The following is a 53,945-nucleotide window of genomic DNA, read 5'->3' on the forward strand; positions in this document are numbered from 1 at the left end:
TTGGGCGTATGGGAGACGATGACGGCGGTGTATCCCCGCCCTACTGCGCTACTCAGCCTTCGGCCTGCGTTGCTCGTTGAGGGCGGGGGCTTACCGCCTGCATTCAGCTAACCGCCGATGAACGAACTCGAGAATCCGATTCCCCAGATTGTCGAGGCCGTCGCGGAGACGGAGGACGTCGAGCCAGTCACGCTCGAGCCGCCGCTAGCCGAGGTCGTCGATCCGGATGCAGTAGAACCGTTAGTCGAGGATTCGACGGCGTCTGGCCTCGAGATTCGATTCGAGGATCGTGATCACGACATTCTCGTCGACGACAGCGGTCGCGTACAGGTCGACTAAAGCAGACAGAACTTCTCCTCGGTAGCGGTGTCCCACCGACGGTCACTCCAGCAGAGCGTTTGATACCCGCGGTCGTGCTCTCCGTGAGCGCGATCTCGTCGGCGTCCGCACCGACGAAGGTGGCGACGCGCTCCCGCACGCGGTCATAGTGTCGAACGCCTCGTACGGGTCGTTTCGCGTGCTCGTCTCGTACTCGTGTGACTGCACGAACTCGTCAGCAGCCTCGACGACGTACCGTGGGCTCGGCCCGTGGGCACCGAAATTCAGGTAGACGTCCTCGTGCAAGGCGGGCGTGTCGGCGCGGAGTTCCCTCGGGCTCATCTCGATGTCGGTGAGTTAGTCCCGATACTGGGTGATCAGTTCGCGAAGCGTCTGTTCGTTCTGGCCGCCTCGGAGCCGTTTCACCGGTTGCCCGTCGACGAACAGGACGAACGTGGGCGTGCTCTGGGCACCGAACTCGATGGCAGTTTCGAGATTTGATTCGATGTCGATCGTCAGGATCGTCGCGTCAGTGTCTTCCGCGAGTGTTTCGAGAACCGGCTTCATTCGTGTGCAGGTGCCACACCACTCCGTGTAGAACTCCACGAGTGCGACGCTGCTGTCTTCGACGACCGTTTCGAGGTCGTCGTCTCCAAGCGAAACCACGCGGTCCATCTCCGCTGTCTGTGTTGCCATTACGATACCATACGCGCCTGATGTTTAATAGTCTTGGGGCAACCACACAATACAATTTGGCTTGGTAGCTCCCCCAGCGACAGCGACTGGGAGAGCGACCCGGTCCAAAGAGACCGATCAGTGTGACTTCGTGGTCGATTGCGCACGGCCGAGCGCGCCTGCAAGCACCAGCAGGTAGCCCAGCCCATACTGGACATCCGGATCACGTAATCCGCGAAGCAGACCAACGGCCCCAACCTGCTCGGGAGAGCTCTGCTCGGCTTCTCCGACGCTCTCCAGCAGCGTTTGGATGCCATCACGAATATCGTCGTCCGCGGCCGTCTGCGCGACCTCGCCGACCGCAGCACCGGTACCGGCCAGTGATGTGACCATCTCGTCGTCGAGCGCCGCGGTCGCCAGCGAGCCTACCTCCGCGAGTTCGGCCAATTCGTCGAGCGTCCCGCTTTGCTGGAGCACGACGAGCGTGTCGAGCGCTTCGCGCAGTTCGTCGCCGTTCTCCCCGACTGTCTCGGCCAGTGCCACGGTCTCGTCCGTCGCGAGGCCGTCGGCGGACTCGGCGAGCGTCGACCCCGTGGCCGAGAGCTCGCGGACCATCTCGTCGTCGAGCGCGCTCTCGCCCAGCGAGATGACGTCCAGTAGCTCGTTGACGGCGTCGAGGTGCTCCACGAATTCGGCGACAGCTTCGGGGTTCCGTTCGATTGCCGCCTCCAACTCGGACGGGTCAGGGTTCTGCGGTTCAGACATGATCAGAGCAGTCCTCGTGCAGTCAGCCAGTAGGACTCGTTGTACGCCAGCTTCGACCAGTGAAGTTTCTCCGAGGGCGGCGCCGGCGACGGCGGATTCTCGTAATCGAACTCGACGAACGAGGCCGCATCCATCCCCGTCTCGATGAAGCACAGCGTCTTCCCGTCATAGGTCGCCGTCGCCGGGCGGCCGCGAATCTCGCTGGCGAGGCGCTGGCCGACGACGCCGGCCTGGTAGTGCGCGACGCTGCCCGCGTTCGGGACACCGGTGTCGGCGGTGTCGCCGAGCGCGTAGACGTTCTCAGCGGCCTCGGCTTCCAGCGTGTGCTTGTCGGCGTCGACCCAGCCGTCGTCGCCAAGCCCCGCCTCCTCGATGAGGTCGACGCCGGCGTGGGGCGGGATCGTCACGAGGAGATCGTAATCGAGTTCGGTCCCCTCCATCGACGTGATGGTTTTCGTCTCGGGGTCGATCGACTCGGCGTTGAAGAACGTCTCCACGTGGATGTCCCGTTCCTCCATAAGCGGGCGAGCCCACTCGGCGATGTGGGGGTTGCCGTGGACACGCTGGATCGGATACGTGTACGTGATATCGACATCCTCCCGGAGGCCGCGCTCGCGGAGCCAGTCGTCGGCCATAAAGACGAACTCCAGTGGGGCGGCCGGACACATGTGGGGCGTCCCGATGACGCTCAACACGAGGTCACCGTCAGTGAACTCCAGCAGTTCGTCGCGCAGGTCGGTGGCTCCCGACTCGCTGTAGTAGTCGTGACCGCCCTCCGTGAGGCCCGGAATCTGGTCGGGCTCCAGCGTCGACCCGGTCGCCAGCACGAGGTGATCGTAGCTGACTGGTGGAACATTCCCGTGGAACTGGAGCCGCTGGGCCTCGGTGTCGATGTCGGATACGCGGTCGATCCGGAGGTCGATTGCGTCGTCGACGAGGTCGTCGAGCTGGCGACGACCGTCGTCGAGTTCGCGCTGACCGAACGGCACGTACAGCCAGACCGGCTTGTAGACGTGGTCGGGGTCGTCGTTGACCAGCGTGACGCGGACGTCGCCGGCGTCGAGTTCGGGTTCGAGTCGGTCGGCAAGGTCGTTCGCGAGGACGGTCCCGCCGGTCCCGCCGCCGACGATAACGACGTGCTCGGTCATGCTTTCTCCACGTAGAACGCGTTGTGGTCGTCGAGCTCTTCGACCGCGAGTAGTTCGTTACCGGCCTCCTCGGCCCACTCGGGAACGTCGGTGAGCGACTGGTCGTTGTCGCTCAGCAGTCGGATCACGTCCCCCGACTCGGCGCTCCGAATCTTTCCAATGAGGTCCATCAACGGGCCGGGGCATGCTGCGCCTCTGGCATCAACGGTTTCGTCAGGTTCGATATCAGTCATAGGGAGCTCACAGGTGACAGTTGGAACTTCCTCCTATTAGTATTGTGTGTGAGTTCCAAGATTCTGGAAATCCATAACGGTGGGAGAGGCGATCGAAGCGTAATTTTGAAATCGGAGAGGAGGAATGATTATCGCTCGAATATGAGCGCGTAGTGGTACGACGGCAACTCGACCAGGCGGTCGAGCGTGAACGCTGCGGCCGGAAGCACGACATCTTCAGTTTCTCTCGGTGTCATCCGAAGGTTCGTCGGGGGGCCCGAGATGCAGATCCGACAGTCGTCGTTTCACGTTGGCGATCACGCCAATTGACGATGATCAGGCTTCGGCCAGCCGTGAATCGGAACGATATTCTCGATGTCCTGTTGCTCTGCAAGATCATCGAGTTCATCGAGCAGTGACGCATCCAGGTCGATGGCGTAAACAGGCACAGGTTCGACAATTCGAGCAGCTGGGAGCGCAAAGTAACCGCTTCCACAGCCGACTTCGGCGGCCGACTCGCCCGACTCGACGCCGAGTTCCCGGAGCGTTGCGCCGGGTGTCGGCTAGAGTTTGCTCCACCAGTCCCAATCGGGTTGGCCGGTATTCTGGAATGGTTCCATCCCTATCGGGATCCCGACGTATCCACTCCCAGCAGGCGATACAGGAGACAGACTTGAACGAGCCCAGTCCCGACGAGAACGAGATCCAGCAGCGCCAGCACTGTGCCGACCACCGTCCCAACTCCAAGCAGCCCCCCCGAGTGAGGCCAATCCGACAACCGCCAAACCCAGTCCGATAGCGATCCGGATTCGTCCGTCTATCGGAACAATATTGTTCTGTATACCGATAAATATACTATACTACTACCAGCTACGTCTTTCCCGACGACTGCTCCCGCCGCCCAAGCAGTCCGGCACAACCGCCAGCCTGGAGGCGTTACTGATCAAGCTGGGACTCCCACCGTGCTGGTAGCTGAGCGTAAACGACGGCGTTGTCGACGAGTACGTCCACCGGAACGTACTCATCCGGCGCATGGACGGTGTCGGTTCCGAGCGCAAACTCGACGGTCGGGATGCCCACATTCCGGAATTTCTTGGCGTCACCACCACCCGTAGCGCTCCGTCTGAAGACGCGATTACCCGTGATCTCCTCCGCGGTCGACGCAACGGCTTCGACGAGTGGGCTGGCAGGAGCTTCGGCCGTCCCAACGCTCCAAGAGACGTCGGCGATTGTGATACCGGTACAGTCGGCAACGCACTCGCGAATCTCAGCGAGCACATCGGGCGTGTGGACACCTGCGATCAGTCGCACGTCAACTTCGGCGTGCGCAGACTGCGGGACGGTGTTTATCGCGTCCCCGCCCTCGAGAACGCCGAGATTGATCGAGGGGTACCAGAACAGCTCTCGAGCGGTGGCCTCACCCATCGAGGGGGCGTAGTATTCGACTGATTCCGCGACGATCGGTGCCACGTCAGCGTCGATTCCGAGTCGCTGGGTGCCAAACCGTTCGCGCATCGTCCCGATGGCGTCGTAGAGTCTGTCGATAGCATTGACACCGAGTACCGGCCGGGAGCCGTGGGCTCCCTCACCGATGGCTTCGAGCGTCAGCCAGATGCTGCCCCGGTCCGCAATTGTGACGGAGTGACGGCCTTCCTCGCAGGTCGGCTCGCCAATCACGCATGCGTCAGCGTCGATCTCTCCAGCATCCAGTACCGCTGGCAAGCCGGCGTCACCACCCACTTCCTCGTCGCTCACGAACGCGAATTGGAGGTCGACAGGTGGCTCCGTGTCGGTGGCTGCGAAGGCCTGAATTGCGAACAGCATCGACGCCACGGCACCTTTCATATCGGTTGCACCGCGGCCGTAGACGTGTTCATCGACGATCTCGCCAAGTGGAGCGTGGGACCAGGCTTCGGCGTCGAAAGGCACCGTATCGAGGTGGCCATTATATAACAGTGTGTGGTCAGACTCACCCGGTAGTCGAACGAGCAGATTCGGCTTTGCTGGATCAGCTGCAAAACGCTCCACTTCGACCGGAAGCGGGTCGAGGAATCGTTCGATTTCGGCGACAATATCACGCGTGTCGCCGGGCGGGTTCGACGTGTCAATTTCGAGAAGGTCGAGGGTGAGCCCGACCAGTTCCTGTCGGTGAGCTCGCACGTACTCGGATGGCGTAGCGTCACTCATTCGTCCGTTACCTTCCTCCCCTCGAGGACTTTCACCGCGGTGAGAACCGGGTCACAGACTGGGCTGAACGGCAGTGCATATGCCAAATCAGCGTTCTGAAGTTCAGTTATAGTCATACCAACCATTATGTATCCGTTTGAACCCCGCCGTCGTATTTATTTTGTGCAGCACACACAATACCACCTCAGATAGGATTTGAACGAGAGGGTCAGAGACAGGACCCAATCGGCTGCTTCTCTCGATCCGCCGAGTCTCGGCTATAGCGGTCTTCAAACTCTTGAATAAGCTGTCCGATGGCCGCATACCAATCGTTGAGCAATCGCTGCATATCGTGTGCAATGTCCTCGGGTGTCCCCGGACGATACACGTAGTAGTACCCCCCGTGCTCGTAGTTCACTTGCTCCTGTACTACCACGCCGGCCTCAAGAAGCCGAGAAATCGATCGATATGCAGTCGAGCGCTCACAATCCATCCAATCTGCGACGTCGTCGACGGTGAGATCATTCCCCGCCTGTTGTAGCAGTTGAAAGACCATCTGATCGCGCTCGTTGAGCCCGTGAATACAGCCCAGGAGGTCGAGACACCCCAGGTCGCGTCGAGGTCCTCACGCACTGACGTGGCCACCATATTCGAAGAGAGGGTGGCAGAGGCGATTAAAGCTGTTCCCGAATATTACAATACTCCAGTGACAGATTAGGTACTGGAGTGACCCTTTTCCCATAGAGATACGTGTTCGAGGCAGAATACCCAAAGTGACTTTGTGTTGAAGCCCCACGATAATACACGAATGACGCTCCCAATCGACCCAAGCCAGATCGACCCGGACGACATCGGCGAAGAACAGGCGACCCTCGAGATGAGCCACGAGGACGCGATCGAACACGTCCGGGACGTGTTCACGGACGCCGGCTTCGGCGTCCCGGTCGAGTTCTCGCCCTCCGAGATGCTCAACGAGAAGGTCGACGCCGGTCGCGACCCCTACTACGTCCTCGGCGCGTGCAACCCCGAGGTGGCCGACCGCGCGCTCGACGCAACCGACAACAAGCTCGGTGCACTCATGGCCTGCAACGTCGTTATCTGGGAGGAGGACCCCGACAAGCAGGTCGTCTACCACGTCTCCATCATGCGCATCGCCCGCCTCGTCGGCATGGCGCCCGACAACGAGGAGATGGCGGATATTGTCGCCGACACTGGCGAGCTCGTCGACGAGGCGTTCGCGAACCTCTAAGATGGGCTCTGGTGGATCACCAGACTGGGGCGACCCCGTGATGCAATATAACGAACCTGATCGCCAGGACACCCACACTCTTTAAAGGGAAGGCGCCGCTGCCCGGTGTATCCTAATCGTTATGCCGCGTAATGGGCGCTGGAGGATTTGAACCCCCGACAACTTGGTCCGAAGCCAAGCACTCTGTCCAAACTGAGCTAAGCGCCCTCGCTTCTCGATTACGGGTTGCCCGGTTTAAGTCTCGCGATTCGGGACGGGATTGTCACGGCGTGCCGTCCGGGCGAACCGCCACGCTTTTTGAGCACTCGCGGGAGAGGCGGAGTATGTCGATGCGTCGGCAGGCTCGGGGAGCGATCGAACTCACGCGGCCGCTGAACGCGATCGCCGCCGGCGTGTTGACCGGGACCGGCGCGTACGTCGCCGGCGGCGCGATCCTGGGCGCCGACCGGGTCGTCGTGCTTGCGGCCGTCGTCGCGACGGTGTGTGCGACCGGGGCCGGCAACGCGGTGAACGACTACTTCGACCGCGAGATCGATCGGGTGAATCGTCCCGATCGACCGATCCCTCGGGGAGCGATCACCGCACGGGGGGCGCTGCTGGTCAGCCTCGGGCTGTTCGCGGGCGCCGTGGTGACGGCACTCCTGCTCCCGCCGGCGGCGATCGCGTTGGCCGTCTTCAACCTGGTGCTGCTGGTCGCCTACACGGAGCTGTTCAAGGGACTGCCCGGCGTCGGCAACGTCGTCGTCGGATTCCTGACGGGATCCACGTTCCTCTTCGGCGGCGCCGCGGTCGGGGCCCCCCTCGAGGCGGGCGTCCTGTTCGTGCTCGCGGCCATCGCGACGGTTACACGGGAGATAATCAAGGACGTCGAGGACGTCGCCGGCGACCGGGAGGAGGGGCTCACCACCCTCCCGATCGCGATCGGCGAACGACGGTCGCTGTGGATCGGACTCGCGTTGCTCGTCGTCGCGATCGTCGCGAGCGCCGGTCCATACGTCTGGGGGACCTTCGGATGCGCCTATCTCGTCCTCATCGTCCCGGCGGACGCGGTGATGCTCGTCGCCGCCGTGCAGTCGTTCAGCGATCCCGCAAGCGCACAGCGACGAGTGAAAGCCGGGATGTTTCTGGCCGTGATCGCCTTCATCGCCGGGCGGGCGGTTCCCCTCGGGTGATCGGGGTCTTTCCCCACCTCGCGCGGTAATCAAAAAGAATAATATCCGCACCGCATATCGTTGTGACACCCAATGATTCCCGGCAGGACGGTCGCGGAACCGATCGGCCGTCGCTGGTCGGCGCGGGACCGATGAGGACCACAGATGTATGACCTCCGCCCCCATCTCGAGACGGCGGTCGAGCCGGGCACGAACCTTCTGCTCAGCGGACCGGCCCTGACCGGCAAGCGAAGCCTCGCGCTCGACATTCTGGCCGATGGTACCGAGAGCGGGGAGTCCGCCATCATCGTCACGACGAAGGACAACGGCGACCGCGTGCTCGAGGAGTTCGGCACCCGGATCGACTATGCGGACAAGCCGGTGGCGGTCGTCGACTGTGTCACCCGCCAGCAGGGCGTCGGTGACGCCCGCGACGACGACCGGATCAAGTACACCTCCTCGCCGGTCGACATGACCGGGATCGGGATCAATCTCTCGGAGTTCCTCGAGGAGTTCTACACCGACCGCGGGATCGAGCGCAACCGCATCATGGTCCACTCGCTGTCGACGCTGTTGATGTATGCGGAGCTACAGACCGTCTTCCGGTTCCTCCACGTCTTCACCGGCCGCGTCCAGAGCGTCGGCGGGTTCGGGCTCTTCTGTATCGACTCGAGCGCCCACGACGACCAGACGATGAACACCCTCAAACAGCTCTTCGACGGCATCATCACCACGAGCGAGGACGCGGAACCGACGATCCGGCTCGGCAAGTAGGATCCGGCGCCGAACGGCGGCCATCCCGCACGGCCACCGCGGCGGTCGCTACGCGGTCTGTTCCTCGCGGAACCGTTCGCGGACTGTCTCCACCTTCGGCTGGGCGTGCATCCGACAGTAGGCGTCCTCGGGGTTCTTCTCGAAGTAGTTCTGGTGGTTCTCCTCGGCCCGCCAGAACGTCTCCAGCGGTTCGATCGCGGTGACGATCGGGTCGTCGTACCCGCCCTCGGCGGCAAGCGCCTCGACGTACGCCTCGGCCTGCTGCCGCTGGTCCGCGTCGTGTGTCAGGATGATCGATCGGTACTGTGAGCCCACGTCGGGCCCCTGCCGGTTCAGCTGTGTCGGATCGTGAACGGTGAAGAACACCTCGAGCAGGTCGGCGTACTCGAGGACGTCCGGATCGAACTCCACCTGAACCACCTCCGCGTGGCCCGTCTCGCCCGTGCAGACCTCCCGGTAGGTCGGGTCCGCGGTCTCGCCGCCTGCATAGCCCGACGTCACCGACCCGACGCCCGATACCGCGAGAAACGCCGCCTCGATACACCAGAAGCAGCCGCCGCCGACCGTCGCCGTCGCCGTGGTCTCGCTCATACAGCCGATACGCTCGCCGTCGCCTTAATCCCGACGGGTGACTGGAACGCCGTTGGCCGGATCGCCGTCGACCGGATCGTCGTCAACCGATCCCGGAGCGTCCGACGGTCCCCCGACGCGGTCTCGATCGGGGTCCTCCGACCCCTGGATGTGAATCGGTGACAATGGCCTCGGCCAAAAGCACTACCTAGGACGACTCCCAACTCCCGATCGATGCCGGAATGTCGGAACTGCGGCTCGTTCGTGACGGAACGCTACGTCCGGGTGTTCGCCCCGCCGGAACTCGACGCCGTCCGCGTCTGTCCCGACTGTGAGGACATGGTCCGCGACGGGGCCGGCGTCAGGGAAGCCCGATCGAAACGTGTGTGAGACGGAGCCGAGTGCGGCACATCGACCGGGTCGAACCACTGGAACGGGTGGTGTCGCTGCGCCCGGTCGTGGACCCCACACCGACGGTTCCCGGATCCTCCGGTACGGCTTTGTACCGTCTGTCGAAACCACTGCCCGATGACCGCGATCTCCGCGAAAAACCTCCGGAAGACCTACGGCGAGGTCCGGGCACTCGACGGGCTCTCCGTCGCCGTCGACCGCGGCGAGCTGTACGGCTTCCTCGGCCCGAACGGCGCGGGCAAGACGACCACGATGGAGATACTCACGGGGCAGCTTCGTCCCGATGCGGGGCACCTTGAGGTGCTCGGAACCGATCCGTCCATGGAGCCGGTAGCGACCCGAGAGCGCGTCGGGATCCTCCCGGAACAGCTTTCGCCCCCGAGCTTTCTCACTCCGCGGGAGTACTTCGACTTCGTCGGCCGCGTTCGCGATCTCGACGAGCCGACGGTTCGCGATCGTGTCGCGACGTGGGCCGATCGCCTCGGCTACGCCGGAACGCTCGACACGCTCTGTGCGGATCTTTCACGCGGCCAGCAACAGAAGGTGATGGTGACCCAGGCGTTCCTGCACGAGCCCGCGGCGGTCTTCATCGACGAACCGCTGGCGAACCTCGACCCGATCGTTCAAGAGCGGGTCAAGCGTGCCCTCCGCGAGTACGCCGCGGCCGACAACGCCGTGTTCGTGTCGACGCACAACGTCGAGGTCGCCCAGGACATCTGCACGCGGGTGGGAATCGTGTCCGACGGCCGGATCGTCGCCGAGCGTGCCGCCGAAGCCTTCGCCGAGGAGTCCCTTCTCGACGTCTTTCTCGATGCGGTTGAGACGGCCGATCCGGCGGATTCGGCCGGCCAGACGGCGACGTCCGATTCCGATTCGGTCTCGTCGCCGCCGGGAGGGGCGTGAGGGGACGATGACCCGCGCCACGCGCACCGTGTTCCGCGAGCTGTTGCGGCAGGAATGGCGGCTCCACGCGCGGCTGTTCGGCGGCACGCGCTTTGCGCCGTTTCCCCTCCTCGTCGCGGTGCTCTCGGCTGGCGGCATCGCCGGCGCGTACTACGGACGAACCGATGTCCCGACGCTGTATACCGCCGTTCACGTCCTCGTGTTCGGGTTCGGCCTGTATACGGGTACCGCCGTCCTCGTCGGGGCCGAGATGGTGGAGCGCGTCCTCGGCGACGTGACGCTGTTGTCGTCCGTCTTTCGGACGCTTCCCGTCTCGCGTCGGACGCTGATCGGCCTGTTCGTCCTGTCCGACGTGTGTTACTACCTGGTCCTGTTCGTGTTACCGATCGCGCTCGGCTTCTCGCCGCTCGTCGCCATCGGCGTGATCCCGCTGACCGCCGTCCCGTGGGTGTGGGTCTCGCTGTCGCTGGTCTTTGCCGCGGGGCTGACCCTGTCGGTCGCGGCCATTGCGGCTCGAACGCGCGGCGCCCCCCGATGGGTGGTCATCGGCCTGCTGGGAATCGGTACCGTCGGCCTCGCCTCGCTGGGATCGCTCACACCGGCCTGGGCCGCGCTGGTCGTCGTCGATGACGGCCCGCTCGCGGCGATCGGCGTCGCCGCCGCCGTCCTGGTCGGCGGTACGGCCGCGTTCCGTGTGTACGACCCGGACATACGACGCCCCGCCCGCACGCGCTCCAACCGCTTCCGCGCCCTGGAGCGTCGCCTCCCCGCGGAGACGGCGGGGCTGCTCACCAAGACGCTGCTCGATCTCGGCCGGTCAACCGGCGGCTTCGCCAAGCCGTTCGTCTCCGTCGGGCTCCTGTTCGCGCTCGTGGCGGCCCTCGTCGACCTCGTGGAATCGATCGTCGGTCTTCGGCCCGCGACCGGCGTCTTCTTCGGCGCCGTCCTCGCGTTGAGCGCGTTCACCACGTACAACTGGCTCACGCAGTTCGACGGCGTCGACGAGTACCTCCTGTTACCCATCTCGGTCGCCGACGTCTTCCGCGCGAAGCGCCTCGCCTTCCTCATCATCGGCGTGCCCGCCGCCGGCGTCACCTACCTCGCCGCGCTCGTGGTCTTCCCCACGACCCCCGTCGACGCGCTGCTCGGGGCGGCCGTGCTCGCGGGCTGTGCGCTCTACTTCTACGGGCTCACCGTCTCCATCGCCGGGTTCTCGCCCAACGAGTTCCTCTTCGATACGGCCCGCTTTCTCGCCTTCTTCCTCGGCGTCGCCCTGCCGTTGATCCCGCTCCTGCTCGTCGGATTCGTCGTCGTCCCGCGAACGCTTTCCGCACCGGCGATCGGTGGAACGCTTCTCGCCGCCGTCGGCCTCGGCGGGCTGGGACTGTGGCTCTCCGATCGCGCTGCCGATCGGTGGGCCGAAACCTACCGCGCCGGCTAGCCGCAGGACGCGTTCGGACGGTCGCTGACGACCCGGTGCCCGTGCCGGGTGGAGGAACTTCGCGGGACGCGGTGGACAGTGACCCCCCGGTAGGCAGTGAGTATATTTATGTCCACCCGACGAACCGCCGGTGTCGGAGCGATCCGACCGGCGGCGCCGATCCGAACGTCGATCCCCCACACCACCACCCGATTCGTCCCACGATCGGCGTCGCCGATTCTTCGCAGAATCCCGCCACCCCGTCGGTGCCATCCCCGTCGGTCCGCGACCGAACGGGCCGTTCCGATCGGTTGCAGCCCCCGGGAATACGCGTAGCGAACCCATAACTACCCGATACGGGCCGTTCTCCCCGTGTATGCCCGCCACCGAATCGGACGACGTCGAGGTGGTCGTCGGGCTCGTTCTGGATCATCCCGGCTGTACGGCCGCCGAACTCTCCGAGCTCGTGGCCGCCGAGGGGCTCGATCCCCGCCGGACGAACCGGCTCCTCCAGGCCGCGGTTCGACGCGGCGACGTCATCGTCTCCCGATCGACGTTCTGGGCGATCCGGGACACCTTCGACGGCTTCGAGGAGATCTAGACGTCGGTGGTCGGGCTGGTTCACGCCGACGTCGACGGACTGGAGGACGCCGAACACTTATTCGCTCAGGGGACCGTATCTGAGGTATGGCGAGCGCGACACGCGACGCTCCCGATGATGAGGGCGTGATCTTCATTCGGGAGGACGACGGCTCGGTCACGGCCAAGGACTTACAGACGGGACTGGCTCGTGGCGGCGACACCCGGGGCGAGGCGCTCCGCTACCTTTCGGAGGTCCTGGAGCTACACGAGGGCGGCGGCGAGCCGATCGACGATCCCGACGCGTTCCTCGAGGAGGAGCTGGGGATCGATCCCGACGAGGTTCCTGACGAGCCGAAGGACCTCCCCGAGTTTATGCAGTAGATGGTCCGGACCACGTTCTCCGGACGCGAGATCATCGGCGTACTGACCGACTTCGGCTACACGCCCGTCTCCCGTGAGGGAAGCCACGTCCGGCTCCGGTACGAAAACACCGATACTGGCGAGGTTCGGCTCGTCGACGTCCCGCAACACGACGAGATCAGGATCGGCACGTTGCACTCGATCGCCAACCAGTGCGGCGCCGAGGACTTTCACGCGTGGTGTCGGTGGATCGACGAGCATTCCTAACAGCGTGTGAACACGAGGGATCGACCGCAACGATATCGAGTACCACCGAAAGTCGAAGAACGGCACGAGAGCAGGAGCCGTGACCGACGAAGCCATTGAGGATTTCAAGCAGGCGATGGACAGCCAGCGCGAAGAGGTCTGAGAGACGCTCGCCGACGATCTCGATGCAAAGCACGGCGTTCGCGTCGACGCTGACGGCCGCGAGCGTATCCACCCTTTCGCGTGGGAGAATCCGAGACATTTTGAGCCGGGTAACGGTTTCCCGTGTCCAATGAATCAAGTGGTGTGAAAACCCGCACTCGTTCAGGGGTCAGTCGATAGTTACTTCGCGGACCCGTCAATCGGGATGTTGAGCCTTCTCGCCAGTTCGAACTCCGCGTCATCGTAGATGTGTTGGGTCGTCTCCGGGATGTGCGCCGTGACCGAGAAAGACGCCTGCCCCGGACTTTTCATCGTACAGAAGAGGCACGGACCGTGCTCGTCTCCGCCCAGTAGATAGTTTTCAAGTTCCGAGGGCGTTTCAGGGAGGTCAAGCATCAGGACGAGTTCGCTAATGAGGTCGTATTCAAGGGCGCTCCACGTATCGCCGAGATCGCGGAGATAGTGGGCTTCTCCGGAATCGACCACGTTGCCGTCTTCGTCGAACACTTCGTCCCCGATCGGTTCCGTCTCCAATTCATCGGGATCGAGGTACGCGGTGATGGTAAGCGAGTCTTTGTCGCGGAAACTCTGGAGGCTCACCGTACCGATCGCGCCGTATTCCGGCTCACCAATATCGCCTTCCTCTTTGATACTAAGGACGAGTTGGCGGATTTCATCGCGGAGTGCTTCGCGTTCGTCCTCAGTCAGCGGACTGTCGAGCCAGAGGTCGTTGCTGTAGTAATTCTCGGGGAGCGGCGCGTGATTCATACAGCAGTCAATAGACGAGCCCACTATTTAGTGAGTTCCCCAATGAGTGCCCGTTCTCGCCGCGCGTGGCTCCGACAAGGATTGAACTATCGACGATCTCAAACGGCCGGCCGTGAAATCCTGGCTACCGCAGGACGGCTTCAATTGGGAAACAGGTCGGTTCAACACCGAACCTAACATCCTGATCCAAATCGTAAAACGGCAATAGAGACACTGCATCTACCATTACCGCGTGAATTAAGGTACATGGGGCCGGAGGGATTTGAACCCCCGATCGACTGATATCTCCGGTTTGCCTCGGTACTCCAGAACGTCGTCAACACGAGCGATGATCAGTCGCCCGCTCGGTATATCAGTCTGGAGTTCGTCACCGGGCGTCACCTCTGGAGTCAGTCGCCATGCCTGGCTTGGCCACAGCCCCGTTCTCGCGTTCCACCGTTACCGAGGTCTCGCTAAAGGGGTTTCGATCCGGTTCGACCGACCGCGGGCGATCGGCGTCGATCGACGTGGCGATCAGTCAGTCGCGATCGTCGGCGGCCCAGTCGCACTCCTGGCATTTCCGGCCGACGACGAACTCGGTCACCGACGGCATATAGCCCACCTGGATCACGTCGCCGCCACACGCCGGACAGTCCTCGTCGGCGTCCTCGATCGACTCCGCCTCGAGCACCGACTCCCCCTCGATCAGTTCCGCCAACGTTTCCGGCGTTACCATTCGTCCCTGGACGACACGGTTGCTCATACACGTTCCTGGCGGGGCGCTCCCTAAAACACGACGGTCGAGCCATCGCCGCCGGGCAGGCTGCTCAACGAGGTCGAACCCGGTCGACCCGGTCGACCCGATCGACGACCGCAGTTTACAACCACGGCGCGCGGGTTGCGCCCGTGTCGCCGTCGGCGTATGCCGGGTCGGCATCGGGGTCGTCGGCCATGTCGGAACCGGCATCCTCGGCGTCGTCGGCTCCGGCGTCGTGGTCGGCTCCAACGCCGTCGTCGGCCTCCGAGAGCCCGAACGCCGACGGCGCACGGGGCGTGTTCGCCGGGTCGCGGTCGGCAACGACGCCCGCGGAGCCGCCGTTGGGGGCGGGGCGCGGGACGGCGCCGTGGGCGTTCACGTCGACGGCGACGAGCGAGGGATCCACGCCCGCGATCCGGTCCGGCGCCTCGGGGACGTCGATCGGGAGCGGGTCGGGCCCACCGCGGGGTTCCTTGCGCCCCTCGACGTCCCGGTCGTCGACGTCGTCATCGTCGCCGTGGTCGTCCACACCACCGTCGGGATCGTCGGGACCGCCGCCGAGGCCGCCGCGGCGACCGCTTGCCGTCACTGACGGATCGGCGTCGGGATCGTAGGCGAACAGGCCCGTGACCACGAGCACCGCCAGGGCGATCGGCGCGTCCGTCTGGAGGATCCCCAGGATGGGGAGCGCGAGGACGCCAAGCGCCACGGCGGAGCCGAAGCGGAAGCGGTCAATGTTGACGTGGCCCCGGAGCTGGGGAGCCGCGAGGGCGACGAACAGCGCGAAGCCGACGCCGACCGCCGCCGCCGCGGCGCCCCGGGCGACGATCGACGGGTCACTCGAGAACGCCAACTCGGCTCCCGCGGGCGAGATGCTCGCGACGAGGCCGAGAGCGATGATGACGCTGGGGGACGGGAGCACGTCACCGATCTTCGCGGAAGCCGTCTTGGCGGCGATCGTCAGGATGACGAGTCCCGCGAACCGCTGGAAGACCTCGAGATCGAGGAGACCCGCAAGCGTCGGGGCGATCGCGGCCTGCAGGGCGGCAAGCGGCACGATGAGTGCGCCGATGAGCAACACCGACGTGACCTGTTCACGTCGGGTGCCGTCCATCTCCGCGAGGATGACCGCCATCGTCGCGGAGCCGCCGAAGATCAGCAGGCCCGTCTCGAGGATGCCAATCGGCGTCGACAGCGCGCCGGCCAACACGAGCGCCGGGAAGATCCCGTCGATGAGCGGGAGCGCCATCACCGTGGCTAACAGCTTGGTTGCACCGCCAACCTGGCGTTCCAGCCGGAGTGCGACGGGGTGCTGGGAAACGCTCATTCAGGCAGGTAAGCCCTGACCGTGGGGCAAACGGCAATATCCGACCGATCCACGATGGCCGAGCCGCTGGATCGTGGCGTCGAAGCCGGACCGGTCCGAGCAGTTGCCAGTAAATGTAAATGTGCCGGCATTCGCGTTCGCGTCGACGGCGACGCTCGGCTGCCCGGCAACACTCATACTGGCGGAACTGTCGGAGTCCATACGCATACTTACTGAGTATGGGAGCATAAACGTTGTGCGAGTGACGTTCGCATACGACGCCGATTGCGTGTGACGATCACGTGTTATTTCGATATTTCTGATCGAATGGTCAGTTATTTGCTGGCGGGGAGGATGCTCGGCCACAGCGTGTGTTCGGAGTCGTCGGTACCCCCGTCCACGCCTCGGGAGTTCGTGACCCATCGGTCGGATATACCGGCGTGCTCCGACCCGCGTGATCCTGTGTGATCCTTCTTGTCTGATCCGTCCGTGTGTACAGATCCCGACCGTAGATGTGATACAGTTGCACGTCGATGCGGACTCGCAACGTTTTTGCGGGCGACGCGATGACGGTTTATATGGCGACAGACGATCCAACGACCGGACCCTTCTCCGAGAAGCTTCGTGTGCCAGAGGCATTGACGTTCGACGACGTGTTGTTGCGCCCTAAGGAGAGCCGCGTCGAGCCCGACGAGGCCGACGTCTCGAGTCGCGTCTCGAAAAACGTCGAGATCAACGTTCCCGTGCTCTCGGCGGCGATGGACACCGTCACCGAATCCGACCTGGCGATCGCGATGGCCCGCGAGGGCGGGATCGGCGTCCTCCACCGCAACATGACCGTCGAGGAGACCGCCGAGGAGGTCGAACGCATCAAGCGCGCCCACGAACTCGTCATCCGGCGTGAGGACGTCGTGACCGTGACGCCGGGGATGACCGTCCGGGAGGCCGACGCCACGATGGAGCGCGAGGGCGTCTCGGGCGCGCCGGTCGTCGACGAGGACGACGCCGTGCTCGGGATCATCTCCGGGACCGACATCCGGCCGTACCTCGAGGTCGGCGACGAGGATGCGGTCCGGGAGGCGATGACCGACGAGGTCATCACCGCCGGCGAGGACGTGACCGCTCGAGAGGCGCTCGAGCTGATGTACGACCACAAGATCGAGCGCGTGCCGGTCGTCGACGACCGGAACCGCCTCGTGGGACTCGTGACGATGCAGGGGATCCTCCAGCGGCGCGAACACGAACAGGCCGCCCGCGACGAGGACGGTCGGCTGCTGGCCGGCGTCGCGGTTGGCCCCTTCGAGGAGGAGCGCGCGGTCGCAGCCGATGAAGCGGGCGCCGACGTCCTCTTCATCGACTGTGCCCACGCCCACAACCTGGACGTTCTCGAGTCCGCCGAGGCGATCAAGGAGACCGTCGACGCCGACGTCGTCGTCGGGAACGTCGGGACCCGCGAGGCGGCCCAGGCGGCCGCCGACTTCGCGGACGGACTCAAGGTCGGGATCGGACCGGGATCGATCTGTACGACCCGCGTCGTCTCCGGTGCCGGAATGCCCCAGATAACTGCCGTCTCCGAGGTCGCCGACGTCGCGTCGGCGGCCGACGTGCCGGTCATCGCCGACGGCGGGATACGGTATTCCGGCGACGCGATCAAGGCGATCGCCGCCGGCGCGGACGCGGTGATGCTCGGCTCCTACTTCGCGGGCACCGACGAGGCGCCCGGCCGTGTCATCACGATGAACGGCAAGAAGTACAAACAGTACCGCGGGATGGGATCGGTCGGCGCGATGCAGTCCGGCGGCGGCGATCGGTACCTCAAGGACGCCGACGAGGACGAGGACTTCGTCCCCGAAGGCGTGGAGGCGGCGACGCCGTACAAGGGATCGATCGCGTCCGAACTCTACCAGCTCGTCGGCGGAATGCGGTCCGGGATGGGCTACGTCGGCGCCGAGACGATCCCGGAGGTCAAATCGCGCGCCGAGTTCGTGCGCGTCTCCGCGGCCGGCCAGACCGAGGGCCACCCCCACGACGTGATGATCACCGACGAAGCCCCGAACTACAGCCCGAACGAGTAACGCCGGTTCGGGGGACGCCCGGATCCGTCCCCGCCGTGACCCACCCGCTTCCGATCACGAACGTGGATCCATCCCCATCGATCGGCCCCTCGAGTACCGGCGAGATCGATCGACAAGGGGTATTTTGATATAGCGTGACGACACACACTCGAACGAGCGACTCAGTCGCGATCTCGATGACCTATGAGTGAGGAACCTCCCCTCGTCCTCGTCGTGGAGGACGAGCCCGACCTGGCAGACCTGTACGCCGCGTGGCTGGGCGATGAGTACCGCATCCGTACCGCGTACGGCGGTCGGGAGGCACTCGATGCTCTCGATGAGGACATCGACGTGATCCTGCTGGATAGACGGATGCCCGGCCTGTCCGGTGACGAGGTGCTCGAGACAGTTCGTGATCGCGGGATCGACTGTCGCGTCGCGATGGTGACCGCTGTCGAGCCGGATTTCGACATCGTCGCGATGGGATTCGACGACTACCTCGTCAAGCCCGTCACGAAGGACGCCCTCCGCGAGACGGTTGACGAGCTCTACGAACGCAGCCAGTACGACGCCGGCGTCCAGGAGTTCTTCTCGCTGGCGTCGAAGAAGGCGCTGTTGGAGTCCGAAAAGAGCCAGGCCGCCCTCGAGGAGAGCACGGAGTACCAGCAGCTCGCCACGGACCTCGACGCGCTCAAGGAGAACCTCGATGATGCGGTTACCAGCCTGGACTCACACACGGACTTCGAGACGCTGTTCCGTGGCTTCGGCGACGGAACGCCGGATGACGCGTCGATCGAGGACTTGACCGATCCCGACCCCGACGACGTATAAGCGGCCGACCTCACACGCGGGCGACGGCGCGCGCCATCCACTTTCTCACTCAAAACGCGATTCGCGCCACGACCGATCGATCAGGCCTCATCCCCGAAGGCCGGCGGTTCTTCCCACGCGCCGCGCCCGGAGACGGTTCGCTGCGGGAACGGAATGGAGATGCCCTCCTCGTCGAAGCGTTGCTTCACCGCCGTAACGTACTCGCCACGAGTTCTGACGAAGTCCGCCCGCGAGGGGTTGTCGATCCAGATCCGCGATTGGAGCCCGACGAAGGAATCCCCCAACTCGGTGAGCCGAACTGACGGTGCGGGGTCGGCGAGGATGTCGTCCCGTTTTTCGGCCTCCTCGATGATGATCGTCGTCGCGCGGTCGATGTCGTCCTCGTAATCGATCCCGAAGAGGAACTTCAGCCGGAGGGTGTCCTTGGCGACCGGATTCTTCACGACGCCACTCGTCAGCACGTAGTTCGGCACGGTCAGCAGTTCGTTGTCGAACGTTCGAATCCGTGTGACCCGAAATGAGATGTCCTCGACGACGCCCGAGTAGTCACCGCCGCCCCATTCGACCCAGTCACCGATGCGGAAGGGCCGGTCGGTGTAGATGAACACGCCGGCGACGAAGTTTCGGATGACCTCCTGCAGGGCAAAGCCGATCGCGAGCGTCGCCGCGGCGGCGATCGTCGCAAGCGACCGGAGGAAGCTTCCGTAGCCGGCGAGTCCAAACGCGATCGCGATCCCGGCAAACAGGACGACGATCGAGGCGATCTTGGTGAGGGGCCGGCGCGCGTGCGGTTCGACGCCCCGCTCCTCGAGGACGCGATCGACGAGCGGCGACAGGAGCGCCCGGTTCCCCACGAACACGATCGCGACCACGGCGAGGAAGACGATCGCGGATGCCAGTGTTTCCGCCAGTGCGTTGCCCACGATCGGGGCGAGCACGTCGGCGATCGGTGCCACCTGCGCGGGGATCCCCATCAGTGGAACACCGCCGTGTTCCCACGCGTCTCGATCAGGTCGGCGTCGACCGTCGCCGCCAGCTCGTCGGCCAGTTCCGCGGTGTCGGTCCCGCCGCGGGCCGACCGAAGGAACTTGACTTTCACGAGCGTGCGGTCGTCGAGTTGGTCGGCGAGTTCGTCTACGACTGCGTCGATCCCGGCCTTGCCGACCCACACCGTGACGTCGAGGTCGTGTGCCTGCTTCCGGAGCTCTTGGTCCGTCATATACCCACGCAAACGCCGCCACTAGTTGAAACTTGAGGCTTCGACCGCCGACCGTGACGGTGACACACGGGGAAAACGATCGAGTCGACGCCCGGCCACACTGTGGACTAGGAGAACGGATACCGGTGTGTCGCGCCACACTCCAGACACCGAACGACGACCCGGCTCGCGCGCGTCCGAACGCGGGCGGTCACGCCGGGGCGGAGATAGACGTCACAATCGGAACACGTCTTGCGTTCGAACTCCCGAGGAAGGCGGGCCCGACTGCGCTCGGCGATCCGCTTCGCGCGGCGGACGTACGTGCGGGCCCGGTCGTGCTCGCCCGCGACGATCGCTTCACGGGCCAGGGGAAGTAGCCGTTCGATGCGCTCCTCGGGAATGCCCATATCGAACCCGCGTGACGACCGGAAAAAGGTATTGCGAAGCCGGCCTAGTCGTCCTCGAGCGCCTGCGCGATGCGCTGGAGCTGTCGGGTCGCGTCGCGGACCTCATCGCGGAGCTGACGGACTTCGCGCACGAGCTCCTCGTTGCCGACGTCGTCGCCGTCTCCCTCACCGGGACGACCGCCGGGTCCGCCGGCGGCACCGCCGGGGCCGCCGCCCATCCCGCCTGGAGCGCCGCCCGGACCGCCGCCGCCCATCATTCCGGACATCATCTGTGCGAACGGGTTGCCGCCGCCACCCATCCCGCCGGGGCCGCCACCGCCACCCATCATCTCCTCGGGGCTCGGTCGGTCACCCTCGCCCTCCTCGCGCTCCTGTTCGCGTCGCTCGCGGATCTCCTCGACCCGCTCGCGGAAGGACTTTTCCTCGCCGTCCCCGTCGGCCCCGTTGGCTCCATTGGATCCGTCGGCGTCGGCCGGTTCGTCCGCGTCCGTGGACTCGTCGTCTGCCATAGGGCGGGTTTCGAGACCCCGTCCGAAAAGCGTTGTTCCTCGGCATCGATCGACACCTCGTGAGCGAGACGGCCACACGATCGACGCGCAGTCTGTCGGTTCCCGGCGTGTCAGTTTATAACTCGTCACGCGCCGGCCACGGCGCCGTCGCTACGCCGCGTGTGTCGCCCGTCGGGAAAAACGCGAACTCGATCGACGTCGCTGGTCGGCCTCAGAGACGGGTGAGGTTGGTCGCCCGCGGCCCTTTTTCAGCTTCCTCGATCTCGAATTCGACTTCCTGTCCCTCTTCGAGGTCCGGGCCGCCGACGTCCTCCATGTGGAAGAAAACGTCCTCGTCCGCGTCCTCGCTCTCGATGAATCCATAGCCTCCGGTGTCGTTGAAGAAGGCCACTGTACCTGTCGCCATCGCGTTTCCATACACGCACAACCGGCAAATAAACGTTTGGGCCGTGTTCCGCGGTCGCGTTAAGTTAGAGGATGAGGCGGACGATGTCTGAGTGTCTATGGCAGAAATCGACCGCCTCAGCGAGTCTACCGAGTGGATCGACTTGGGTTTTGTGGAGCGAGAGCGGACACCCCGCGAGATCATTGAAAAGGGTATTCGCCACCACCTTGCAGGACTCTCACTTTCGAATACAGTTGTTCTTTTTGAGGATTTGGGTGTCGATCGGAGCCGAACAGCGGTTCATAACTGGGTTCACAAGGCTGATCTACAGCCAGCTGGCGGTGAAAGTCCGGATCGCGTTGCTGTCGATCAGAAGGCGATCCGGATCAATTCCGAACAGTACTGGCTGTACGCTGCTGTCGATCCGGAAACCAACAGAATACTCCATTCCCGACTGTTTCCAACGTATACGATCCCGATCGGTCGAGAGTTCTTGGTCGAAGTAGCTGAGAAACACGACGTTGAAGATGCGCTGTTTCTCGTCGATGACGCCGACGATCTCAACGGAGCGCTTCGGCGTGAAAATCTCAGCTTCCGCGTCGAAATCCACGGCTTCAGAAACGCAGTTAGACGTATCTTTCGTGAAATACAACGGAGAACTTCTTCGTTTTCAAACTGTTTCAGCCACGTCGATCCACCGACCGCGGAAACGTGGTTACAAGCCCACGCCGTCTGGTGGAATTATGATTAAGTTAACACCGCGCCGAGGCTCAGACTAACCTTTATAGACGTTGCAGGTGAACGTTTACAGATGGGCCTCTTCAGTGACGTCGGACGGAAGTTCGAGAAAACGAAGCAGGCAGTAATCGATGGCAAGCGAGCAAAGTACGTCTGTGTCTCCTGTGAGGAACCCGTCGATGAAAACTACGAATACTGTCCGCACTGTGGTGAAGAATCGGTCGAATCGGTGACGTAATACTACGCACTGACCATTCAATGCGGTTGTGTCTTTGATCGACGCTTTCTACCGACCCGTTTTCTTTTGAATTCCTACTTCCCACGGCTCGGAGCCGAACTATCTGAAGGAAAACTGCAAAAGATGATCCCTGCGAAATGATCCCTATGGTGGAGACGATGACTGCTGGTGTCCTCGAAGCGCTTCGCATCGGTGTCGGCTTCCTGTGGACGGCGGCATGGGCGATCATTATGGGACTCACGATCACGAGTCTCGTCCAGGTCTACGTCTCCAAAGAACGAATGGCACAGGTGCTTGGCGACGGTGATCTAAGCGGGCTCACCAGAGCGACTGCCTTCGGAGCAGCAAGCAGTGGCTGTAGTTTCGGGGCCGTCGCGATCGGGAAGGGGCTGTTCAAGAAGGGGGCCCACGCGGTGAACTTTCTCGCGTTCATGTTCGCGTCGACGAACCTCATCGTCGAACTCGGGCTGATGATCCTGATCCTGCTGGGCTGGGAGTTCCTTCTCGCGGAGTTGCTGGGCGGTCTCATTCTCATCGTCGTGATGGCCGTCATCGTCCATCTCACGCTCCCGGAGAACCTCTTCGATGAGGTCAGGGAGACGCTCAACGAGCGCGATCAGGAGTCCGGTATCACCGAGGACCCGACTTGCGGGATGGAGGGCACGGACGAGTACACGCTCACGACCGACGGCGGTGAGACGCTCACATTCTGCTCGGAAGGCTGTATGGAGACCTACCTACAGGAGGCGTCCAGCCGTGGCGGCTGGCGCGAGGAGTTGCTGTCGTGGGGTGGCTGGTACAAGGTCGGGAACCAGTACCGCAAGGAGTGGTCGATGATCTGGAAGGACGTCATCGCCGGCTTCCTCATCTCGGGGTTCGTCATCGTTTTCGTCCCGCAGAGGGTGTGGAATACGCTGTTCATCCAGGGCGACGGCTTGCTCGTGACTGCCGAGAACGCCATTATGGGTGTCGCCATTGCCGTCCTCAGTTTCGTCGGGAGTATGGGTAACGTTCCGTTCGCCGTCGCGCTCTGGGGTGGCGGCATCAGCTTTGCCGGCGTCATCGCGTTCGTCTACGCCGACCTCATCACGATCCCCGTATTGAACGTCTATCGGAAGTACTACGGCTGGAAGATCATGCTGTACATCCTCGGCGTCTTCTTCGTCACGATGGCGTTCACCGGCTTCCTTATGGAGTTGCTGTTCGATGCTCTCGGTATCGTTCCAGACCTGGCGGGTGGCGAGACGGCGACGGAGCAGACGTACTTCGAACTCAACTACACGTTCTACCTCAACATCATCGCCTTCGCGCTCTCCGGGTTCCTCCTGTACGTATACCGTCGTGGCCTCGGAGCGCCTGGCCAGTACCGTGACCCCGTCTGTGGGATGCGGACCGACGACAGCGATCCAGCGGCGACGCACGATGGCGAAACGTACCACTTCTGCTCACAGACGTGCAAGGAGACCTTCGAGGAGGACCCCGACGAATACACCACCGGACATCCGATGGCGATGGAGGGACACGACCACTGATGGAGTCTCATCGAAAATCCCGGTTGTCAGCTCGTTGTTGATATATGGACAATGCCGCTGACGGGGACATATTGAACGCGCTACAATGCCTCTCGATCGGAGGGAATTGGAAGCCGAATTTATTATGCCTGCCTTTGAAATCCGAGTGAATGTACGATCGAATTCTACTGTCGACCGACGGTACTGTCGCGTCCGATGAAGCTGAAACGCACGCACTTGAGCTCGCAGCCGCCCATGACGCGGTCCTTCACGTGATCTACGTCGTCGACGAGGACGTCGTGACTGCGTACAGCGGCGACGAGTACGTCGACGAAGCCGAGGGCCCCGAACACGGCCTCGAAGAACACGGCGAGGAGACACTTGCAGCGCTCCGGAGCCGAGCATCCGAAGTCGGTATCGACGTCGAGACGACGATGCAACACGGACGCCCCGCTGTGACCATCGTGGAACACGCCGACGAATGTGACGCGGATCTCCTCGTACTCGGTACCAAACGACGGCCGGATGAATACCGTGCGCTGCTCGGAAGTGTTACCGACCGCGTCCTCAGATTGACGACCCGTCCGGCAACCGTCGTGAAAACTGAACTCAGCGAGTAGCGAATCGTTCGCTACTGTTCATCGTCCGGTGTCAGACGAGCGCGGCGGCGGTCGAATTCCTCGTCATCGATATCGCCGCGAGCGTACCGGGCTTGGAGGACGGCGAGTGCGCTATCCTCGGTGGGCCCGTCCGATTGTGACCGCGTTGTCAGCCAGTAGACGACGGAGATCGGGAGGGCGACGAGGAGTGCCATCCACAGCAGGCCGAACAGCATCATCCCCCAGCCCCATCCACTCCACCCGGCCATGTGGCCGCCAGTCCACATTCCATCGTGCCAGCCCCACATCATTGCATTCGGGACAGCCGCGTGCGTCAGCGCCATGCCGCCGACGACGGCCAGCGTCAGTGCTCCGATGGCGATGAGTCCCAGAGACCGAATCCCGCGTGTTTGAATTGGATTTTGCATTGGTGTACTCCCAACGGTCTCGGCGTGGTTAGCCGAGGATGTATTCGAGGGCGGGGTAGCGCTCGACGAGCGCCTCGCCGCCGACCCTGTACTGTTCGATGTACTGGTCGAGCCCGAGGATGCGGCCCGCGGCGAACGCGGCCACAGCCAGGAACACGAGCATGTACGCGAAGTCGCCGTTGATGAACCCGTGGGCCATCTCCCAGTTCCCGAAGTAGAACATGAGCATCATCAGCGCGCCGAAGAACGCCGCGAGGCGAACGAACGCGCCGACGAGCAGCCCGAGGCCGATGAACAGCTCACCGTACGGCACGGCGACGTTCGCGAACTCGACGAACCACGGCGTCGAACCCATCCACGCGAACATCCCCGCGAGGGGATTGCCGTTCGTCGCCGCGACGTTCGAGAGGTAGCCGCCGGCGGCGAACTCGCCGGTGATCTTCGTGAACCCGGAGTACGCGAACGCATACCCCATCATGAGACGGAGCGCCAGCACGAACCACGCGCTGAGGCTGTGGACTTTCCCGCCGACGGTCAGGCCGCCGACTCTGCTCTCAAGCTGGTTCAGACCGGAGTCGAGTGTGGACATAATTATTGCACCTTCAACTATCAGTAGGCGAGGGGAGACGATATAACAGCGAGTCGGCGTTCCGAGTCAGAAAATCGGCGGGCTATATTACGCTCCTGCCGCGAGTAGGTGAGTGTGACCGAGGAGCCCGACCCACCGGAGGTCTTCGCCACCCTCGACGACGAGTACGCTCGCGACATCCTCGTGGCGACGAAGACCGATCGACTGTCTGCGAAGGAACTCAGCGAGGAGTGTGATATGTCACGCCCAACCGTCTCGCGTCGTGTCACGCGCCTCGTCGAGCAGGGCCTCCTCGAAGAGTACACACACGTCGACCCAGGAGGACGACACTACAGCGAGTACGAGGCGCGCCTCGAACGCGTCGACGTACACCTCCAAGCTGAGGGCTTCGATGTCCAGATCGACGTCCGGCCGGACCCCGCCGACCGGATCACATCCATCTTTGAGAAGATACGGGAAGACTGACTCATGGAACACACGCTATTCGTCATCGGCAAACTGTTCACGACCGCGCTCGCGCTGGTCATCGCCTATCAGGCCTACCGTGGGTACCAACGGCATCACACGCGGTTACTCCTGTACGTTGCAGCCGGCTTCGGACTGGTCGGGCTCGGCGGCCTTCTCGAGGGCGTGCTCTTCGAGGTCCTGCAGGTGTCGATCTTCGACGCCGGATTCGTGGCGGCGCTCGTTACCGCCGCAGGGATGCTGTCCATCCTGTACGCGCTCTATGCCCCGAATCCCTGAGTATTCGGGGGAGGATTTCAGATAGGCTGATTCCATACGAAGACGAACGATCTGAACACCGCCTACGTGTCACAGTACGGCCTCGACGAGCGGCCAATACACGAGCCACGCGCCCGCGATCGCGACGATCGCGGCGAGGATCGTCACGACGCCGAGGGCAAACACCTCCCGAGTATCCACGTGTCCCCGGTTGAACGCCAACAGGGCGGGCGGAACGTGGAGGGGGACGAGCACGGTCGATCCGGCGACCACCACCGCCGAGAGGGAGAGGAAGAGCCCGTTCAGGTCGTAGGTACGAGCGAACGTGACCAGGATCGGGATGACGACGATGAGACACGCCGACCCGCTCGGAAACAACAGCCGGATCCCGAGCACGAGCGCGAGGAGGACGATGACGATCGTTGCGGGTGCGAAAGCGTCGAAGGGGATCACTGCCGACCCGGCAGCCACGAGCCATTCGAACGCGCCCGTCGCCTCGAGCACGTCGATCAACGAGAACATTCCGCCGATGAGAAACAGAACGCCCCAACTGACCTCGGTCATGTCCTCGACGTCGAGGACGCCCACGGCGGGAAGCGACAACACGCCGACGGCGACGATCGCCGGAAGGACCGTCGGAATCCCGAGGAACGGGCTGGCCGCCCACGAGAGCAACGTGGCGCCCATCACGAGCCCGACCGCCCACTGGTCGCGCGTGATCGGCTCCGGGTCGTCGATCGCGTCATCCCCGTCGGTCCCGGATCGTCCGTCTTCGTCGGTTCCGGGTCGCCCGTCTTCGTCGGTCCCGGATCGTCCGCCCCCGTCCGTCGTGCGTCGTCCGGAGTCGGACGCTATCGGATGGAGCCGCTCAACGCTGATCACGCCGACGACGTAGATGAACACCGCCGGCGGGATCATGTACAGCGCCCAGGTGATCCAGTTGATAGTGTATCCGGACGTTTGGATCAGCTGTGCGCCGATGATGGGGAGCCCGCCGCCGGTCATCAACGACATCGAGGCGATCGGGTTGAGCTGGCCCAACAGTAGGAACGACGAGGTGCGAAAGGGGTGATCCGCATCGAGATCGTAGATGTCGGCGACCTCCTCGATGATCGGCGTGAACGCGACCATTCGGGCCAGCGCCGAGGGCATCAGAAACGACAACGCGAGCACGTACCGACTCGTCTGCCGGAACGACGCCCGCGGCGTCGAGGCGGACGCCAACAGGCGACGAGCCACACGCGCATCCAGCCCCACTTTGGAGATGGCGTGTCCAAGCACGAGAAGCGCGAAAAAGAAGAAAAACAGCGTGGACGCGAACCCGGTTGCGGCGGCCTCGAAGGTCGATACCGTCCCGAACGCGTACAGAAACCCGACCACGAGCAGGCTGGTGACGACGTGGGGTACCGCCTCGCTTTGCCAGAGCACCAGCCCGAACCCGAAGATGCCGAGCGCGATCAGCCCCGATCGGGAGAGTCCGGATGGTGGCTCAAACAGCACGGCCGCACCGAGACAGCCACAGGCGGCGACGATCGACAGCATCTCCGTTCGTGTCGGCCGAGAGCGTGCATCCGACGTGGTCGACTCCGTCATGTGTCCGAGGGGCCCCGTACCTGACTCCTGTGTGAACCGGCTATTTGCCTGTTGTGACTTCGTCGGACCGACGCACCCGTCCCGTGCGGTCGCCCGAACGCGGTGTTTCCGCTAGACCGACGCGACGGCGGTTTCGATCACGGAGCGTGCCTCCGAAACGAGGTCGTCGACGTCGTCGCTTTCGGCGTACAGCCGGATGTAGGGCTCGGTGCCGGACGGCCGCACGAGCACCCAGGAGGCGTCGGGGAACTCGAGGCGGACGCCGTGGTCCGTGGCGACGTCGGCCGCCGGGAACGCCTCCGGAAGGGCGGTCGCGAGCCGGTCCATCGCCGGGCCCTTCGCCTCGTCCGGACAGTCGACGTTCACCTTCCGATAGGGACGTTCGGTGACGGGCGCACGGAGCGCATCGAGTCCCTCCGCCGCGACGAGCCGAGCGAACACCGCGGCCGAACAGACGCCGTCGATCCAGCCGCCGAACCGGGTGTGCGTGTGTTTCCACGGCTCCGCGGCGAAGGCGACCGCGACGTCGCCGGATTCCTCACGCTCGGACGCCGCCTCCCGGACGGCAGCGATCCCCTCGTGAAGCGCGCCGAGGCGGACGCTCTCGACGCGACCACCCGCTTCCCGGACGCGCTCGTCGATCCGGCCCGAGGCGTTCGGCGTCGTGACCACGACCGGATCCGCAGCCTCGCTCGTGCGCGTGTACCGCTCGGCGAGGATCGCGAGAACGGTGTCCTCGTGGACGATCTCCCCGTCCGCGTCGACGATCACGATCCGATCGGCGTCCCCGTCGTGCCCGATACCGAACGCGAATCCTGCATCGGTTCCCGGCCGACCGGGGTTCTCGATTCCCTCGTTGGCGTCCGCGACGAACGCACGGAGGTCGGACAGCGTCTCGGGAGTGGGCTTGCTGCCGCGACCCGGGAAGTGGCCGTCGACGTTCCCGTTGAGCGTGACGACCTCGGCGCCGAGGTCGCCGAGCACGGCCGGCGTCGCCAGCGCGGCCATCCCGTTCCCGCAGTCGACGGCGATCCGAAGCCCGTCGAGCGGCGCGCCGAATCCTCGGGCATAGGCGGCGACGGCCTCCCGATACTCCTCGAGTACGGCGACCGACTCCGGCTCCGTCCAGCGGTCCCAGTCGGCGGGTTCGGTGCCCTCGGTGACGCGCGTCTCCACCGCCGCCTCAGCGTCGCGGTCGAACTCGACGCCGTCGCGAAAGAGCTTGATCCCGTTGTCGTGTGGCGGGTTGTGGGAGGCCGTCACCGCGATCCCGTACCGGCCCCGGGACGCGAACGCGAGCGCGGGCGTGGGAAGCATTCCGGCGCGTCGAACGCGCGCACCCCCGGCGGCGGCACCCGCCGCGATCGCGTCGGCGAGCGCCGGACCCGTCACGCGGCCGTCACGGGCCACCACGATCTCCGGTTCTAGCGTCCCCTCGTCGGCCACTGCGCCCTCCGCGATCGCCTCGGCGACCGCGCCGCCGACCGCGAGCGCGAGTTCGGGCGTGACGTGCGTGTCGACGTCGCCACGGATCCCCGCCGTTCCGAACAGGTTCATACCGGGGTTTCACGGCGCCACTTATAAGACTCCGCTGGTCATCGATCCGACGATGAGCGATCGAGGGGCCGAGGACCGCGTTCGCGCACACGTCCACGTTTCCGGCCACGTACAGGGCGTATACTACCGCGCCACCACCAGGGACACCGCACGCGAACACGGCGTCGACGGCTGGGTCCGAAACCTGGATGACGGTCGCGTCGAGGCCGTCTTCGAGGGATCCCCGGAGGCGGTCGAGTCGCTGGTCGAGTGGTGCCAGGAGGGGAGTCCGCGCGCGACCGTCGAGGACGTCGCCGTGGCGTACGAGGATCCGACCGGAATCGACGGGTTCGAGATCCGACGATAGTTCGGCGCGGTCTCGGCACTGGCACGGCTCCGATCTCGGCGGCGTCTCAATCCCAGAACGACTGCGTGCGGGCGTACTCGCGCTCCTGTTTGAGGATGTCGCGGTAGAACTCCGACTCGTCCTCGCGGAGCTTCGAGATGATCCGGGCGGCGTTGTGCGGGCCGACGCCGCGGGCGGCCATCGCGATCACCGCCCGTTTGCCGTGGCTCTGCACCAGGCTCGCCGATCGATAGGCGCGCTCCGTGAGTCGCTCCTGCTCGTCGTCCCGCTCGTTCGCCCGGACCGCGGCGACGGTCTCCTCGTCCCACGGGTTGAGCGCGGCGACGCGGGTCGACCCGCACTCGGGGCAGGCGGGCTGGTCCCGGATCCGCCTGACCGGCGTCCGCCGGGTCCACTCCTGACAGTGGAGACAGCACAGCAACATCCGGTCGTCCTGAATGCGCTCGCGGACCGTTTCGATGACGTCCGCGTCGGCGTTCTCCGGCACGAGAAACTCCCGTCCCGAGGACTCCCCGGCGGAGCCGATCGGGGTTCGTTCCCGGGCCGCGGCGAGGTCGATCGTCCCGTCCCGAATTCGGTCGAGGACGGTCGCGGCCCCCGCGACGTCGAGGTCCTGGTGGAACACCTCCCGGACCGCCTCCTCGTAGACGGGCGTCCCCTCGAGGGCGGCCAGAAGGCGATTGCCGCCGAACCGGCCGGATCCCTCCTGGTACCGCTTCACGGTGCCGAACTTCGCCGCCACCTGTGCGAGGGTGAACGCCAGCGTGTCGGCGTTCTTCAACGCGAGTTCGAGGTACGATGCCAGATGGTCCGGGTCGGTCTCCCCCAGAATCTCGATCACCGTCCCGGGGTCGATCGACGACGGCACCTCCAGTTCGATCCGGTACGGATCGACGTCCATCCCGACCGAGGACCCGGTCCGCTGGCCGACGAGCGCCGAGAGGAGGCGCGCGAGCGTCTCGTTTATCCGGTGGCCGAACGCCGCGTTGACGACGATCGACCGGCCGAGCCCCTCGACGACGATCCGGTCGTCGGTCGGCAGCGGCTGCTCGGCGTCGACGTGGTCGACGATCGGGTCGATCGCGTCCAGGATCGTCGACTCGTCGGCCGGATACCGCTTTGACAGCCCACGAGCCACCGCCGCCGGTGGAACCCCGTCGGCGAGTCGCTCCGCGACCTCGGCGCGGATCCGCCCGACTTCGCCGGCCACTGGCTTCGGCACGGGGATCTCCGAGCCGACCCAGGCGGGCACCTCCCCGCCGGGGTCCTCGATCGGGGAAACGTTCACGCGCTCCTCCTCCTCGTCGACATCGGTGATCCGCCACATCTCGCCGCGCTGGATGAACGTCTCGCCGGGGCCGGCGAAGTCCAGCACGAACCGCTCGTCGAGGGTTCCGATCTGCCGCCGCGAGGAGAGGTCGTAGACCTCGAAGGTCGCCTCGTCGGGGATCATCGAGAGGTTCGCGTAGAAGTACTGCCAGGAGCCGCCGGACTTCTCGATCGTGTCCGACCCCTCCTCGAGCCAGATGACGCGGTTCCCGTCGAGCTCGCGGACCACCTCCTGGAACGTCTCCTCGTCCACGTCGCGAAACGGGTACGCGCTCGTGACGATCCGGTAGGCCCGCCGGGCGTGGACCTCGCCGAGATCCATCACGATCCCGACGACCTGGTTGGCGACGGTGTCGAGGCTGCCGTACTGGATGTTCGCGGGCTCGACCTCGCCCACGGTCCCCCGGCGGGCGATGGCCAAGGCCTCGAGCGCGTCGTCCGCATCGCTCGTCACGACCGTTCCCCGCGAGACCCGGTCGCTCCGGTGGCCGGCGCGGCCGACGCGTTGGAGCAGCCGGGCCACCTCGCGGGGACTGCCGTACTGAACCACGTGATCCACGCGTCCGACGTCGATCCCGAGCTCCATCGAGGACGTACAGATCAACGCGTCGATCTCGCCCGCCTTGAACCGGTCCTCGACGTCGACCCGAACGTCGCTCGAAAGCGATCCGTGGTGGATCTCGACCGAGATCCCGGCATCCGACAGCGCCTTGAACCGGGACCCGAGCGCCTCCGCAGTCTGTCGAGTGTTGACGAACACCAACGTCGACCGGTTGTCGGCCACGACGTCGCGGATCGTTCGGACGTGGCTCGCGATCTCCTCGGTCGTTGCCAGTGCCCCCGCGAGGCGTTCGTCCTCCCCGGTGATCTCGGGGCTGACGACCGCGAAGTCCACGCGCGTCCCGGCCTCGACCTCGACGACCGCGAACTCCCGGTCCCCGGTCCGATCGGGGTCGCGTGTCCCGCAGCCGACGAGGAAGCGGCCCACCTCCTCGGGGGATCCCACCGTCGCCGAGAGGCCGATCCGCTGGACCGGTCCCGCGAGCTCCCGGAGGCGCTCGAGCCCGATGGTGAGCTGGGCGCCGCGTTTGGCCGAGGCGAGTTCGTGGACCTCGTCGACGACCACGTGCGCCACGTCCGCAAGCGCCCGTCGCATCTTCGACCCGGTCAGGATCGCCTGGAGGCTCTCGGGCGTCGTGATGAGCACGTCCGGCGGGTCGTCGGCCTGCTTCGACCGTTCGTACTGGGTCGTGTCGCCGTGTCGAACCGCGATCTCGAGGTCGAGTTCCTCGCCCCACCACTCCAGCCGGTCCATCATATCGCGGTTGAGCGCGCGCAGCGGCGTGATGTACAGCGCCGCGATCCCGTCGGGGGACGTCCCGTCCGCACGCTCCGCGCGCTCGCGAACGATCCGGTCGAAGACCGGCAACATCGCCGTCTCCGTCTTCCCGGTTCCCGTAGGCGCGAGCACGAGCGCGTTCCGCCCCGCCGCGATCGGCGGGATCGCCTTCCGCTGCGGCTCGGTCGGTCTGGTGAACCCCCGCTCCGAGAGCGCCTCCCGGATCGCGGGACCGAGCCGAGCGAACGCGTCAAGTCCCTCCGTCTCGGCGTCTCGATCCGCATCGCCGTCGCGATCCGCGCCGGCGTCGTGAGAATCGTCGTCGTGTCCGTCGGCGACGTCGGCGTCCGAATCGCCGGCAGCACCCTGCACGTCGCCGGACAACGGGGGCTCGGACATCGACGTATCTTCGGGATCGAGCCGATTAAACGCGTCGCACGGCCACCTCGCGCTGTCCCACACCGCGCCGTGCCGCCCACGATCGTCCGTCACGTACCGTCCGTTCGGCCGCGCTCCTAGACGTCCCGGTAGGGACCGAGCCGCGTTCCGTCGAGGAGGTACGCCTCCGCGTCATCGAGCGCGTCCGGGAGGAACGGCGAGAGGAACCCGTTCCCCTCGACGTTCACCCAGGTTCCGCCTGACCGCTCGTTGAACGCGGGAAAGACGACGACGTCGGGGTCGGACTCGACCGCCTCGACGGCGGTCGATCCGGGTTCGGCGGCGTCGAACGCCTCAACGCGAAGCGACCCGCGGAGCCACGCGTGTTCGACACGACTGCCGCCGACCGCGTCCGAGAGCCGAACCTGCGGATGTTCGTGACCCAGACAGACGACGTCCGCCTCGAGCACGTCGGGTTCGGGCCACGTGTGACCGTGCACGACCCCGATCGACTTTCCCCTTGTCCGTCCCTCTGCACCCAGTCGACCGCCCTCGGGCGGGATCACCGTTAGTCCGTCGGCGACCCGCTCGGCGACCGATTCGGCGACGCCGGCGTCGTGGTTGCCGACCACGAGCGTCATCGGAACGCGCTCGGTGACGGCAGCGATCAGCGCCTCGATCTCCTCGCGTTCGGGGCCCTCGGGCTCGGGGATCCGATGGGCGAGGTCGCCGAGCACGACCAGTCGGTCGGCGGTCGTCCGGTCGAGCAGCGACAGGACGTGCTCGCGGCGCCCGTCCGCGTCGCTGTCCAACTCGACGCCGCGCTCGTACCGGAGGCCGGCCTCGATCCCGGCGTGGTAGTCGGCGATCAGGAGCACACGCTCGTCCGGGAGGTCGGCGACCGCCGCCGGCTCGCCCGGGACCGGTTCGACGAGGGCCATCCGGTCAGATGGCCTTCAGCCGGTCGTCGCTCGGCTCGTAACACTTGCCGCTCATCAGCGCGTCGTCGATCGCGTTCGCGACCGCGTCGGGGTTCGCGCCGAGCTCCGCGACGACCGCGTCGATCACGGCCTGGCGGGCGGCCCCGTCGCCGTCGTCAAGGTCGTCCATCGCCTCGAGCGCCGCGCCCGTGAGGTCCAAGTCCGCTGCATCGCTCCCGTCGTCCGCCGCAGCCCCGCCGCTTTCGGTTTCGGCGGTCACATCGGCGTCCGACTCACCGGCGGATCCGACCGGTTCGCCGAGGTCGACGTCCGAGGGTTCCTCCTCGCCCGGCTCATCGAGGGCTTCGGTCCCTTCGGCGGTTGCTCCGGGCCCCTCGTCGACTCCGGTCTCCTCGTCGACCCCGGGCTCGTCCGACGCAGCCAGGTCGTCGGCGTCCGGGACGTCGATGTCGGCCGCTCCCGGGTCGTCGACCTCCGTCCCGGTCGAGAAGTCGGTGCCGAACTCGTCCTCGATCTCGGCGCGCTCCTCCTCGTCGAACTCGTACATCTCGTCGGTGGCCGTCGTCTCGGCGGGAGCGTCAGCAGCAGCGTCCGTGTCCGTATCGACGTCCTCCAGCCCGCCGGTGTCCGAGTCCGAGTCCGAGTCCGTATCCGTGTCGGTGTCCACCTCCGCTTCCTCGTCCGTGTCGGCGTCCGAAGCGGACGCGTCGTCCGCGGATTCCGTCCCGGCGGTCGCGCCGTCGGCGGCGTCGCCATCCGGATCGTCGGACGCCGATTCGCTCACGGAGTCGGTGGTGGTGCTCGCGGTCTCGGTGACGAGGTCATCGGGCTCGTCGGCGTCGTTGGCGTCGTCGGCCTCCACATCGGCCGTGCTCGCCCCGTCTCCCGTGTCAGCCGTACCCCCATCGTCAGCCGCGTCAGCCCCGGCGGACTCACGGACTGCGGCCGCGTCGATCGAGACGTCGGTCTCGGGGAGCGGTCCCACGTCCGCCGACCCGCCCGCATCCGGCGTGATGTCGGGGGCGCGAACGTCGTCGCGCTCGCCAGCGATCAGCTCGAGCGCGTCGACCGCCATCCGGCGCGTTGCCTCGAGATACGCCCGGGAGGTGTCGTAGTGGTCGATCGCCCGCGGGATCCCCTCCGCCAGGGCGGCGGGCGCGCCGCCGGCCTCGAGGGCCGTCCGCAGGTCCTCGCCGCGGAGTTCCGAGTCGAGCGCTGCCTCGAACACCGCCAGGCGGTCGAGCGTCGTCTCGGCAGCCCGAACGACCCATCGATCGCGGGTGTCGGCGTCGACCGCGTTGAGGCTCTCGGGGCGGACCGAGGTGAACACGCGGTCGGAATCCTCCGGCTGGAAGGTCCGCGCCTTCCCGGTCAACGCGACGAACGTCGGCGGCTCGGCGCGCTCCAGGAACGCCTGCTCGTCGGGCTGGTACTGGCCGGCGTAGGTGACGAACGCGCCCGAGGGGTCGACGACCCGCCCGCGCCGGGTCTCCTCGTTCACACGCTCGACCTCGGTCAGGACGCCGACGACGAACAGCCGGTTGACCCGAGCGCCGAGCGGCGTGAGCACGTAGTTCGGCGCGCGCTCCTCGTCGCTTTCGGAGTACGACAGCGTCGCGTCGTCGAACTCGCTCGCGAAGAGCCGGTAGGCGACCTCGCGCGTGCCGGGTCCGGAATCGGAACCGCTCATCGGTCCACCCCCGTGTCTTCGCCACGATCCGCATCCTCGTCACCGATTCGGGCTCCTCCCGTGACACGTTCACGACCGCCGTCGGTCGCGGCCCGCGATCGGATCGTCGAGAGCACGCTTCGGGCCGTCTCGGCCGGATCGTCGTCCGCGGCCGTGAACGTCTCGGCATCGAGATTCGCACCGTAGTCGTCCACCGAGAGGTTCCCGCGAACGCGGAAGGCGCGACCGACGAGTTCGTCCGCGATCGACTCGGCCACGACGGACTTGTCCATCGCCTCGCGGGCGGCCTCACGGGCGTCCTCGAGTCCGCCGCCGTAGACGTCGGCCGTCAGGTCGGCATCGAGGACGACCGTCGTCGTGGCGGTGCCGTCGTCAAGGATCGCCCTCACGCGGAGGTCGTCTTCTCCCTCGACGTCGCCGTGGCTTCGGCACTGGCCGCTCTGGAGCACGCGACCGCAGTCGGGACAGCGCTCGATGAACCCCGACCCCTCACGGAGGTCGAGGACGGTACCGACGACCTCGACGTCGAACATCCCGCCGGTATCGATGGCGTCGGCGATCGACAGCCGGGGTGCGTTCTCGTTGACCGACACCGGGTCCGGAAGCGGCGTGACGGTGGAGAACTCGGTGAGATTGATCGAGGGGACACCGCGGAACTCGCGGACGTACACGTCCTCGATCCGGAGGTCGGCGCCGGCCTCGACGGTCGATCGCGGGTCCCAGTCGGTGAAGGGAAGCCGCGCGGTCTCGTCGCCGACGACGCCCTCGAGGATCGGCGTCTCGCCGTCGCGGCCCGAGATCGTCTTCGAGTCGACCTCGAGCACACGGACCTCGATGTTCCGCCCGCGGTCCCCTGGCTCGAGGTCGATCAGGTCCCGGTCCCCGCCGATCGTGGCGTCGACGGTCACGTCCTCGTCGGCGATCGCGACCGTGGTTGCGTCGCCGAGATTCAGTTCCGGCTCACCCTCCCACTCGCGGACGCCGGCGTTGCCGATCGTCAGCGAGTCGCCCGGCTCGAACCCGAAGTCCTGCCAGGCGGTGTAGGATATCCGTCCGGTTCCGTCCGCCAGCTCGCCCTCCCGGATCGTGATGTCCTCGCCCTGATACCGGATCGTTCGTGTGCCGACCGTGAGCACGCGCACGGTGACCGTGACGTTGCCGTGATCCGTCGTGATCTCGGCCAGGTCGACGGTCGTCGGCGACGGCGAGGAGCCGCCGCTTCCGCCGCCGTGTTTTCGCCGAACGCTCTGTTTGGCCTCGTCGATCGGGACGCTGTACTCCAGTAGGTTCTCCAGGTCCGCTTTGACCTCCGCTTTGTCAATGCCGAGGGTGGAGGCGAGTTCCTCGGCGTGTGCATCTACGTCCATCGAAGCGGGATTCGGCGCCGCCGCACAAAAGGGTTGCTCGCGGGCGAAGTACGGCGCCCCGAAGACACCGAAACGACAATGGCGCCGCGGGCAGACGTCGCGATATGCACGTCGTCGTCAACGCCGCCCAGAGCGTCGACGGGAAGCTCGCCACGCGGCGGCGCGAGCAGCTCCGCATCTCCGGCTCCGAGGACTTCGACCGCGTCGACCGGATCCGCGCGGCGGCCGACGCCGTCCTCGTCGGCGTCGGGACCGTGCTGGCCGACGACCCACATCTCACGCTCACCGAGGAGGACCGTCGCGTCGGCCGACTGCGAAACGGCCGACCCGGCAATCCGGCTCGCGTCGTCGTCGACTCGCGCGGTCGAACCCCGACCGACGCACGGATCCTCGATGACGCGGCCACGACGTACCTGCTCGCCGGTGCCGCCATCTCCCCCGACCGCCGCGCAGCGCTCGAGGCGGCCGGCGCAACGGTGATCGAGACCGGGAACGGGACGGATGTGCCGGAGGGAGAGAACGACGGCGACGACTCCTCGCCGGCCCGCGTCGATCTCACGGATGGCCTCGAGGCGCTCGCGGACCACGGGATCGACCGGATCATGGTCGAGGGCGGTGGCGAGGTGATCTTCTCGCTGTTCGATGCCGGCTTGGTCGACGAGCTGTCGGTCTACGTCGGGTCGATGGTGATCGGCGGTCGGGACGCGCCGACGCTTGCCGACGGCGACGGCTTCACCGATTCGTTCCCGTCGCTGACGCTCACCGGAACCGAGCGGCTCGACGACGGGATCGTGCTCTCCTACGACGTCGACTCCGCGGACGCCTGATCGGCGCGGTCAGTCCGTTCGGGGCGTTCGGCCTACTCGGACCGCTCGAACCGGTCGAGTGCCACCCCGAGCATATCGGGACTGGCCGGCTGGAACTCCTCGCGTTCGTGCTCGGGGAGGTACTCCCGGACGCCGTTCCAGGAGTCGCGGGCATAGCGCGCATCGAGCAGGACGCGAACGCCGCGCTCGTCGGCGCCGCGGATGACGCGCCCGATCGCCTGTCTGGCCTTGCGGACCGCCGGCACCGTCAGGGCCGTCTCGAAGCCGTCGCCGAAGCGCTCGTCGTAGGCGGCCACGACCGCGCGGGTTCGCGGGCGGGCGGTGTTGATGATCGGCACCCCGCAGACGACCGCCGCGTGGAGTCGGTCGCCGCGGTAGTCGACGCCCTCGGTGAGCGTGCCGCGGAGGCTCGTCACGAGCACCTTCCCGTCGCCGGCGAAGAAGTCGTCCTTGAGCGACTCGGTCACGTGATCGCCGGACGACTCGTCGATCAGGACCGGTTTCTCGAGACGATCGTCGAGCTCGCCGGCCATCCACTCCGCCTCGGCGTAGTTCGGCATCCCCACGAGGACGTTTCCCGGTCGGCGGGCGACCTCGACGGTCGCGTCCAGGTGCGCGAGGCGGGTCTCGGTCCCCTCGCCCGGTGCACCGCGGTTGTCGTGGGTGTACTTCGGAACGTCGACGGCGAGGCTCTCGCGGTTCTCTGGCGGGAACGTGAGCCCGTGGGTGCGCTCGAGCACCGGCCGACCCGACTCGGCGAGATGGTCGAGGCCGGTCACCTCCCTGAAGACGTCCATCGGTTCGAGCGTCGCGCTCATCAGGATGCCGCCGCCGAACTCGGCGAGTCGATCGCCGATGGCACGGCTCGGCAGGCAGTTGAACAGGGCGAGCCGCGCGTTGTAGACGCGCCGCCAGTCATCCGGCGGCTCGGCTTCGTCCCAGGTGCGTTCGAGGTCGATCGCCCGAAAGAACGTCTCGTGGTCCTCGCGGTACCACGCGTTCACCGTCCGTCCGACGCCCGGCGCCGCGCGTTGGGCGTCCTCGCCCTCGAGCTCGTGGAGCACGCGCTCGGCCACCGCACCGACCGCCGGCGCGAGTGCCCAGACGCGGTCCCCGTAATCGTTCTCCTCGGCCCACGCCGAGATCTCGTCGACGCCCGGCGAATCCGGGTCTCGAAGCGGGATCTCGGCGTCGTCGAGCCGGTCGGGGTCCGCACGCCAGTCCGGCTGCTCGCGGTCGAGGTGCTCGACGACGCGGCGGTCGAGCTCGCCGCGAAGCGCCTCGTAGAACTCACGGACGCGCTCGACGTCCTCGATCGAGACGTCGCTGTCCGCGATCTCGCCCCGCACGACGTCGGCGTCGTCGGTGTACTGCCCCTCGTCGTCGAACCGAACCGGCTGGACCACGCGGGTGAGTTCGGCGATCGCGTCCCGGAGGCTCCGGTCCGCGACGCCGTCGCTCACGAGGTCACGCACGCGCGGTTCGAGCATATGGGCCTCGTCGCAGACGACGAAGGTCGACTCCTCGAGCAGCGCGCCGGTGAACGAGCCGGTCGTCGTCGGGTCGAAGGCGTGGTAGTAGTTCCCGATCACGACCTCGACCTCGGGAACGAGCGCCCCCATCACGGAGTGGGGACACGATCCCGCCCCGGCCGCCAGCCGGACCAGTTCCGTCGCGTCGACGTGGCCGCGGTCGGTCACGTCGAAGGGCACGGCCTCGACGGGCTCGCCGTCCTCCGGGAGGTCCGCGAGGTAGCCGGCGTAGAACGGGCAGTACTCGGTCCCCTCGTGTTCCTCGGTATCGGGTCGGTAGGGGGTCGGTTCGCCGTCAACTGAGAGGAACTCCGCGCCTCCCGTCCCGGCCGAGCCGCCCGAGTCCGCCAGCCCGACCTGCTGGCTGCGGGCGTTCGCGGCGAGTGACTCCGCGGTCGTGGATCCCCCGTCTCCGACCAGCGACCGGGTCCGATCGCGAAGCCCCTCACAGCGCTCGTAGACGTTCGTCGTGTCGATCCCGCCCCGGTTCTCGCGGGCGTACGGACAGACGTCCGCCTTGCCGACGAGGGTGATCCCCGAGACCGGTCGATGGTCCTCGGGACGGTTCTCGTTGATCGTCTGCAGGTCCTCCTCGAACTGGCGAAGTTGCTGTTTGACGCTCGTGAGGACGAACACGCGCTCGAACGGCGAGTCCGGATCGCGAACGCGGTCGATCCCGGCGGTCAGCGCGAGCATCGTCTTCCCCGTCCCGCAGGCGCCCTCCAGCGCGAGGAATCCCCCCTCGTCGGCGGCCTCGACCGCCGCGTCGATCCCCTCGGCCTGCTCGGGGTACGGTTCCGGATGACCGAACACGTCCGACCAGGGTGGCTGGGAACTCACTGCCACGGGGTAGTGCGGTTTCCCGGTTAAAGCTTCGTTCGTCGCGTCACGGGTCAGCCATCCTTCCGGGTCGGCGGGTTTCGTCGGTTCATTCCGTTCGCCAGCGTCCCGGTCACAGGAGGCTGCGTCCGTAGACGATCACCGCGAGGTTGTTCGCGAACACGAACAGCCCCGCCGCGAGCAGGAGTCCGAGGAATCCCTCGATCAGTCGTTTGAACGGTCCTCGATACGGCGCGGGCGTTTCCCGGACCAGTTGGGCGAGGCCGTAGAACAACACGATGAGCAGCCCGGCGGCCGCCAGGTGGACTCCGGCGAGTACTGATACCGGTCGCGTGAGCAGCCACGCCATCACCGGATTCGACTCGTGTTCGACGCCGACGACGGCGACCGCGTACATCGACGTCAGGAGATCGACGGTGATCAACAGGAACAACGCCGCCCCGGTCCAGCCCCAGAACTCACGGTGCCACGACGCCGAGGGGGACGGGTCGGCCATACCGTCGACTGCGTGGCCGCCCGGGGAAAGGGTTGTCGGCGATCACGGGCACACCGGATCGGGTTCGGACCGATCGGTGCGCGGACGGACCGCGGTGCGGACCGCTTGGAGCGCGAAACGACCCGAGTGTGGCCAACCGGACAGCTATCGTGTGTGTTTCACACATTTCTACCGAACCGCTTACAACCGTCGAGCGGCTACCGTTCGTATGAGCGATTCACCACCGAGCGAGTCCGGCGGCGACGACCTCGAAGCGATCCGCGAACGCAAGCTCTCGGAACTACGGGAGAAAGCGGAAAACGGAGCGCTCGGCACGGAGGCCGACGCCACCGAGACCGACGACGGGGCAGCCGCAGCCGAGTCGCCGGACGAACCGATCTACTACGAGGGCGGCTCCTTCGAGGAGGAACTTGCGGGCCACGACCTCGTCCTCGTCGATTTCTACGCGGACTGGTGTGGTCCCTGCAAGATGCTCGAGCCGGTTCTCGAGGACGTCGCCGCCACGACCCCGGCGACGGTGCTGAAGGTCGACGCCGACGTGCATCAGAACCTGACGGGGCAGTACGGGGTACGAGGGCTCCCGACGTTGTTGCTGTTCCGCGACGGCGAGCCGGTCGAACGTCTCGTCGGCGCGCAAACCGAGGAGCAGCTCCGGTCGGTGATCGATCAGCACGCCGCCTAGGTCGGGGATCGGTTCCGGTCCGGCTTCCCGAACGATTAATCCCGGTCCGGCCGAAGCGATCACTGAATGATCACAGCCGACCGAATGGCGGCGGTCGACGCCAACGCGGCGGCCCTCGGCGTCCCCCGCAAACAGCTGATGGAGTCGGCGGGCAACGCGATCGCCCGTGAGGTCCGAACGATCGCCGACCCGGGTGCGACGGTGACGTTGGTGTGCGGGCGCGGGAACAACGGCGGCGACGCCTTCGTCGCGGCCCGGTTTCTGTCGGAGTACGACGTTCGCGTCCGTCTGCTCGGGCGTCCCGAATCGATATCGACCGCGATCGCCCGGGAGAACTGGGACGCGCTCGACGCGGCGGAGATCGACGCCGAGGCCGTCGTCGACCCGACCGGTGAACACGACCGACTGGCACTCGGGGATGCGGACGTCATCATCGACGCGATGCTCGGGACCGGCGTGTCCGGTCCCCTCCGGGAGCCCGAACGGACGGTCGCGAAACGCATTACGGAGGCGGCGTCGGGCAAGGATACAGCCGTTCTCGCCGTCGACGTGCCCTCCGGCATCGACGCCGACACCGGCGAGATCGCGGCCGGTCCCGACGGGGAACGGGTCGCGGTCCCCGCCGACCGGATCGTGACGTTCCACGACACCAAGCCGGGGCTGGCGTCGGCGACGAACGCCGAGGCGACGGTCACCGTCGCCGACATCGGGATCCCGGACGCTGCCGAGCTGTTCACCGGTCCCGGCGACCTGCTCGGGCTGGACCGGGACCCGCAGAGCCACAAGGGCGACCACGGCGAGGTCCTGGTCGTCGGTGGGGGGCCCTACACCGGCGCGCCGACCCTTGCGGCCCGGGCGGCGTTGCGTGCCGGCGCCGACCTGGCCCACGTGGCCTGTCCGGAGTCGGTTGCCCGCGAGGTACAGGGCTTCTCCGAGGACCTGATCGTGCACGAATTCCCTGGCGAGATCCTCGAGCCCGGGCACCTCGACCGGATCCGTGAGCTCGCTTCCGGACGGGACGTCGTCGTTTTCGGCCCCGGTCTCGGCGACGCGGACCCGACGCTGACGGCGGTGAAGCGCTTCCTCGAGGCGTACGACGGACGTGCCGTGATCGACGCTGACGCGCTACAGGTCGTTCCGGACGTCGAAACCGACGCCACGCTCGTGTGTACACCCCACCAGGGCGAGCTGCGGGCGATGGGCGGGCCGAGCGCCGACGAGTGGCGCGAACGCGCCGATCGAGTCCGGGAGTTCGCCGCCAATCTGGGCCAGACCGTCCTCGTGAAGGGCGCCTACGACGTGATCACCGACGGCGAGGATCTCCGGGTGAACCGGACGGGGAACCCCGGGATGACCGTCGGCGGGACCGGCGACGTGCTCGCGGGCACCGTCGGCGCGGTCGCGTGCACTCAACGGCCCTTCCAAGCTGCGGCGATCGGCGCGTACGTGAACGGGCGCGCGGGCGACCTGATCGTCGAGGACCGGGGATACGGACTGGTTGCGACCGACCTGATCGACCGGATCCCGGAGGCGGTGCGGACCGATGCGTGAGGACGATTCCGCCGGCGAGCATGAGGACGACTCCGGCGGCGAGGTCGATCCCGATTCGGGGCCGGACAACCCGGACGCCGAGGGCACGGATGCGACCGACGCGGACGTGGACGAGACGGATGCAGCCGACCCGGACGCGGCCGACGCGGACGCGACCGACGCGGACGATCTCACCCACACCACCGACGACGGGGACGTCCAGATGGTCGACGTCGGCGACAAACCCGATACGGCCCGGCGCGCGGTCGCCCGCGGCGTGATCCACCTCACGCCGTCGACGATCGAGGCGATCGAGGCCGACGCGATCGGGAAGGGCGACGTGCTTGCGACCGCCCGGATCGGCGCGGTGCAGGCGGTCAAACACACCTGGGAGACGATCCCGATGTGTCACCAGATCCCGATCACGAACGTCGAGACCGACTTCGCCGTCGACTCCGACCGCGTCGTCGCCACCGTCGCCGTCGAGACGACCGGCAAGACTGGCTGCGAGATGGAGGCACTCGAGGGGGTCACGACCGGCCTGAACGTGGTCTGGGACATGGTGAAAGCGGCCGAGAAGACCGCCGAGGGCGGCTATCCTGACACGCGGATCGCGGACGTCGAGGTTCTCGAGAAGGAAAAGCGCGCGATCGAGTGAGCGTCGTGTGTGGATTCCGGACGACGCCCCTATCGGACGGGGACGCGATCAGTCGTCCGCGGGCGCGTCGTCGGCGCCGCCGGCGTCGACCGAGGCCTCGATCTCGGCGGCTGCAGCCTTGTACTCGGGGATCTTGGCGCGCTCGTCGAGCACGTCGTTCGTGAGGACGTTGCCGGAGGCGGCCGCGAAGTGCGGCGTCGTCCAGATGACGCCCTCCTTGATGTCCTCGGTGACCTGCGCCTTCACCTCGATCTCCCCGCGGCGTGAGGTGATCCTCACGTAGTCGCCGTCCTCGACGCCGTACCGCTCGGCGTCGTTCGGGTGGATGTCGACGAAGTTCTCCGGATGCTGGTTGTTGAGTCGCGGGGAGCGTCGGCTCATCGTTCCCGTGTTGTAGTGTTCCTCGAGACGGGCGGTGGTGAGGATCAGCGGGTACTCCTCGTCGGGCGTCTCCTTGGGCGGCTGATGGCGAACGCCCTCGATGTGGCCGCGCCCGCTTTCGGTGTCGAAGGTGTCCCCGTAGAGGAACGGGTCGCCCTCGTCACCCTCCTCGTAGCAGGGCCAGTGGAGCCCCTCCTCGCCGAGGGCGTCGTAGGTCATCCCGTAGTAGATCGGACAGACCTCACGCAGCTCCTCGAAGACGTCCTCGGGGTCCGCGAAGTCGAAGCCGCCGTCCTCGCCGAACAGGCGTCGGCCGACCTCCGAGACGATCTCGAGGTCGTGTTTCGTGTTCTCGTGGACCTTCTCGACGCCGCGCATCCGCTGGACGCGCCGGTCGGTGTTGGTGACCGTTCCGCCGCGTTCGGCCCACGTGGTCGCCGGGAGGACCACGTCGGCGTACTCCGCGGTCTCCGTCATGAAGATGTCCTGGACGACGGTGAACTCGAGATCCTGTAGGCGCTCGGCGACGCGGTTTGCGTCCGGCTCGGACATCACCGGGTTCTCGCCCATGATGTAGAGCCCCTTGATCGAGTCGCCCGCCTCGTGGGAGATCTCGACGTTGGTGAGGCCGGGCTCGTCGGGCACCTCGAAGCCCCAGACCTCCTCGACGCTCTCGCGGGCCTCGTCGTCGTCGACGGGCTGGTAGCCCGGCAGGACGTTCGGCATCGCGCCGACGTCGGAGGTCCCCTGGACGTTGTTCTGACCACGCAGCGGGTTGACCCCGGTTCCGGGTCGGCCGAGGTTGCCCGTGGCGAGCGCGAGGTTGATCTCGTTTTGGACGTTGTCGACGCCGCAGGTGTGCTGGCTCATCCCCATCCCGGTGAAGATGGCGGCGTTGTTCGCCTTCGCGTACTTCTCTGCGGCCAGCTCGATGTCCTCGAGCGGGACGCCGCACTCCTCGGCGGCGGCCTCCTTGTCGAAGTCCTCGAGGGTCTCCTGGAGGTGGTCGAAGCCCTCCGTCCGCGACTCGATGAACTCCTCGTCGACCCAGTCGTTCTCGAGGACCGTCTTGAGAACGATGTTGAGCAGCGGGATGTCCGTTCCCGGCTCCAGTTGGAGGTGCATGTGGCGGTCGGTCTCGTCGATCTGGAACGACCGCGTCGTCTTGTTGGCGTGCGGGTCGACCTGAATGACGGTCGCGCCCTCGAGCACCGCCTGCCGGAAGTACTGGCTGTTGGCGATCGGGTGCTGCTCGCCGGGGTTTGCCCCCTGGATCCAGAAGACGTCGGCCGCCTCCTCGAGGTCGGCCATGCTGTTGGTCATCGCGCCCGCGCCGAGGCTCTTGCGCAGCGCGTAGACCGTCGAGGCGTGACACATCCGCGTGCAGTTGTCGACGTTGTTGGTGCCGTATCGTCGGGCGAGCTTCTGGAGGAGGTAGTTCTCCTCGTTCATCGTCTTCGAGGAGCCGAAAAAGCCCATCGCGTCCGGGCCGTTCTCCTCGCGGATGCGCTCGAGCTCGTCGACGACGCGGCCGTACGCCTCCTCCCAGGTCGCCTCGCGGAACTCGCCGTCCTCCTTGATCAGCGGGTCGGTCAGACGGTCCTCGTGGTTCACGACCTGCGTCGCCGCGCCACCCTTGATGCAGATCCGTCCCTCGTTGACCGGGGCCTCACCCCACGGTCGGAACTGCACGTCGCCGGGATCCTCGCCCTGGTCGACCTGGATCCCACAACCGACGCCGCAGTACGGACAGATCGTCTTGACCGGTTCCGATTCCTCACTGGACATGGATTCCCTCCCCGTGTGCGTACATATGTTTAAGCGGACGGACTCTCGGGGTATGAGTGTGTTGGTCGATCTCGACCAACCACTACCGACCACCACCGACTACCACCGACCACCACCGATCGACGCGTCGGGAAACGTTCAGGGACTCCCGCCCCGAAGCAACACGCGAGATGACCGACGCCACCACCGACCCCGAACTCACCGCCGACACGATCGCGGATCTCTCCGCGGCGTATCGGGAGACGGAACCGATCTACGCGGTGGAACAGGAACAGCGTGAGACGCTGCCCGACGCGCTTCGGGCCGGCGAGTTCGGCCGGCGGGACGCGGAGTGGATGGTCCGATGGTACTTCCGGCGGCACCTCGGCGCGTACCCGGATCGGAAGCGCCGCGCGGTCGAGGAGCGGTTCGAGTCGAATCCCTTCGACGACGTGATCGCGGCCATCACCACCGCGGCAGACCGCATCGAGGACGAGGATGTGGCGGGCGCGACCACGGAGCTCACCGCGCTCGAGGGGGTCGACGTCGGGGTCGCCTCGGCGTTCCTCGCGTTCCTCGATCCCGAGTCGTGTCCGGTCGTGAGCGAACGCGAGTGGCGGGCACTTCGGGAGTGCGGCGCGATCGCGGAACCGTATCCCGATCCGCTCGACGTCGACGACTACCGCCGCTACCGATCGGCGTGTCTGGAGATCGCCGCGGAAACCGGACACGATCTCCCGGCGGTCACACACGCGCTCTGGCGGCTCAGAGCCGATGGCGGCGGGCAGGATCGCGACGGGCAGGATCGCGACGACTAGCGGAACGGGACGAACCGCGACGACTAGCGGAACGGGACGAACCGCGACGACTAGCGGAACGGGACGAACCGCGACGACTAGCGGGACGGGAGCGACGGAGCAGTCGGATCACCAGACGAACCGAAAGAGCAGCCAGAACGTCAGGTACGCCCCGCCGGTCGAGAGGACCGGAACGAGGTTCTGCATCAGGATGACGCGGCCGGTGGTGGTCGGGTCGAAGAGGTCGGCGGCGCTCGGAATGTCCGCCGGGCTCTCCTCGCCGAGAGTCGGTGCCTCCTCGCCGGGCTCCTCGGCGGCGAGCGCGCCCACGGACACCGTGGTCTCCTCCTCGCCGCGGATGCTATCCGAGAGCGTCGTCGTTCGGGTGGCGCGTCCCCACCCGAGCCCCACGATCGACATCGTCGCGATGATCACGAACGAGGCCGGGATGCCGATCGCCGACAGGCCGATGACGATCCCCGACGAGACGAGGGCGACGACGATCGCCGCCGTGAGCGGTAAGTCGGTGAGGTTGTTGCCGAGCGTGTCAAGCGTGCGGCGCGCGATCGTGAGCGCGCCCAACGCGACCGCGCCCGAACCGAGAAGCAACAGCAGGTTCAGTTCCACGCCGGCGCCGTACAGCGGGGCGATCGCGTTCGCGATGTTGGAGGTCCCCGAGGAGAACGCCATCAGACAACTGATGGAGACGAGCACGATCGTCCCCACGAACTCGCGCCGCGTGGTGTTCGGTCCGGGGCGGGGAACCGGAACCGCCCCCGACTGATCCAGCTGGATCAGGGATCCGTCGCTCGTCGTGATCGCGACCCAGCGGTTGATCGTCGGGTAGATGTATCGGCCGATCATCACCGAGACCCAGAACCCCACGAGGGGCGCGACGATCCACCAGACGGCGATCTCGCCCATCACGGCCCAGTTCAACTCGCCGGTCGCCACGCCCAGCCCGGCGATCGCGCCGACGGCGGTCATCGACGTCGAGGCCGGAACCCCGGTGTAGTTCCCGACGAAGAGCGCGCCGCCGATGAAGAACAGGACGACGATGCTCGTCTCGATCGTGAAGACGCCGGCATCGAACAGAAGCTCGCGTCCGAGCGTGTCGACGACGCGACGTCCGATCGTCCAGGCGCCGCCGAAGAAGAACACCGACATCAACGCGCCGGCCAGCAGCTTCGAGATCACGCCCGCACCCACTGCGGGTCCGAAGGCGGGGCCGGTCGTCGAGCCGCCGATGTTGAACCCGACGAACAGCGCGACGAGGAGGCCGACGACGATCAGCGGATCAGCCACCATCAGTCGGTCTGTTCCCGGGTGGTCGCCGTCGATCGTGATGTGCTGGACTCTCCGTCATCATCCGTCTCATCGTCAGCCGTCTCGTCAGCCGCAGCGTCGGCGGTGTCCTCAGCCGTCTCGTCAGCCGCAGCGTCGGCATCGCCGTCCGTCTCGTCAGCCGTCCGCTCGTCGGCGTCAACTGCCCAGTCCTCCTCGGCAGTGCCGTTCCGGCTAGCCGCGTCCGACCCATCACCCGCATCGGTGGCCACCGTCTCGTACCGCCCCCGATCGCCGGCGTTCGGCTCCTCCGTGGCGTCCAGTTCGGTTCGGCTCGGTCGCCGTTCGATCCGGTCGTTGACCTCCTCGAGCTGGGTGATGATCGAGTCGATCTCCCCGGAGAGGGCCTCCTCGACGTTCTCGGTCACCTCCTTGGTCACCTTCTGTTCGACGCTCTGTGTAACCTCCTCGGTCACTTCCGCGGTCACCTGCTCACCGACGTCCTTACTGACCGTTTCAGCGACGGTTCGTTCGACGTTCTCCGAGACGTCCTCGGAGACCTTCTCGCCGACGCTTTCGGTCACTTCCTCGGTGATCGTTTCCTCGATCTGTTCGGTGACCTCCTCGGTCATCCACTTGGGGTCGAACCGGGACATCTTCCAGCCGACGTGGATCACGTAGGAGACGAGCGCGCCGAGACCGAACGCGATGCCGACGCCGGTCCCGACCGTGACGATGAGTACGATCGCAAGAAAGAGCAGCACCCCGTAGGCGAAATCGACGGTGAAGTCGATCTGGTTGGGTTTCATATACCTATCCAAGAGGGCCAGGGTCTTTTGCCCGTTGATACCGACCGCCGAACGATGGCGGTGGCTGGCCCCGATCGAAGCCGATCGGAACGCGGGCCGGAAACGGACACCTGGTGTGCGGGCCGGAAACAGACTCCCGGTGTCGCTGCCAAGCGAAGCGGCTTTGCTCCGGGAGGGGAAACGGCGTGCCGAGATGGATCCCGATCCCCGTTCGGCCGACGACCCGCCCCTCCGATCGAGCGGCTCGCGAACGCTTCGGTTGCTGCTCGGTAACGCGGCCGGGATGGCCGCATTCGTCGCCGTCCTCCTGTGGAACGGGGACCCCAGGCTCGCACTCGGTTCGGGTGTCCTCGTCGGCGTCCTTGCGACGATCGGAAGCGGCGTCCTCATCGAGGCCTACGATCTGTGATCTCCGGACCCACCGGCGAGCGCGGCCAGCCGGTGTTTAAATACGTCGAGGACGTAGCCGAACTCGAAACAGTGCAGGGAGCACACCACGCCACGTCCGCGGTTCGCGGTCACGACCGATGAGCGGCGAGCAGTCGACGACCGACGGCCCAAGCCGGCGGGCGGTCGTCGCCAAACGCGTCGAGTCGGGCGACGGGGACCTCGAGGAGATCGAACAGCTCGCCAACGCCGTCGATTACGAGGTCGTCGGTCGGCTCACGCAGACGCGTGAGGAGGACGCCGCCTACATGTTCGGCGAGGGGAAGGTCGAGGAGCTGGCCGCGCTCGTCGTCGAGACCGACGCCGACTGCGTGATCGTCGACAACGACCTGGGCCCGTATCAGACGTTCAACATCGGCGGGAAGCTTCCCGACGACGTCGCGGTCGTCGATCGCTTCACGCTCATCCTCGAGATCTTCGGCGAGCGCGCACGGACCCGAAAGGCACAACTGCAGGTCGAACTGGCGGAACTGCGCTACGAGCTCCCGCGTGCGGAGGCCAAAGCCAGCCTCGCCAAGCGCGACGAGCGGCCCGGGTTCATGGGGCTCGGCGAGTACGACGAGAGCGTCGAGCGGGACATCAAACGCCGTATCTCGGACATCCGCGACGAGCTGGCGTCGATCGCCGAGAAGGAACAGACGCGCCGGGAAAAGCGTCGCGAATCCGGCTTCGACCTCGTCGCGCTGGCGGGATACACCAACGCCGGGAAGTCGACGCTGCTCCGGCAGCTCGCCGCCGACCTCGACGTCGCGGAGAACGCCGACCGCCACCCGGACCTCGAGACGACGGCGGAGTCGGAGGACATGCTCTTCACCACGCTCGGGACGACGACCCGACGGGCGCAGCTGGACACGCGGGAGGTCCTCCTCACCGACACCGTCGGGTTCGTCTCGGATCTCCCCCACTGGCTGGTGGAGTCGTTCGAGTCGACGCTGGATTCGGTCTATCGGGCCGATCTCGTCCTGCTCGTCGTCGACGCCAGCGAGCCGGTCAGAGAGATGCGCGAGAAACTGGTGACCTGTCACGACACGCTCCACGAGCGCAACGAGGCGCCGATCGTGACGGTCTTCAACAAGGCCGACCGCCTCGATGCGGAGGCGATCGCCGAGAAACGCGCCGCCCTCTCGGGGCTCGCGCCGAATCCCGTCGTCGTCTCCGCCCGCGAGGGCGAGGGGATCGCGACCCTCCGCGACCGCGTCGAGGACGAACTCCCCGACTGGAAACACGAGCGGCTGTTGCTCCCGATGACCGACGACACGATGAGCGTCGTCTCCTGGATCCACGACCACGGCCACGTCGAGGAGGAGTCCTACGGCGACGACCACGTCACCGTCGCGTTCGAGGCCAAGCCTGCGATCGTGTCACAGGCTCGCGCGAAGGCGGCCGACCTCTCGCCGATCGACGCGTGAACTGCTCCGACCGAACCGTGAACTACCCCGACCGAACCGACTCCAGCGACGCATCGACCGCAGCCAGAAACGCGTCTGGATCGACCGGATGGACGGTGACCGGTTTCGGGCGACCGTGGGTATGGATCCGAACGCGGCCGCGCCGCCGCCACGTGACGACCAGACTGCCCAGACCGACGACGACGAAGGCGGCGGCACCGAGCCGACTTCGGGAGATCGACGCCAGCCCGAACGCGACGATCCCGACTCCCAAAAGCAGCGTGAACCAGTCGGTCGATCGGTAGGTCACCTCCTCGATCGCCTGCAGGGGGATCGCGTGTCCATCGACAGTCCTGCGATCGTCGCTTGCGCCGTCGTCACCGACCCCATCGACGTCGCCGATCACGATCCGCCGGTCAGTCACGCAGAGTGTGCCGCCGAACCGATCGTCGCCACGGTAGCGAACCCGATCGTCGCCCGCGAGCGTCGCGGCCGAACGCACGTCACCCACGGGCGCGTCACCATCCACGTCGTCTCCGGTCGCGTTCGCGGCGCCCATCGGGGCCTACTCCGTGTAGCGCTCGAGGACGGTCTGGAACTCGTGTTCCTCCTCGGAGATCGCCTCCCACTGGTCGAGCCCACGTTCCTCGCGGGTGCCCGGAATCGTGTTGTCGAGCAGGAGGGCGACGATGCCGCCGACGGCCATCCCCGTTTGCCCGATGACGAAGACGGTGTCGGCGACGATCTGCGTGCCGAGGATCGGGCCGAGAACGGCGACCTGGCTCATTCCGTCACGGAAGGCTGTGACGCCCTCGAGGCCGCCGAAGTACGCCGGGATCGCGAGCCCGGCGAACAGCGCGAGGCCGATCGTGAAGACGTTTCGCTGGGCGTCGAGGTCAACGTACTTGAGGTTCGAAAGGCCGACCGCGGCGATCTGCCCGAACATCGCGATGAACAGGCCCCCGATGATCGGATCGGGGATGGTCACGATGAGTTGGCTGAACGGGCCGAAGAAGCCGACGACGAGCATCACGACCGCGCCGACCTGGACGACCTGTCGGGAGGCGACGCCGGTGATGCCGATCGCGCCGATGTTCTCGGAGTAGGACGTCGATCCGTTGCCGGTGCCCATCAGGCCGGCGAAGACGTTGCCGATGCCTTCCATCCCGATTCCGTGGTCGATCCGCTTCCGGGATGGGGCGCCGACACCCGCAAGCCGTGCCACGGCGAAGTAGTCGCCGTAGCTTTCGATCATCGAGGCGACCACGCCCGCGAACATCCCCACGATGTAGGCCGGCGTGAACGCCGGAACGCCCCACTGGAGCGGGGTGATCGAAAGCACGATCGGGGCATCGAGCGCCGCCGAGGGAGCGACGTACCCGACCTGGCCGGGGGCGTAGATACCCGCCACCGACAGCCCCACGGCGACCAGATATGCGGTCACGATCCCGAGGAGAACCGGAAACAGCCGTGCATAGCGACTGTAGGCGTCGAGATACTGTGAGAACCCGACGATACAGACGAGCGTGAGCCCGAGCAGCCACCAGTTCTGTTGGGGCATCACGATCTGTGGCGTGCTGAACAGCGACAGGCCGATGAGCGCGATCACCGGCGCGACGACGACCGGCGAGAGATACCGCTTGAGGCGGCCCATCAGCCCCGAGTAGCCGATCAGAACCTGTATCGCGGCGGCGGCGATGATCGCTCCTTGCAGCTCCCGCATCGCCAGATCGAAGGGGCCACCGACGGCACCCACGATCGTGAGGGCGGGCGCCAGCAGCGCGAAGGACGCCCCCTGCACGAGCGGGTAGCGGTTCCCGATCGTCGTCTGGAGGAGGGTCGCGACGCCCGAGACGACGAAGAACGTCCCGATGAGCGTCATCGCCTGTGTCTCGCTCGGCCCCATCGCGTTGATGAGCACGAGCGGGACCGCGATGTTCGCGCCGACCATCGTCAGGTAATGCTGGATCCCGAGGAAGAACGACTCCCCCGCGGGCGGTTTGTCCTCGATCCCGTACTCCACGAAGGAGGCGGCCTCGCGCTCGTTGGCCCGTCCGCCCTCGGGAGTGGCGCTCGTGCCGCCGTCCGCGGCGGCGCCGTCGTCGACCGTCGTCACGTCGTCGGTTGGGTCACTCATGTTGGTGGTCTCCTTGATATGGTGGTCGTGGTCTCCTGGCGTCGTCTCGCCCGTGATCCCCCGGGCAACCTGCACGTTGGTGTCGCCACGACCACCATAAAGACGACGACTCGTGACATCGACGACCAGTGGCATCTGGACCCACACGACCAGTGGCATCTGGAACCACACGACGTTGACACCGTGAACCGCACCGGTTGGACGAGCCGTGCTGGGAACTCGCCGGGACCCGGTCGCTTATCGGCCTCGCGGGCCAAGAACGGATATGGTCGCGATGGAATCCGACTCCGAGCTGGATCGTGGCGACGCCGCGCCCGCCTTCGATCTTCCGGGCGCCGACGGGGATCGATATCGGTTGGAGGACTTCGACGTCGACGCGCTGTTGATCGTGTTCACGTGTAACCACTGCCCGTACGCGCAGGCGAAATTCGATCCGCTGAACGCGATCGCCGACGATTACGACGACGTCGCCGTCGTGGGGATTAATCCGAACGACGACGCGGAGTACCCCGATGACTCCCTCGAGCAAATGCGGGAGCTCGTCGCCGACGGGACGATCGCCTACGACGCGTACCTCCGGGACGCGGACGGGTCGGTCGCGGACGCCTACGGCGCGGTCTGTACCCCCGACCCCTTCCTCTTTCGACGCGACGAGGCGGACGACGCCTGGCGGCTGGCCTACCACGGCCGACTCGACGACGCGCTCAATCCGGACGACGAACCCACCGAGTCGTACGCCCGGCAGGCGATCGACGAGATCCTCGCGGGTGAGGACGTCTCGATCCCCGATCGTCCCTCGCGCGGCTGTTCGATCAAGTGGCCCGAGGAGTAGCGCGATTCAGTCAGGGCTCGAGGCGTAGTGCCGTTCAGCCGGTGACGTGCGACGGCCAGTAACACCGGTGTCACCGGCTGATCCCGGCGTCCGCGCGTCGTTAAGTGGGTGGCGACGCTACGTGACACCACCCGATGTCACAGACCAAAGCCGACTACATCGACGACGCCGAGATCGACACATCGCTCGACACCCATCCCGACGAGGAGACCGTTTCCGAGGCGGTTTCGAACCTGGAGGCGAACGGGTTCGACGTCGTCGTGGTTGACTCCGCCGACGAGGCGCTCGAGACGATTCAGGACCGGATTCCCGCCGGCGCGTCGGTGATGAACGGCCACTCGACGACGCTCGAGGAGATCGGTTTCATGGAGTACCTCTCCGCGGGCGACCACGAGTGGGAGAGTCTGCCCGAGGAGATCCAGAGCATCGACGACGACGCAGCCCGGCAGACGGCCCGTCGGGAGGCGCAGACGGCCGACTACTTCCTCGGCGGCATCAACGCCGTCGCCGCCAGCGGCGAACTGGTCGCGGCCGACCAGTCAGGCAGCCGCATCGGCGCGTACCCCTTCGCCGCCGGAAACGTGCTCATCGTCAGCGGCGTGAACAAGGTCGTCCCAACGCTCGAGGACGCACTCGACCGGCTCGAGTCGGTCGCGTACCCGCTCGAGAACGAGCGTGCGAACGACGCCTACGGCGTCGGCTCCGCGATCGCCAAGCAGCTGATCTTCCGACGGGAGATGGCTGAGGGGCGAACCACCGTCGTGCTGGTGCGAGAGTCGCTCGGGTACTGATCGCGACGGCCGTTTGTCGTATCGCCTGCTTGCAGCCAGACTGTCGTTACGGATCGACGATCTGACCCATCACGG

General features: G+C 66.1%; 60 protein-coding genes, 2 tRNA genes and 3 pseudogenes (1 of these 65 running past the window's edge). 28 read left to right on the forward strand and 37 right to left on the reverse strand.

Annotation, left to right across the window (positions count from 1 at the left end; genetic code table 11):
* Positions 1 to 117: 117 nt before the first annotated feature.
* Positions 118 to 339: a HalOD1 output domain-containing protein gene (locus tag OQF70_RS05145; protein ID WP_280536268.1), complete on the forward strand. Its 222-nt coding sequence runs from the start codon at positions 118 to 120 to the stop codon at positions 337 to 339.
* Positions 340 to 385: 46 nt separating this feature from the next.
* Here OQF70_RS05145 and OQF70_RS05150 read toward each other — a convergent pair.
* The 9 genes and pseudogenes from OQF70_RS05150 to OQF70_RS05185 all read right to left on the reverse strand — a co-directional run.
* Positions 386 to 660: pseudogene (locus OQF70_RS05150) on the reverse strand (aminotransferase class V-fold PLP-dependent enzyme); the annotation flags it as partial.
* 15 nt (positions 661 to 675) lie between these two features.
* The gene (locus tag OQF70_RS05155; protein ID WP_280536269.1) at positions 676 to 1,014 is read right to left on the reverse strand and encodes a thioredoxin family protein; all 339 of its coding nucleotides are present in this window, start codon (positions 1,012 to 1,014) and stop codon (positions 676 to 678) included.
* 117 nt (positions 1,015 to 1,131) lie between these two features.
* Positions 1,132 to 1,758 (reverse strand): DUF1641 domain-containing protein, encoded by a 627-nt coding sequence (locus OQF70_RS05160; RefSeq protein WP_280536271.1) that lies wholly within the window; start codon positions 1,756 to 1,758, stop codon positions 1,132 to 1,134.
* Between the two features lie 2 nt (positions 1,759 to 1,760).
* Positions 1,761 to 2,906, reverse strand: coding sequence for an FAD/NAD(P)-binding oxidoreductase (locus tag OQF70_RS05165; protein ID WP_280536272.1), 1,146 nt, complete (start codon positions 2,904 to 2,906; stop codon positions 1,761 to 1,763).
* Positions 2,903 to 3,139 (reverse strand): sulfurtransferase TusA family protein, encoded by a 237-nt coding sequence (locus OQF70_RS05170; RefSeq protein ID WP_280536273.1) that lies wholly within the window; start codon positions 3,137 to 3,139, stop codon positions 2,903 to 2,905. The genes OQF70_RS05165 and OQF70_RS05170 overlap by 4 nt, the downstream gene beginning before the upstream one ends.
* A gap of 128 nt (positions 3,140 to 3,267) precedes the next feature.
* Positions 3,268 to 3,738 (reverse strand): annotated as a pseudogene (locus tag OQF70_RS05175) (class I SAM-dependent methyltransferase).
* Between the two features lie 2 nt (positions 3,739 to 3,740).
* Positions 3,741 to 3,851: a YgaP-like transmembrane domain gene (locus OQF70_RS13460; RefSeq protein ID WP_343218145.1), complete on the reverse strand. Its 111-nt coding sequence runs from the start codon at positions 3,849 to 3,851 to the stop codon at positions 3,741 to 3,743.
* 203 nt (positions 3,852 to 4,054) lie between these two features.
* Positions 4,055 to 5,305 carry a M20/M25/M40 family metallo-hydrolase gene (locus tag OQF70_RS05180; protein ID WP_280536274.1) on the reverse strand — a complete coding sequence of 417 codons (1,251 nt, stop codon included), beginning with the start codon at positions 5,303 to 5,305 and terminating at the stop codon, positions 4,055 to 4,057.
* A 208-nt stretch (positions 5,306 to 5,513) separates the two neighbouring features.
* Entirely contained in the window at positions 5,514 to 5,840 is a 327-nt protein-coding gene (locus OQF70_RS05185; protein WP_280536275.1) for a helix-turn-helix domain-containing protein, read from the reverse strand.
* 252 nt (positions 5,841 to 6,092) lie between these two features.
* On the opposite strand from OQF70_RS05185, the gene OQF70_RS05190 reads away from it, so the two are divergent.
* Positions 6,093 to 6,533, forward strand: coding sequence for a DUF302 domain-containing protein (locus OQF70_RS05190; protein WP_280536276.1), 441 nt, complete (start codon positions 6,093 to 6,095; stop codon positions 6,531 to 6,533).
* Positions 6,534 to 6,665: 132 nt separating this feature from the next.
* Here the strand turns inward: OQF70_RS05190 and OQF70_RS05195 are convergent.
* Positions 6,666 to 6,740 (reverse strand) — tRNA-Arg (locus OQF70_RS05195).
* Between the two features lie 116 nt (positions 6,741 to 6,856).
* Here OQF70_RS05195 and OQF70_RS05200 point away from each other — a divergent pair.
* Positions 6,857 to 7,705, forward strand: coding sequence for a geranylgeranylglycerol-phosphate geranylgeranyltransferase (locus OQF70_RS05200; RefSeq protein ID WP_280536277.1), 849 nt, complete (start codon positions 6,857 to 6,859; stop codon positions 7,703 to 7,705).
* A 144-nt stretch (positions 7,706 to 7,849) separates the two neighbouring features.
* Entirely contained in the window at positions 7,850 to 8,458 is a 609-nt protein-coding gene (locus tag OQF70_RS05205) for a recombinase RecA (RefSeq protein ID WP_280536278.1), read from the forward strand.
* 48 nt (positions 8,459 to 8,506) lie between these two features.
* On the opposite strand, the gene msrA is transcribed toward OQF70_RS05205, so the two are convergent.
* Positions 8,507 to 9,049 (reverse strand): peptide-methionine (S)-S-oxide reductase MsrA, encoded by a 543-nt coding sequence (gene msrA / locus OQF70_RS05210; protein WP_280536279.1) that lies wholly within the window; start codon positions 9,047 to 9,049, stop codon positions 8,507 to 8,509.
* Between the two features lie 213 nt (positions 9,050 to 9,262).
* Here msrA and OQF70_RS05215 point away from each other — a divergent pair, with 213 nt between their 5' ends.
* The 6 genes from OQF70_RS05215 (at position 9,263) to OQF70_RS05240 (ending at position 12,971) form a co-directional block, all read left to right on the forward strand.
* The gene (locus tag OQF70_RS05215) at positions 9,263 to 9,418 is read left to right on the forward strand and encodes a hypothetical protein (RefSeq protein ID WP_177167412.1); all 156 of its coding nucleotides are present in this window, start codon (positions 9,263 to 9,265) and stop codon (positions 9,416 to 9,418) included.
* 138 nt (positions 9,419 to 9,556) lie between these two features.
* Positions 9,557 to 10,342 (forward strand): ABC transporter ATP-binding protein, encoded by a 786-nt coding sequence (locus OQF70_RS05220; protein ID WP_280536280.1) that lies wholly within the window; start codon positions 9,557 to 9,559, stop codon positions 10,340 to 10,342.
* A 7-nt stretch (positions 10,343 to 10,349) separates the two neighbouring features.
* Positions 10,350 to 11,783 (forward strand): hypothetical protein, encoded by a 1,434-nt coding sequence (locus OQF70_RS05225; RefSeq protein ID WP_280536281.1) that lies wholly within the window; start codon positions 10,350 to 10,352, stop codon positions 11,781 to 11,783.
* A gap of 355 nt (positions 11,784 to 12,138) precedes the next feature.
* Positions 12,139 to 12,363 carry a hypothetical protein gene (locus OQF70_RS05230; RefSeq protein WP_280536283.1) on the forward strand — a complete coding sequence of 75 codons (225 nt, stop codon included), beginning with the start codon at positions 12,139 to 12,141 and terminating at the stop codon, positions 12,361 to 12,363.
* 86 nt (positions 12,364 to 12,449) lie between these two features.
* Entirely contained in the window at positions 12,450 to 12,725 is a 276-nt protein-coding gene (locus tag OQF70_RS05235; protein ID WP_280536284.1) for a hypothetical protein, read from the forward strand.
* Positions 12,726 to 12,971 carry a type II toxin-antitoxin system HicA family toxin gene (locus tag OQF70_RS05240; protein WP_280536285.1) on the forward strand — a complete coding sequence of 82 codons (246 nt, stop codon included), beginning with the start codon at positions 12,726 to 12,728 and terminating at the stop codon, positions 12,969 to 12,971. It abuts the gene before it with no gap.
* A 321-nt stretch (positions 12,972 to 13,292) separates the two neighbouring features.
* Here OQF70_RS05240 and OQF70_RS05245 read toward each other — a convergent pair whose 3' ends face one another.
* From OQF70_RS05245 to OQF70_RS05265, 5 genes are all read right to left on the reverse strand, one after another.
* Positions 13,293 to 13,880, reverse strand: a complete 588-nt coding sequence (locus tag OQF70_RS05245; RefSeq protein WP_280536286.1) for a hypothetical protein — start codon at positions 13,878 to 13,880, stop codon at positions 13,293 to 13,295.
* Positions 13,881 to 14,127: 247 nt separating this feature from the next.
* Positions 14,128 to 14,301, reverse strand: a tRNA-Trp gene (locus OQF70_RS05250).
* Positions 14,302 to 14,397: 96 nt separating this feature from the next.
* A complete protein-coding gene (locus OQF70_RS05255) occupies positions 14,398 to 14,622 on the reverse strand; it encodes a DUF5795 family protein (RefSeq protein WP_280536287.1) in 225 nt (74 codons plus the stop codon).
* 115 nt (positions 14,623 to 14,737) lie between these two features.
* Complete coding sequence (locus tag OQF70_RS05260) at positions 14,738 to 15,943, reverse strand: DUF5794 domain-containing protein (protein WP_280536289.1); 1,206 nt, start codon at positions 15,941 to 15,943, stop codon at positions 14,738 to 14,740.
* Positions 15,944 to 16,144: a hypothetical protein gene (locus OQF70_RS05265; protein WP_280536290.1), complete on the reverse strand. Its 201-nt coding sequence runs from the start codon at positions 16,142 to 16,144 to the stop codon at positions 15,944 to 15,946. It abuts the gene before it with no gap.
* Positions 16,145 to 16,500: 356 nt separating this feature from the next.
* Here OQF70_RS05265 and guaB point away from each other — a divergent pair, with 356 nt between their 5' ends.
* The gene (guaB, locus tag OQF70_RS05270; protein ID WP_280536291.1) at positions 16,501 to 17,997 is read left to right on the forward strand and encodes an IMP dehydrogenase; all 1,497 of its coding nucleotides are present in this window, start codon (positions 16,501 to 16,503) and stop codon (positions 17,995 to 17,997) included.
* A 183-nt stretch (positions 17,998 to 18,180) separates the two neighbouring features.
* Positions 18,181 to 18,807 carry a HalX domain-containing protein gene (locus tag OQF70_RS05275; RefSeq protein WP_280536293.1) on the forward strand — a complete coding sequence of 209 codons (627 nt, stop codon included), beginning with the start codon at positions 18,181 to 18,183 and terminating at the stop codon, positions 18,805 to 18,807.
* An 80-nt stretch (positions 18,808 to 18,887) separates the two neighbouring features.
* Here the strand turns inward: OQF70_RS05275 and OQF70_RS05280 are convergent, their stop codons facing one another.
* The 5 genes from OQF70_RS05280 to OQF70_RS05300 all read right to left on the reverse strand — a co-directional run bounded on the left by OQF70_RS05280 (position 18,888) and on the right by OQF70_RS05300 (position 21,327).
* Complete coding sequence (locus OQF70_RS05280; protein ID WP_280536294.1) at positions 18,888 to 19,781, reverse strand: mechanosensitive ion channel family protein; 894 nt, start codon at positions 19,779 to 19,781, stop codon at positions 18,888 to 18,890.
* Positions 19,781 to 20,026 carry a YhbY family RNA-binding protein gene (locus OQF70_RS05285; protein WP_280536295.1) on the reverse strand — a complete coding sequence of 82 codons (246 nt, stop codon included), beginning with the start codon at positions 20,024 to 20,026 and terminating at the stop codon, positions 19,781 to 19,783. The genes OQF70_RS05280 and OQF70_RS05285 overlap by 1 nt, the downstream gene beginning before the upstream one ends.
* Positions 20,027 to 20,133: 107 nt before the next feature.
* Positions 20,134 to 20,412, reverse strand: coding sequence for a ribonuclease P (locus OQF70_RS05290; protein ID WP_280536296.1), 279 nt, complete (start codon positions 20,410 to 20,412; stop codon positions 20,134 to 20,136).
* A 44-nt stretch (positions 20,413 to 20,456) separates the two neighbouring features.
* Positions 20,457 to 20,921 carry a hypothetical protein gene (locus tag OQF70_RS05295; RefSeq protein ID WP_280536297.1) on the reverse strand — a complete coding sequence of 155 codons (465 nt, stop codon included), beginning with the start codon at positions 20,919 to 20,921 and terminating at the stop codon, positions 20,457 to 20,459.
* A gap of 211 nt (positions 20,922 to 21,132) precedes the next feature.
* Positions 21,133 to 21,327, reverse strand: a complete 195-nt coding sequence (locus OQF70_RS05300; protein WP_021074435.1) for a cold shock domain-containing protein — start codon at positions 21,325 to 21,327, stop codon at positions 21,133 to 21,135.
* Positions 21,328 to 21,424: 97 nt separating this feature from the next.
* Between OQF70_RS05300 and OQF70_RS05305 the strand changes: the two genes are divergently transcribed.
* The 4 genes from OQF70_RS05305 to OQF70_RS05320 all read left to right on the forward strand — a co-directional run bounded on the left by OQF70_RS05305 (position 21,425) and on the right by OQF70_RS05320 (position 24,413).
* The gene (locus OQF70_RS05305; protein WP_280536299.1) at positions 21,425 to 22,057 is read left to right on the forward strand and encodes an IS6 family transposase; all 633 of its coding nucleotides are present in this window, start codon (positions 21,425 to 21,427) and stop codon (positions 22,055 to 22,057) included.
* 60 nt (positions 22,058 to 22,117) lie between these two features.
* Positions 22,118 to 22,282 carry a hypothetical protein gene (locus OQF70_RS05310; protein ID WP_280536300.1) on the forward strand — a complete coding sequence of 55 codons (165 nt, stop codon included), beginning with the start codon at positions 22,118 to 22,120 and terminating at the stop codon, positions 22,280 to 22,282.
* 146 nt (positions 22,283 to 22,428) lie between these two features.
* Positions 22,429 to 23,814, forward strand: a complete 1,386-nt coding sequence (locus OQF70_RS05315) for a permease (RefSeq protein ID WP_280536301.1) — start codon at positions 22,429 to 22,431, stop codon at positions 23,812 to 23,814.
* 149 nt (positions 23,815 to 23,963) lie between these two features.
* The gene (locus tag OQF70_RS05320) at positions 23,964 to 24,413 is read left to right on the forward strand and encodes a universal stress protein (protein ID WP_280536303.1); all 450 of its coding nucleotides are present in this window, start codon (positions 23,964 to 23,966) and stop codon (positions 24,411 to 24,413) included.
* 11 nt (positions 24,414 to 24,424) lie between these two features.
* Here the strand turns inward: OQF70_RS05320 and OQF70_RS05325 are convergent, their stop codons facing one another.
* The gene (locus OQF70_RS05325; protein WP_280536304.1) at positions 24,425 to 24,820 is read right to left on the reverse strand and encodes an SHOCT domain-containing protein; all 396 of its coding nucleotides are present in this window, start codon (positions 24,818 to 24,820) and stop codon (positions 24,425 to 24,427) included.
* Positions 24,821 to 24,848: 28 nt separating this feature from the next.
* Positions 24,849 to 25,409: a DoxX family protein gene (locus OQF70_RS05330; protein ID WP_280536305.1), complete on the reverse strand. Its 561-nt coding sequence runs from the start codon at positions 25,407 to 25,409 to the stop codon at positions 24,849 to 24,851.
* Positions 25,410 to 25,523: 114 nt separating this feature from the next.
* On the opposite strand from OQF70_RS05330, the gene OQF70_RS05335 reads away from it, so the two are divergent.
* Complete coding sequence (locus OQF70_RS05335; protein WP_280536306.1) at positions 25,524 to 25,874, forward strand: winged helix-turn-helix domain-containing protein; 351 nt, start codon at positions 25,524 to 25,526, stop codon at positions 25,872 to 25,874.
* A 3-nt stretch (positions 25,875 to 25,877) separates the two neighbouring features.
* Positions 25,878 to 26,153 (forward strand): hypothetical protein, encoded by a 276-nt coding sequence (locus OQF70_RS05340; protein WP_280536307.1) that lies wholly within the window; start codon positions 25,878 to 25,880, stop codon positions 26,151 to 26,153.
* 69 nt (positions 26,154 to 26,222) lie between these two features.
* Here the strand turns inward: OQF70_RS05340 and OQF70_RS05345 are convergent, their stop codons facing one another.
* Both OQF70_RS05345 and OQF70_RS05350 read right to left on the reverse strand, forming a co-directional pair.
* Positions 26,223 to 27,674, reverse strand: coding sequence for an SLC13 family permease (locus OQF70_RS05345; protein ID WP_280536308.1), 1,452 nt, complete (start codon positions 27,672 to 27,674; stop codon positions 26,223 to 26,225).
* A 162-nt stretch (positions 27,675 to 27,836) separates the two neighbouring features.
* Positions 27,837 to 29,282: a phosphomannomutase gene (locus OQF70_RS05350; RefSeq protein WP_280536309.1), complete on the reverse strand. Its 1,446-nt coding sequence runs from the start codon at positions 29,280 to 29,282 to the stop codon at positions 27,837 to 27,839.
* Positions 29,283 to 29,334: 52 nt separating this feature from the next.
* Here OQF70_RS05350 and OQF70_RS05355 point away from each other — a divergent pair, with 52 nt between their 5' ends.
* Positions 29,335 to 29,628 carry an acylphosphatase gene (locus OQF70_RS05355; RefSeq protein WP_280536310.1) on the forward strand — a complete coding sequence of 98 codons (294 nt, stop codon included), beginning with the start codon at positions 29,335 to 29,337 and terminating at the stop codon, positions 29,626 to 29,628.
* A 46-nt stretch (positions 29,629 to 29,674) separates the two neighbouring features.
* Here OQF70_RS05355 and OQF70_RS05360 read toward each other — a convergent pair whose 3' ends face one another.
* From OQF70_RS05360 to OQF70_RS05375, 4 genes and pseudogenes are all read right to left on the reverse strand, one after another.
* Entirely contained in the window at positions 29,675 to 32,695 is a 3,021-nt protein-coding gene (locus OQF70_RS05360) for a DEAD/DEAH box helicase (protein ID WP_280536311.1), read from the reverse strand.
* 116 nt (positions 32,696 to 32,811) lie between these two features.
* Positions 32,812 to 33,615 (reverse strand): metallophosphoesterase, encoded by an 804-nt coding sequence (locus OQF70_RS05365; RefSeq protein ID WP_280536313.1) that lies wholly within the window; start codon positions 33,613 to 33,615, stop codon positions 32,812 to 32,814.
* Between the two features lie 4 nt (positions 33,616 to 33,619).
* Positions 33,620 to 35,305, reverse strand: coding sequence for a hypothetical protein (locus OQF70_RS05370; RefSeq protein ID WP_280536315.1), 1,686 nt, complete (start codon positions 35,303 to 35,305; stop codon positions 33,620 to 33,622).
* Between the two features lie 110 nt (positions 35,306 to 35,415).
* Positions 35,416 to 36,672: pseudogene (locus OQF70_RS05375) on the reverse strand (Single-stranded DNA binding protein); the annotation flags it as partial.
* Between the two features lie 104 nt (positions 36,673 to 36,776).
* On the opposite strand from OQF70_RS05375, the gene OQF70_RS05380 reads away from it, so the two are divergent.
* Complete coding sequence (locus OQF70_RS05380) at positions 36,777 to 37,499, forward strand: 2,5-diamino-6-(ribosylamino)-4(3H)-pyrimidinone 5'-phosphate reductase (RefSeq protein ID WP_280536316.1); 723 nt, start codon at positions 36,777 to 36,779, stop codon at positions 37,497 to 37,499.
* A gap of 32 nt (positions 37,500 to 37,531) precedes the next feature.
* Here the strand turns inward: OQF70_RS05380 and OQF70_RS05385 are convergent, their stop codons facing one another.
* Both OQF70_RS05385 and OQF70_RS05390 read right to left on the reverse strand, forming a co-directional pair.
* The gene (locus OQF70_RS05385) at positions 37,532 to 39,871 is read right to left on the reverse strand and encodes an ATP-dependent DNA helicase (protein WP_280536317.1); all 2,340 of its coding nucleotides are present in this window, start codon (positions 39,869 to 39,871) and stop codon (positions 37,532 to 37,534) included.
* 112 nt (positions 39,872 to 39,983) lie between these two features.
* Positions 39,984 to 40,367, reverse strand: a complete 384-nt coding sequence (locus tag OQF70_RS05390; protein WP_280536318.1) for a hypothetical protein — start codon at positions 40,365 to 40,367, stop codon at positions 39,984 to 39,986.
* Between the two features lie 208 nt (positions 40,368 to 40,575).
* Between OQF70_RS05390 and trxA the strand changes: the two genes are divergently transcribed.
* From trxA to moaC, 3 genes are all read left to right on the forward strand, one after another.
* Positions 40,576 to 41,049, forward strand: a complete 474-nt coding sequence (trxA, locus tag OQF70_RS05395) for a thioredoxin (protein WP_280536320.1) — start codon at positions 40,576 to 40,578, stop codon at positions 41,047 to 41,049.
* Between the two features lie 66 nt (positions 41,050 to 41,115).
* Complete coding sequence (locus OQF70_RS05400; RefSeq protein WP_280536321.1) at positions 41,116 to 42,600, forward strand: NAD(P)H-hydrate dehydratase; 1,485 nt, start codon at positions 41,116 to 41,118, stop codon at positions 42,598 to 42,600.
* Entirely contained in the window at positions 42,593 to 43,237 is a 645-nt protein-coding gene (moaC, locus tag OQF70_RS05405) for a cyclic pyranopterin monophosphate synthase MoaC (protein ID WP_303651024.1), read from the forward strand. The genes OQF70_RS05400 and moaC overlap by 8 nt, the downstream gene beginning before the upstream one ends.
* Before the next feature lie 48 nt (positions 43,238 to 43,285).
* Here the strand turns inward: moaC and fdhF are convergent, their stop codons facing one another.
* A complete protein-coding gene (gene fdhF, locus OQF70_RS05410; RefSeq protein WP_280536322.1) occupies positions 43,286 to 45,406 on the reverse strand; it encodes a formate dehydrogenase subunit alpha in 2,121 nt (706 codons plus the stop codon).
* Positions 45,407 to 45,576: 170 nt separating this feature from the next.
* On the opposite strand from fdhF, the gene OQF70_RS05415 reads away from it, so the two are divergent.
* Complete coding sequence (locus tag OQF70_RS05415; protein WP_280536323.1) at positions 45,577 to 46,203, forward strand: hypothetical protein; 627 nt, start codon at positions 45,577 to 45,579, stop codon at positions 46,201 to 46,203.
* Positions 46,204 to 46,311: 108 nt separating this feature from the next.
* On the opposite strand, the gene OQF70_RS05420 is transcribed toward OQF70_RS05415, so the two are convergent.
* The gene (locus OQF70_RS05420; RefSeq protein WP_280536415.1) at positions 46,312 to 47,487 is read right to left on the reverse strand and encodes an inorganic phosphate transporter; all 1,176 of its coding nucleotides are present in this window, start codon (positions 47,485 to 47,487) and stop codon (positions 46,312 to 46,314) included.
* Positions 47,488 to 47,489: 2 nt separating this feature from the next.
* Positions 47,490 to 48,275 (reverse strand): hypothetical protein, encoded by a 786-nt coding sequence (locus OQF70_RS05425; protein WP_280536324.1) that lies wholly within the window; start codon positions 48,273 to 48,275, stop codon positions 47,490 to 47,492.
* Between the two features lie 193 nt (positions 48,276 to 48,468).
* Between OQF70_RS05425 and OQF70_RS05430 the strand changes: the two genes are divergently transcribed.
* On the forward strand, positions 48,469 to 48,684 hold the full coding sequence (locus OQF70_RS05430; protein ID WP_280536325.1) for a hypothetical protein: 216 nt from the start codon (positions 48,469 to 48,471) through the stop codon (positions 48,682 to 48,684).
* 118 nt (positions 48,685 to 48,802) lie between these two features.
* Positions 48,803 to 50,131 carry a GTPase HflX gene (gene hflX, locus OQF70_RS05435; protein WP_280536326.1) on the forward strand — a complete coding sequence of 443 codons (1,329 nt, stop codon included), beginning with the start codon at positions 48,803 to 48,805 and terminating at the stop codon, positions 50,129 to 50,131.
* Between the two features lie 22 nt (positions 50,132 to 50,153).
* Here the strand turns inward: hflX and OQF70_RS05440 are convergent, their stop codons facing one another.
* Together OQF70_RS05440 and OQF70_RS05445 are read right to left on the reverse strand one after the other, a co-directional pair.
* Positions 50,154 to 50,669: a hypothetical protein gene (locus OQF70_RS05440; RefSeq protein ID WP_280536327.1), complete on the reverse strand. Its 516-nt coding sequence runs from the start codon at positions 50,667 to 50,669 to the stop codon at positions 50,154 to 50,156.
* A 6-nt stretch (positions 50,670 to 50,675) separates the two neighbouring features.
* Positions 50,676 to 52,406, reverse strand: a complete 1,731-nt coding sequence (locus OQF70_RS05445) for a solute carrier family 23 protein (protein WP_280536328.1) — start codon at positions 52,404 to 52,406, stop codon at positions 50,676 to 50,678.
* A 106-nt stretch (positions 52,407 to 52,512) separates the two neighbouring features.
* On the opposite strand from OQF70_RS05445, the gene OQF70_RS05450 reads away from it, so the two are divergent.
* Positions 52,513 to 53,079 carry a thioredoxin family protein gene (locus OQF70_RS05450; protein ID WP_280536330.1) on the forward strand — a complete coding sequence of 189 codons (567 nt, stop codon included), beginning with the start codon at positions 52,513 to 52,515 and terminating at the stop codon, positions 53,077 to 53,079.
* A gap of 134 nt (positions 53,080 to 53,213) precedes the next feature.
* Positions 53,214 to 53,870 (forward strand): lactate utilization protein, encoded by a 657-nt coding sequence (locus tag OQF70_RS05455; RefSeq protein ID WP_280536331.1) that lies wholly within the window; start codon positions 53,214 to 53,216, stop codon positions 53,868 to 53,870.
* A 46-nt stretch (positions 53,871 to 53,916) separates the two neighbouring features.
* Here OQF70_RS05455 and OQF70_RS05460 read toward each other — a convergent pair whose 3' ends face one another.
* Positions 53,917 to 53,945 carry the 3' end of a helix-turn-helix domain-containing protein gene (locus OQF70_RS05460; RefSeq protein ID WP_280536332.1) on the reverse strand. 652 nt of this gene lie beyond the right edge of the window, so 29 of the gene's 681 nt are visible here — the last part of the coding sequence; its start codon lies off the right edge, out of view — the gene reads right to left on this strand; its stop codon occupies positions 53,917 to 53,919.

The organism is Halopenitus sp. POP-27 (assembly GCF_029889855.1).
Lineage (GTDB): Archaea > Halobacteriota > Halobacteria > Halobacteriales > Haloferacaceae > Halopenitus > Halopenitus malekzadehii.

Coding starts and splice junctions, on each gene's coding strand:
- OQF70_RS05145 (WP_280536268.1), top strand. CDS start 118: ATGAACGAACTCGAGAATCCGATTCCCCAGATTGTCGAGGCCGTCGCG.
- OQF70_RS05155 (WP_280536269.1), bottom strand. CDS start 1,014: ATGGCAACACAGACAGCGGAGATGGACCGCGTGGTTTCGCTTGGAGAC.
- OQF70_RS05160 (WP_280536271.1), bottom strand. CDS start 1,758: ATGTCTGAACCGCAGAACCCTGACCCGTCCGAGTTGGAGGCGGCAATC.
- OQF70_RS05165 (WP_280536272.1), bottom strand. CDS start 2,906: ATGACCGAGCACGTCGTTATCGTCGGCGGCGGGACCGGCGGGACCGTC.
- OQF70_RS05170 (WP_280536273.1), bottom strand. CDS start 3,139: ATGACTGATATCGAACCTGACGAAACCGTTGATGCCAGAGGCGCAGCA.
- OQF70_RS05180 (WP_280536274.1), bottom strand. CDS start 5,305: ATGAGTGACGCTACGCCATCCGAGTACGTGCGAGCTCACCGACAGGAA.
- OQF70_RS05185 (WP_280536275.1), bottom strand. CDS start 5,840: ATGGTCTTTCAACTGCTACAACAGGCGGGGAATGATCTCACCGTCGAC.
- OQF70_RS05190 (WP_280536276.1), top strand. CDS start 6,093: ATGACGCTCCCAATCGACCCAAGCCAGATCGACCCGGACGACATCGGC.
- OQF70_RS05200 (WP_280536277.1), top strand. CDS start 6,857: ATGTCGATGCGTCGGCAGGCTCGGGGAGCGATCGAACTCACGCGGCCG.
- OQF70_RS05205 (WP_280536278.1), top strand. CDS start 7,850: ATGTATGACCTCCGCCCCCATCTCGAGACGGCGGTCGAGCCGGGCACG.
- msrA (WP_280536279.1), bottom strand. CDS start 9,049: ATGAGCGAGACCACGGCGACGGCGACGGTCGGCGGCGGCTGCTTCTGG.
- OQF70_RS05215 (WP_177167412.1), top strand. CDS start 9,263: ATGCCGGAATGTCGGAACTGCGGCTCGTTCGTGACGGAACGCTACGTC.
- OQF70_RS05220 (WP_280536280.1), top strand. CDS start 9,557: ATGACCGCGATCTCCGCGAAAAACCTCCGGAAGACCTACGGCGAGGTC.
- OQF70_RS05225 (WP_280536281.1), top strand. CDS start 10,350: ATGACCCGCGCCACGCGCACCGTGTTCCGCGAGCTGTTGCGGCAGGAA.
- OQF70_RS05230 (WP_280536283.1), top strand. CDS start 12,139: ATGCCCGCCACCGAATCGGACGACGTCGAGGTGGTCGTCGGGCTCGTT.
- OQF70_RS05235 (WP_280536284.1), top strand. CDS start 12,450: ATGGCGAGCGCGACACGCGACGCTCCCGATGATGAGGGCGTGATCTTC.
- OQF70_RS05240 (WP_280536285.1), top strand. CDS start 12,726: ATGGTCCGGACCACGTTCTCCGGACGCGAGATCATCGGCGTACTGACC.
- OQF70_RS05245 (WP_280536286.1), bottom strand. CDS start 13,880: ATGAATCACGCGCCGCTCCCCGAGAATTACTACAGCAACGACCTCTGG.
- OQF70_RS05255 (WP_280536287.1), bottom strand. CDS start 14,622: ATGAGCAACCGTGTCGTCCAGGGACGAATGGTAACGCCGGAAACGTTG.
- OQF70_RS05260 (WP_280536289.1), bottom strand. CDS start 15,943: ATGAGCGTTTCCCAGCACCCCGTCGCACTCCGGCTGGAACGCCAGGTT.
- OQF70_RS05265 (WP_280536290.1), bottom strand. CDS start 16,144: ATGGACTCCGACAGTTCCGCCAGTATGAGTGTTGCCGGGCAGCCGAGC.
- guaB (WP_280536291.1), top strand. CDS start 16,501: ATGGCGACAGACGATCCAACGACCGGACCCTTCTCCGAGAAGCTTCGT.
- OQF70_RS05275 (WP_280536293.1), top strand. CDS start 18,181: ATGAGTGAGGAACCTCCCCTCGTCCTCGTCGTGGAGGACGAGCCCGAC.
- OQF70_RS05280 (WP_280536294.1), bottom strand. CDS start 19,781: ATGGGGATCCCCGCGCAGGTGGCACCGATCGCCGACGTGCTCGCCCCG.
- OQF70_RS05285 (WP_280536295.1), bottom strand. CDS start 20,026: ATGACGGACCAAGAGCTCCGGAAGCAGGCACACGACCTCGACGTCACG.
- OQF70_RS05290 (WP_280536296.1), bottom strand. CDS start 20,412: ATGGGCATTCCCGAGGAGCGCATCGAACGGCTACTTCCCCTGGCCCGT.
- OQF70_RS05295 (WP_280536297.1), bottom strand. CDS start 20,921: ATGGCAGACGACGAGTCCACGGACGCGGACGAACCGGCCGACGCCGAC.
- OQF70_RS05300 (WP_021074435.1), bottom strand. CDS start 21,327: ATGGCGACAGGTACAGTGGCCTTCTTCAACGACACCGGAGGCTATGGA.
- OQF70_RS05305 (WP_280536299.1), top strand. CDS start 21,425: ATGGCAGAAATCGACCGCCTCAGCGAGTCTACCGAGTGGATCGACTTG.
- OQF70_RS05310 (WP_280536300.1), top strand. CDS start 22,118: ATGGGCCTCTTCAGTGACGTCGGACGGAAGTTCGAGAAAACGAAGCAG.
- OQF70_RS05315 (WP_280536301.1), top strand. CDS start 22,429: ATGGTGGAGACGATGACTGCTGGTGTCCTCGAAGCGCTTCGCATCGGT.
- OQF70_RS05320 (WP_280536303.1), top strand. CDS start 23,964: ATGTACGATCGAATTCTACTGTCGACCGACGGTACTGTCGCGTCCGAT.
- OQF70_RS05325 (WP_280536304.1), bottom strand. CDS start 24,820: ATGCAAAATCCAATTCAAACACGCGGGATTCGGTCTCTGGGACTCATC.
- OQF70_RS05330 (WP_280536305.1), bottom strand. CDS start 25,409: ATGTCCACACTCGACTCCGGTCTGAACCAGCTTGAGAGCAGAGTCGGC.
- OQF70_RS05340 (WP_280536307.1), top strand. CDS start 25,878: ATGGAACACACGCTATTCGTCATCGGCAAACTGTTCACGACCGCGCTC.
- OQF70_RS05345 (WP_280536308.1), bottom strand. CDS start 27,674: ATGCTGTCGATCGTCGCCGCCTGTGGCTGTCTCGGTGCGGCCGTGCTG.
- OQF70_RS05350 (WP_280536309.1), bottom strand. CDS start 29,282: ATGAACCTGTTCGGAACGGCGGGGATCCGTGGCGACGTCGACACGCAC.
- OQF70_RS05355 (WP_280536310.1), top strand. CDS start 29,335: ATGAGCGATCGAGGGGCCGAGGACCGCGTTCGCGCACACGTCCACGTT.
- OQF70_RS05360 (WP_280536311.1), bottom strand. CDS start 32,695: ATGTCCGAGCCCCCGTTGTCCGGCGACGTGCAGGGTGCTGCCGGCGAT.
- OQF70_RS05365 (WP_280536313.1), bottom strand. CDS start 33,615: ATGGCCCTCGTCGAACCGGTCCCGGGCGAGCCGGCGGCGGTCGCCGAC.
- OQF70_RS05370 (WP_280536315.1), bottom strand. CDS start 35,305: ATGAGCGGTTCCGATTCCGGACCCGGCACGCGCGAGGTCGCCTACCGG.
- OQF70_RS05380 (WP_280536316.1), top strand. CDS start 36,777: ATGCACGTCGTCGTCAACGCCGCCCAGAGCGTCGACGGGAAGCTCGCC.
- OQF70_RS05390 (WP_280536318.1), bottom strand. CDS start 40,367: ATGGCCGACCCGTCCCCCTCGGCGTCGTGGCACCGTGAGTTCTGGGGC.
- trxA (WP_280536320.1), top strand. CDS start 40,576: ATGAGCGATTCACCACCGAGCGAGTCCGGCGGCGACGACCTCGAAGCG.
- OQF70_RS05400 (WP_280536321.1), top strand. CDS start 41,116: ATGATCACAGCCGACCGAATGGCGGCGGTCGACGCCAACGCGGCGGCC.
- moaC (WP_303651024.1), top strand. CDS start 42,593: ATGCGTGAGGACGATTCCGCCGGCGAGCATGAGGACGACTCCGGCGGC.
- fdhF (WP_280536322.1), bottom strand. CDS start 45,406: ATGTCCAGTGAGGAATCGGAACCGGTCAAGACGATCTGTCCGTACTGC.
- OQF70_RS05415 (WP_280536323.1), top strand. CDS start 45,577: ATGACCGACGCCACCACCGACCCCGAACTCACCGCCGACACGATCGCG.
- OQF70_RS05425 (WP_280536324.1), bottom strand. CDS start 48,275: ATGAAACCCAACCAGATCGACTTCACCGTCGATTTCGCCTACGGGGTG.
- OQF70_RS05430 (WP_280536325.1), top strand. CDS start 48,469: ATGGATCCCGATCCCCGTTCGGCCGACGACCCGCCCCTCCGATCGAGC.
- hflX (WP_280536326.1), top strand. CDS start 48,803: ATGAGCGGCGAGCAGTCGACGACCGACGGCCCAAGCCGGCGGGCGGTC.
- OQF70_RS05440 (WP_280536327.1), bottom strand. CDS start 50,669: ATGGGCGCCGCGAACGCGACCGGAGACGACGTGGATGGTGACGCGCCC.
- OQF70_RS05445 (WP_280536328.1), bottom strand. CDS start 52,406: ATGCCACTGGTCGTGTGGGTCCAGATGCCACTGGTCGTCGATGTCACG.
- OQF70_RS05450 (WP_280536330.1), top strand. CDS start 52,513: ATGGTCGCGATGGAATCCGACTCCGAGCTGGATCGTGGCGACGCCGCG.
- OQF70_RS05455 (WP_280536331.1), top strand. CDS start 53,214: ATGTCACAGACCAAAGCCGACTACATCGACGACGCCGAGATCGACACA.